The following is a 52,889-nucleotide window of genomic DNA, read 5'->3' as shown; positions in this document are numbered from 1 at the left end:
GGGGCGGCAGCTGGACGCGTATCTGGGATGCGGTGCCGAAGTGCTGCAGGAAATGGGGGAGTTGATCGTGAGCGGGGAGAGCGGCGAGGAGGCGCGGACATGGGGCAGGTGAGGGTCGGTGACGAGTTGCCGCCGCTGGAGATCGAGATCACCCGTACGCTGATCGTGGCCGGCGCGATCGCGTCACGGGACTACCAGGACGTGCACCACGACGCGGAGCTGGCGCGCCAGAAGGGCTCCCCCGACATCTTCATGAACATCCTGACCACCAACGGCCTGGTCGGCCGGTACATCACGGACCACTTCGGACCGGGAGCGACCCTTCGCAAGGTGGCCATACGACTCGGGGCACCCAACTACCCGGGCGACACGATGGTGTTGACGGGCAAGGTCGAGGAGGTGGATGGCGACACGGCGAACGTTCGGGTGGTCGGGGCCAACGGCATCGGCAGACACGTGACCGGCACAGTGACGGTCGCCATGCCGAGGAAGGACGAGGGATGAGCACCCGCACCCGCGACGCCCTCGGCGGACGGGCCGCGATCGTCGGTATCGGGGCCACGGAATTCTCCAAGGACTCGGGGCGCAGTGAGCTGCGGCTGGCGGCGGAGGCGGTGCGGGCCGCGTTGGCGGACGCGGGGCTGACGGCGGCCGACGTGGACGGGATGGTCACGTTCACGATGGACACCAGCCCGGAGATCACGGTGGCCCAGGCCTGTGGGATGGGCGAGCTGTCGTTCTTCTCGCGCGTTCACTACGGCGGCGGCGCGGCCTGTGCGACCGTCCAGCAGGCGGCGCTCGCGGTGGCGGCCGGGGTGGCGGAGGTGGTCGTCTGCTACCGGGCCTTCAACGAGCGGTCGGGGCGCAGATTCGGCTCGGGGGTTCAGCACCGGGAGCCGTCGGCGGAGGGGGCGGCGCTCGGCTGGTCGCTGCCGTTCGGGCTGCTCACCCCGGCGTCCTGGGTGGCGATGGCGGCCCAGCGCTATCTGCACACCTACGGACTGACGCCGGAGGCGTTCGGGCAGGTGGCGGTCGTGGACCGCAAGTACGCGGCGACGAACCCCGCGGCGTACTTCCACGGCAGACCGATCACCCTCGCCGACCACGCGGCCTCGCGCTGGATAGTGGAGCCGCTGCGGCTGCTGGACTGCTGCCAGGAGACGGACGGCGGACAGGCCATCGTCGTCACGTCCCTGGAGCGGGCCCGCGACCTGCCCCACCCGCCGGCCGTCATAGCGGCGGCGGCCCAGGGCGCGGGCCGCGCACAGGAGCAGATGACCAGCTTCTACCGCGACGACCTGACGGGCCTGCCGGAGATGGGCGTGGTGGCCCGCCAGCTCTGGTGGACCGCCGGGCTGGGCCCGGCCGACATCGACGTGGCGATCCTGTACGACCACTTCACGCCGTTCGTGCTGATGCAGCTGGAGGAGTTCGGTTTCTGCGGAAAGGGGGAGGCGGCCGACTTCATGGCGGAGGAGCGGCTGCCGGTCAACACACACGGGGGACAGCTCGGCGAGGCGTATCTGCACGGGATGAACGGGATCGCGGAGGGCGTACGGCAGCTGAGGGGCACGGCCGTGAACCGAATACCGGGCGCGGGCCGAGTCCTGGTGACAGCGGGGACGGGCGTGCCGACGTCGGGGCTGGTGCTTGCCCTGGATGGACAAGGGGGGAGTGCTCCCGTGGTAGGCCCGCAGTAGCCCCCAGGGGTGAACCCGTAGTAGGCGTACCCCGCTCGTCCACCCTCAGGAGGTGGAGCCAGCCCCACCCCTACAACCTGAGGGGGAGTCGTCTTCGGGACCTGCGGCCGATCCGCCGGAGGAGGGGTCGCTCATAGCGTGGAGCCATGACCACACCCGTCTGCACCAGCGCTTCGAACGCCGCTGCATCAGCGATGCAGACCCCGCATCCGAAGCACCCGACCTACCCGTCGTTCGCGTCCTACGTGAAGGCGCGGCAGCCGGTGCTGCTGCGTACCGCCCGGTCGCTGACCGCGAACCCGTGCGATGCGGAGGACTTGCTGCAGACCGCGCTCACGAAGACGTACGTCGCGTGGGAGCGGATCGAGGATCACCGGGCGCTGGACGGCTATGTGCGCCGGGCGCTGCTGAACACGCGTACGTCGCAGTGGCGTAAGCGCAAGGTCGACGAGTTCGCGTGCGACGAGATGCCGGAGCCCGAGCCGTTGCCCGCCGGGGAGGACCCGGCGGAGCAGCAGGCGCTGCACGACGCGATGTGGCGGGCGATCATGAAGCTGCCCGCCCGGCAGCGGGCGATGGTCGTCCTGCGGTACTACGAGGACCTGAGCGAGGTGCAGACGGCGGAGGTGCTCGACGTGTCCGTCGGCACGGTGAAGTCGGCGGTGTCGCGAGCGCTCGGCAAGCTCAGGGAGGACCCCGAGCTGGTGCTCGCCCGCTAGGGCCTGTCCGGCGGATCCTGTCGCAGACGCGGGGTCTGGCACGCACATCTGCCGCGTTGTCGTCACTCGCCGACGCTCCGCGTCGACTCCCTCCTCCGCCTTGCAGCTGCACGCACCAGACCCCGCTCACCGGTGATGACGGGGCACCGCCGCTTTCCTGCGACCTGATCCGCCGGACAGGCCCTAGCCGCTGACCTCTGTGAACGCAACGTGACGTGATCGATCACCCGGCCCTAGTGACATACCGCGCGGTATGTGCGCAGAATCAGCCCAACCCTTACTACCGCGTAGGCAATGTCGCCCCCGGGAGGACGCCGTGCTGAGCACGATGCAGGACGTACCGCTGCTGATCTCGAGGATCCTGACCCACGGGTCGGTGCTCCACGGAACGTCGCAGGTGACCACCTGGACCGGTGAGGGGGAGCCGCAGCGCCGCTCCTTCGCCGAGATCGGCGCTCGCGCGGCCCAGTTGGCGCACGCCCTGCGCGAGGACCTCGGGGTCGTGGACGACGAGCGTGTGGCCACGCTGATGTGGAACAACGCAGAGCACGTCGAGGCCTACTTCGCGATCCCCTCCATGGGCGCGATCCTGCACACGCTCAATCTCCGCCTCCCTCCCGAGCAGCTGATCTGGATCGTCGGGCACGCGGCCGACCGGGTCGTGCTCGCGAACGGTTCGCTGCTGCCACTGCTCGCCCCGCTGCTCCCGCACCTCAAGACGGTCGAGCACGTGGTCGTGTCGGGGCCGGGCGACCGTTCGCTGCTGGCGGGCGCGTCCGTGCAGGTGCACGAGTACGAGGAACTGATCGCCGGGAAGCCGACGACGTACGACTGGCCGGGGCTGGACGAGCGCCGGGCCGCGGCCATGTGCTACACCTCCGGGACGACCGGCGACCCCAAGGGCGTGGTGTACAGCCACCGTTCCGTCTATCTGCACTCCATGCAGGTCAACATGGCCCAGTCGATGGGCCTGACCGACCAGGACACCTCGCTCATCGTGGTCCCGCAGTTCCATGTCAACGCCTGGGGCCTGCCGCACGCGACCTTCATGACCGGCGTCAACATGCTGATGCCGGACCGCTTCCTGCAGCCCGCCCCGCTCGCCGAGATGATCGAGAGCGAGAAGCCGACGCACGCCGCGGCCGTCCCCACCATCTGGCAGGGCCTGCTGACCGAGCTGACCGCCAAGCCGCGTGACGTCAGTTCCCTCGGCCAGGTCACCATCGGCGGCTCGGCCTGTCCGCCCTCCCTCATGACCGCGTTCGACGAGCTCGGCATGCGGGTCTGCCACGCCTGGGGCATGACGGAGACCTCCCCGCTCGGCACCATCGCCCGCCCGCCGGCCCATGTGGTCGGCACGGACGAGGAGTTCGCGTACCGCCTCACCCAGGGCCGTTTCCCGGCCGGCGTCGAGGCCCGCCTCACCGGCCCCGGCGGCGAGCGCCTCCCCTGGGACGGCGAGTCGGCCGGCGAGCTGGAGGTCCGCGGCAACTGGATCGCCGGCGCCTACTACAACGGCCCCGACGCCGAACCCCTGCGCCCCGCCGACAAGTTCAGCGAGGACGGCTGGCTCAAGACGGGCGACGTCGGCACGATCTCCCCCGACGGCTACCTCACCCTCACCGACCGCGCCAAGGACGTCATCAAGTCAGGCGGCGAGTGGATCTCCTCGGTCGACCTGGAGAACGCGCTCATGTCCCACCCGGACGTCGCCGAGGCCGCCGTAGTAGCCGTCCCCGACGAGAAGTGGGGCGAGCGCCCGCTGGCCACGGTCGTCCTCAAGGAGGGCTCCACCGCCGGCTTCGAGTCCCTGCGCGCCTTCCTCGCCGACGAGGGCAAGATCGCCAAGTGGCAGCTCCCGGAGCGCTGGACGATCATCGAGGCGGTCCCGAAGACGAGCGTCGGAAAGTTCGACAAGAAGGTGCTGCGCAGGCAGTACGCGGCCGGGGAGTTGGACGTAACCCAGCTCTGACCGCCCCCAACCGACCAGCACACAGACGTACGCCGGGCCGGGCACCCAGAGTGCCCGGCCCGGCGTACGCGCACGTCATAGCCGTACGAAACAACCGTACGAAATCAGGCGGAGACCGACCCTCCGTTGGTCCCGATCCGCGCCAGCAGGTCCACGATCCGCGACTGCACCTCGCCGCTGGTCGACCGCTCGGCCAGGAACAGAACGGTCTCCCCGGACGCCAGCCGCGGCAGGTCGGCCTGGTCGACGGCGGCCGTGTACACGACGAGCGGGGTGCGGTTGAGCTGCCCGTTCGCCCGCAGCCAGTCGATGATCCCGGCCCGGCGCCGATGCACCTGCAGCAGGTCCATCACCACCAGGTTCGGCCGGAACTGCCCCGCCAGCGCCACGGCATCCGCGTCACTGGCCGCCCGCGCCACCTGCATCCCGCGCCGCTCCAACGTCGCCGTCAACGCCAGCGCGATCTCCGCGTGCTCCTCGATCAGCAGCACGCGCGGCGGGTGCTGCTCGGTGTCCCGCGGGGCCAGCGCCTTCAGGAGTACGGCGGGATCGGCGCCGTACGCCGCCTCGCGCGTCGCCTGTCCGAGCCCGGCCGTGACCATCACCGGCACCTCGGCCGCCACGGCGGCCTGCCGCAGTGACTGAAGTGCGGTCCGCGTGATCGGCCCGGTCAGCGGATCGACGAACAGCGCGGCCGGGAACGCCGCGATCTGCGCGTCGACCTCCTCGCGCGAGTGCACGATGACCGGCCGGTAGCCGCGGTCGCTCAGCGCCTGCTGCGTGGTGACGTCCGGCGCGGGCCAGACCAGCAGCCGGCGCGGGTTGTCCAGCGGCTCCGGCGGCAGCTCGTCGTCCATCGGCTGCGGCCGCGGAGCGTCCGCCACCTCGACGGCCCCGCCGGGACCGTCGAGCGGCTCGGGACCTTCGTCGGCGTTCACGTCCGGTGCCCCTATGGCGTACGACCGTCCGGCGCCGTCGGTGCTGCCCTGCGCGAGCCGCGACTGCCCGGCCAGCGACGGCTGTGCGACGGGCTGCTCGCCCGACGGATGCGGACGGGCCCCCTGGTCCGGACGCCCGCCGGCCGGATCGGGGCGCGTACCCAGCTTGCGCCGACGGCCACCGCTCGTCTGGTGCGGAGGCGGCGTGGCCGACTGCGACTGCGCGGCGGGCGCCTGCGGCGCTTGGGGCGCCTGCACCTGCGCGGCCTGCCGGCTGAACGGCACCCCCTGCCCGAGCGTCCGCACACTGATCGCCCGCCCCTGCGTGGAGTTCGGATCGACCGGCGCGCTCGCCGCCGCGGCTTCGGCGGGCAGGGGCTGGGCCGCCCGCGACTGCCCCGTCGCCTGCTCGGGCGGCAGCGGGGTGCCTGCCGACGGGGTGGTGGCGGGGGTGGGCTGCGGCGCGTTCGGGGCCGGGTTCGGTGCTACGGGGGCGGCGGCGCCGTTCGCCGGTACGGGCATGCCCGCGCCGGGAGTGCCGTCGGCGCCGGGCCACGGCTGCGGGGCCGGCTGACCCGGGGTGCCCTGAGCGGGCACGGCCTGCGCGGGGAGTTGGGGAGTGGGGGCGGGCTGCTGTGCCGGCAGGGCGACTTGCCCGGTCGCGTTCTGGACGGGGACGGGTCCGCCTTGCGGCTGGGACGCCGGCGCCGGGGCTTGGACCTGCTGGGCGGCCGTCGCGGCCGCCTGCGCGGAAACCGGTTGCCCCTGGGGCACCTGTCCGGCAACCGGTTGCGTCTGTGGAGCAACCGGTTGCCCCGGAGCGACCCCCTGCGCGGGCACGGTCACGCCAGGCTGAAGCGGCTGCCCGGGACCACCCTGAACAGGCACACCGATCTGCGCGGGCGTCCCGGCACCCTCGACCGCAGCTCCTCCTGGCTGCCCCACAGCCCGTCGACGTCGCCCCGTCGGGGCGCTGGCGGGATGTGCCTGCGGCGGCGTGTGGTCATCGGCCTGGTCATGCGGCACGGCGTCATGCCGGCCCTCGTCGAACGACCCGGCGCCCGGAACCCCCTGCCCGGGGACGGCGACGGCGTTCTGCCCATGGCCGGCGGCCGGCACCGTGCTTTCCGGCGTCCGGTCCGCCTCGGCGGGCGGCAGGGCGAAGACCGCGCGGGGACCGGCCTCCTGCGCGGCGGCGCGCTCCGTGGCGGCGGCCAGCGCACGTCGACGGCGCCCGCTCGACTGCCCGTCCGGCCCCTCGGCCGCCGCCCCTGACGGAGTGGAAGCCGCGGGCAACGCGGGCGGCAGCGCGTGCTGTTCACCGGAGTCGCGCCGAGCGCGGCGCCCTCCGGCGGGTGCGGGAACGCCCTGCGGCGGTACGGCCCCGCCCAGACCGGACCCCGAGGCGGCGGCCCCGGCGGACTGCTCGGCGGCGGTCACCACGGCGCCCGAGGACACACCTCCGGCTGCCTCTTCGACCGTACTGTCGACGTCACCGGCGCCGTCGGACGGCCGCCCACGCCGCCGCCCGGTACCGCCGGACCCCTCAACGCCCTCGGCGGCGGCAGTGGCCTCCTCGGCCGCACGCCTCCTGCGCCGCCCGGTGGGAACCGCGCCAGGAGCCGCGCCCTCCGGTTCGGAGCCGGCGCCCTCGCCGGGTACGTCGCTCTCCAGGAAGGCGTCGACAGAGGACCGTCGGGCCCGCCGCCGCCCGCCACCGGAGGCCTGCTCGGGAAGGGCGACCTCGGTGCCCGGAGCCGGTGCGGGAGCCGCGACGGCGCCCGCCCCACCCCCGAGGGGCACCTCAAGGACGTAGGCACTGCCGCTCATGCCCGGCACTTCATGCGTCTGCAGCACACCGCCATGGGCGCGCACGATCCCGCGCACGATCGGCTCGTGCACCGGGTCTCCCCCGGTGTACGGCCCGCGCACCTCGATCCGTACGACTTCCCCGCGCTGTGCCGCCGCCACGACGACGGTGTTGTCCATGTAACCGCCCGCGGACACCGGAGAGTTCCCGGTCGCGTCGACGCCCGCGACGTCCGCGACGAGATGCGCGAGCGCGGTGGCGAGGCGCTGTGGGTCGACCTCGGCCTCGATGGGCGGCGCGTGCACGGCGAACTGGACGCGCCCGGGCCCGATCAGCTCCACGGCCCCGTCGACGCCGGCCGCGACGACGGCGTCGAGCATCACCTTCGTACGAGAGATGTCGTCGGTACCGGCGTCGAGCCGCTGATACCCGAGGACGTTGTCGATGAGCTGGGTGATCCGCGAGTACCCGGCGGACAGGTGGTGCAGCACCTGGTTGGCCTCGGGCCACAGCTGGCCGGCGTCGTCCGCGGCGAGTGCCGCCAGCTCGCGGCGCAGCTCGTCGAGGGGCCCGCGCAACGAACCGCCGAGCAGGGTGAGCAGTTGGTCGTGGCGTCCGGCGAGCGCCTCGAAGCGGTCCTTCTCGCGTTCGGCGAGTGCGGCGTAGCGGTCGTCGCCCGCCGCGAGCTCCTCCTCGTGCCGCTCGGTGAGCTCCTCGACCTCGGTGACGTGCCGCTGGCGCAGCGCGGTGAGGTCGGAGGAGTGCTCCTCGGAGAGCCGCTCCAGTTCCTCCGCATGCCGCTTGTCCGCGGTCTCCTTCTCCTCGGCGAGCGAGTCGTACGGCCGCCGGTCGGTGAAGGTCATCACGGCGCCGACGAGCTGGTCGCCGTCCCGCACGGGCGCGGTTGTCAGATCGACCGAGACCTTGTCCCCGCTCCTGGACCACAGCACCTGCCCGCGCACCCGGTGCTTGCGCCCGGAGCGCAGGGTGTCGGCGAGCGGCGACTCCTCGTACGGGAAGGGGGAGCCGTCGGCGCGCGAGTGCACGATGAGCGTGTGCAGTTCCTTGCCGCCGAGGTCGCTGGCCCGGTAACCCAGTATCTGGGCGGCGGCCGGATTGACGAGCACGATCCGCCCGTCGGTGTCGGTCCCCACGACCCCCTCGGCCGCGGCACGCAGGATCATCTCGGTCTGCCGCTGCGAACGCGCCAGCTCGGCCTCGGTGTCGACGGTGCCGGACAGGTCGCGTACGACGATCATCAGCAGCTCGTCGGAGGTGTTGCCTGAGCCGTCGTAGGCCTGCTGCCCGTTCTCCAGGTTGGCGCTGGTGACCTCGACGGGGAACTGGCTGCCGTCCGTGCGCCGGGCGATCATCCGGGTCGGCTTGGTCCGCCCGCGCGGATCCATGGACTCGGGCCGCCGCATGGAGCCCGGGATCAGCCGGGAGTCGAACTCCGGCAGCAGATCGAGCAGTCCGCGCCCGACCAGCGCCGTGCCCGGCGCCTCGAAGGCCTCAAGCGCGATCGTGTTCGCGTTGACGACGGTTCCATTAGCGTTGACCAGGACCAACGCATCCGGAAGCGCGTCGAGTATGGCTGCGAGGCGAGCAGCGCCTCGGGATGGCCTGCTGCTCACGAGACGCTTCCTCCCTGTTACCGCACCTTGCCGACCGCATAGGCCATCTTGCCAATCGGCCCGCAGCGTGTCACGCGAGGGAGTCTAAGGGCAGTGGTTGCGCTCGCGACGCCGGATGAGAGGGAGGTCGCACGACGAAGTGACACAGAACGTGTGACCACCTGGCTCAGCTCCGGTTTTCCCCGCGCGACTTCACTGAGCCCTATGCGTGAGTCCCTATGAGGGAGTACGGGGCGAACGGAGATCGGGCAGCAGCGGCACGAACCGGTCCCACCGCTCGATCTGACACCCGTCGCTGCGGTCGTACGTCGTGTCGACGGGGCGTCCGGCCCAGGTCCCGGTGACATGGGCGGTGGCCGGCCCGCCGTACAGCATGGTGCAGACCCTGCCCTCGGCCACCGGCGCGAAGGCGTCCCGCCCCCACCGCGTGTTCCGCTCGACGGCCCCACAGGCGCCACCGACATCGGGGTGACTGCCCCCACCCGGGTGGCACCGAACCTCGTACGTCCCATCGGCACCGCCGCCGGCATGCCGGACGGTGACGGTGAGGTGGTCGGAGGGGAGGGCGGGGAGGGCTGCCGCGGGTCCGGCTACCGCGGAGGCGGAGGCGGAGAGCGAAGCGACGGAGGCGAGCGCGGAGACGGACACGACGGCGGTCCGTGAGATGACCTGCAACATGACCTGACTAACGCCGAACGCCGAGGGATGTTGCGGCCCCGGCCCCCTCCCCATACCCCGGACAAGGGCTTTGCTCTGCGGCCCGCCTGCCTAGTACCGTGGGAGGCGATTGGTGACACCACGCTCGACTGTGTCATCATCTGCACGCACCACTCGCGCTCGCGCGGGCGGTTGTGCTGGAGGCGTCGCCTAGTCCGGTCTATGGCGCCGCACTGCTAATGCGGTTTGGGACTTCAATCCCATCGAGGGTTCAAATCCCTCCGCCTCCGCCACCTGACCAGGGAGTTCGGCCAATTTGTGCCGAGCTCCCTGAGTCGCGTTCAGAGCCATTTTCAACCCCCTGATGGCACGGTGCTGGCACCAACCGCCGAAAGGCGATTCTGGCGCGGAATGAAGGCTGCGATCCGGCGTGTGGCGTCCTCCGCCATCTCCTCTGCCACGACGGCGTAGACGTCTTTTGTGAATGAGCTCGACGCATGCCCGAGAACCTCGCTCACGAACTTGTCCGATACGCCGGCGGCGAGCAGCATCGTCGCCGCGCCGTGACGCAGATCATGGAAGCGGATCGGCGGCAGCGTCAGCCTCATGGCCACCTCGACCGCGGCCTCGGTCGTCCGGAACTTCCGGGCGATCCGCTCGACTGACCACTTCTCCGCGGCCTTCGCGCGGATGTTGGCGTACCGCTCCAGCAGGATCCGGAAGCGGCTCGACAGGTACTCGGCCTTCAGCGCCGTGCCGTCCTCGTAGCAGAAGACGCGGCCCGCATCCTGGTACGTCTCGCCCCACTTCAGCCGCTCTTCGAGCTTCCGCTTGTGCCAGGCCCTGAGGACGCGGACGGTCTCGTCGTCGAGCGGGATTTGCCGGTAGCCGGCCTCGGTTTTGGTGTCGTCGAGTTCGTCGTCCGACTGCGCCTGAAGGACGTGCAGGCGCCGGCGCTCAAGGCTCAGGTCCTGCTCCTCGGCGCCGACCAGCTCGCCGCGGCGCGGCCCGTAGTACGCGTCCAGATGGAACGCGGGGTACAGGCGTTCCTCCGAGGCCTCCGTGAAGTCGAGGAACGCGCCGCACTGGTCGGACGACCAGACCATGACCTTCGCCGGGATGACCCCGGTCTTCTCCCACTGCTCGACCCGCTCGGCTGTCCACAGCAGGGGCTTCGCGCGGCCCTGCTTCCGCTTCCCGCCCTTGGACCGCCAGACCCCGTCAGCCGGGTTGTCCGGCCGGATCTTCGACAGCTTCGACGCGTCCGCGAGAGCTCCGTGCAGGACGGCATGGACGCGGCGGATGCGGGACTCGGAGATGGGGCGGCTGTGCAGCCGCTTGCCGTGACGGGTCGCGCGCACCTCTTGCAGTCGGCGCAGGACCTCGGTCCGCTCCTCGCGTTCGTCGGGCCGGTTGATCTTCCGCATTGCTGCGTACAGCTCGCGGATGTGCTCGTCGTTCAGGTCGACGACCTTGATGTGTCCGAGGCCCGGGCTCAGGTAGAGGTCGATGGCCTCGCGCTCGCTGTCGAGCGTGCTCTTCTTCAGGCCCTCGCCCGTCTCCGCCTCGGACGTGCGCCATGTGTACCGGCGTTCGAGGTACTGGCCGAGCGTGGTCTTTCGCTCGTCGTGGGCCTTCGGGTTGGCGGCCGTGCCGAGCACCTTGCCGAGCTCGGCCTTGCATTCGCGCTCCGTGTCGTACGGGCCGATGCGCGGTTGCCGGCGTTTCCCCTCGGCGGACTTCGGGGCCTCGTACCTGCTGTACCAGCCGCCGTGTCCCTTCTTGCTGAGGTCCGGGCACTTCTTGCCGAGGAGCCGTTTCGTCTCCGGGTCCCGGCATGAGCAGGCCTTGTACGGCTTCATGACCCCCCTATGTGGTGTCGTCTGAGGCGCGCGGCTTCCTGTCGCCCGGAAGGGCGAGGAGCCCGCGCGCCTTCGCTTCCCGGATCCACCGGTGCACGGTGGTCGGCTTCACGTCGTTGGCCTCCGCCAAGTCCTGGGCCGGCCGCGGGCTGATGGCGGCTGCCTGAAGGAACCGCTCGGCCACGTCCGCGTAGAACGCGTCCGGCTTGCGGTAGCCCTCTGGAATTTCGAGGTGCAGTTCCGGCTCGGGCGGAGGCTCGGCGGGGCGGTGGAACGCCCACTCGACGAAACTCCCTCGCGGTCCGTCGCTTGGATATCGCGGGGCACGAGGGGCAACAAAGTCCGCGAGCACTACCCGCCGAGACGGCTGATTGACAGCCGCTTCGATTCGTTCCCACGGGATGAGCCGCAGCAGCGAGCTGCCAGGGAAGTCGACTGGCTGAAGTGCCATCAGCCGCACCTGGAGAATCGCGTAGGGCGCATCTGGTCCGTTGTCGCAGGGGCCGATGTGGAGCAGGAGTACGGCGCGCGCCTGCTCGAACCCATCCGAAACGTACGAGGCCCAGCCCGAGAACTGTCGCGTTTCGAAGCTGATCGACTCACGTCCGTCGAGGCTCAGCGGGATCACGTATGGCCCGCGGGCCGCCCACTTCGCGTCGATGGAGTCGGTTGGCCGGTACGCGCCGAGCTCGAAGCCCTCCGGTACTGCGAGGTCTTCGAGCTTTGCCGGGATGGCCGGCGGCTTCTCATCGTTGTCGTCGCCCACGGCTCGAAGCTATCGCGGCTGTCCCATTTCGGCAACAGCAGCATCCACACAGTATGTTGCCGCATTGACATACGTATCGCGTCTGCGTACCGTCCTCGACATGGAAACGTATGCCGCTGCTGTGGCACACGGTCTTGCTGATCGGGTCCGTGAGTCGCAGCTTCCCCCGCCTCTGGAGCGAGCCAAGATCCGGCAGTCGTCCGGTGCTTCGCTTCGCGACTTCGCCGAAGAGCTGGGCGTGAGCCCGATGACGGTTCTTCGGTGGGAGCAGGGCAAGTCCAAGCCGCGTATGCGCCGGGCTATCGCGTACCGCCGTCTCCTCGACGCAGTCGCGGAGGCAGCAGCATGACCGCCTGGACGCGAGAGCGGATCGAGGCGCAGGGGCCCACCACAACCGTGCCGGTCCTGGCTGCGGCTCTCGGCGTCAACAAGGACACGCTCTACGAGGAGATCCGCCGCGGTAAGTGGACCTTGACTCGCGTCCTTCGTATTGGTCGCTGCATCAAGATCCCCACTGCGGACATCGTCGCTCTTCTGTACCCGTCGGAAGCGGGTGCCGCGCCGACCCCGGACGATGCATCTCTGTGCCATCACGATGGATCATCGCAGGTCACGGCGGGTGCGATTGCCCCCCAACCGCATGCCTCATGCGGTTGTACCCATGAGGGTTCGGCGGTGATCCGCCCCCTCCGGGGCGCATGAAACGACCCCTCTCGCGCCGGCATTACGAGTGCCGACGAGGGAGGGGCCCAGCAACAGACCACACAGCGAAGCCCCGGGCTCATCGCTCGCCAGCGACCCAGGGCTACGCGTAACAGATCGGATCCATCACCATGGCCAACGATACGGCCCCCACACCGCCGAACGCCACGCTCCCGATCCTTACCTTCTCCGGTGCGCACCCGTACCGGCCGCAGTGCGTCGTGACCGCAGCCCGCGAGGTCTTCGAGAAGGTCCTTGAGACAGACCTTCACAGCGCGATCCCCGAGTTGTCCGTCCGGGTCGCCGAGGTCATCACCACGGACATCGGCAACGGCCTCTGCCCCCGCTGCCACGACCCGCTGTTCCCGACGCCCGTACCCGACGGCTGGCGGCCGGCAGGAAGCCGGGCGCTGCCCTGCCGGTGCCTGCCCGTCTGCGAGACCTGTGCGGGATGGATCGAGCCGGTACTCGGGGTCAGCCCGGTCACGGCGTGGCCGACGGACACGGACGTCGACGACGACGGAGTCCTGTCCCGCAAGGAGTGCGAGGCCGCGAGGGTCGACGAGCTGAAGGCGATGGCGACCTACACCGTCGTCGACGTCGGACCGTCGGGCGTGCCCGTGCTCGGGCCTGGTGGGTTCGCGGTCGTCCAGTTCCGCCCGAACCCCGGCGGCTGGCTGGAGCACGGCTACGACGACACCGCAGATGTGCGGGAGCGCGAGTCGTGACCTCCCGCAATGGCAACGGCCGTCCTCGCCTGGTCGCTTCGGCGGCCGGGCGGGGCCCCGCTGTACACGGCGTCGTCGCACTCCGACTCCGGTCCTTCCACAGCTTCGTCGGACTCCCCAGCCCCACGCAGCAGTACGGCGGCATCGACCGGTACCCGGCCGGCACCGTGCTCCGCATCGACATCGGCGACGCCCACCACTGCAGCGGTTGGACCGCCGACCTGCTCGCCGGCGCGGTACGTGACTGCGCGGTCGTCGAGGTCATCGGCACCAACCCATACGGCGTCGCCGAGATGCGGAATGCCCTGTGCAGAGCGCTGAACGCGGGGGTCTCGCCCGCGTGCTGAACGAACTTCCCCACCGCCGCGAGCCTCGCCATCGCGAGGGCCTTGCGGTACGTCCCCTGGAGATCGTTGCATGAGCAGCACCACCGCCGAGCAGCCAGCACTGTTCGGCGACGATGACGAGGACAGTCCGGAGCCCTCTGCGTTTCGCGTGGACCCGGACGAACTGCGGCACGCCACGGCGCGGCTCGTCGTCACTTCCAGTCCGGACCGAGCCGACCCGCAGCGCCGGACGAAGGTGCTCCTCGTCGTCGACTGCCCGTTCTGCGATCACCAGCACATCCACCCCGGCGGGTGGGTCGGCTCGGTCCGGCTCGGGGAGCGCCGCGCCCGCTGCGTCGGCCAGCCCGGCGGCCGGTACCTGATCAAGGCGGTGGACGAGTGAGCGCGTTCGAGCGCGTCATGTACGCGCTGCGGGACCACGGTGAGAACGTCATCCACCGCGGTGGCACCGCCCGCACCCGCGGCCTATGCCACGACGGCGACGCCCCGGACACGGTGTCCATCGGTATCGGCGCAGACAAGAAGGTCTTGGTCCACTGCCACAAGGAGTGTCCGCTTGAGGACTTCCTCACTCCGCTCGGCCTGACTCCGCCCGACCTGTTCGACGAGCCGAAACCTCGCAATGGCGGTCTCGGGATGGTCGTCAAGACCTGGACGTACAAGCGCGTCGACAAGAGCGTCGTCCAGTACGTCCACAAGTACCTGCCCAAGGACTTCCGGCCCGAGCTGCCCAACGGGGAGATGAAGAGCCCTCCCAAGGAAGAACGGGTGCTGCTCTACCTCCCCGAGGTCCATGCCCAGGTTCAGGACGGCGGGGTCGTCACCTTGTGCGAGGGCGAGACCGACACCGATAACGCCATCAAGGCCGGCGCGGTCGCCACCACCATGCCAGGCGGCACCGGCATGGGCTGGCAGGAGCGGTACACCGACATGCTTCGGGGCGCGTCCGAGGTGCGCATCGTCTCCGACCGCGACCCCGAAGGCCAGGGGCTGAAGCACGCCCGCAAGGTTGCCGCCTCTCTTGGCCGTGCTGGCATCCCGTGGCGAATCTACTTTCCCGCTGTGGGCAAGGACCTGTCCGACCACCTGTCGACAGGTGCCACGCTGAACGACCTGATCGAGGTACGAGACGACGACGAGCCGACCGAGGAAGCTCCCCCGGAGCAGGACGCAGACGAGCGCCTCGACCCGGCGACCACGTCGTCAGAGGAGTACTTCGAGGCGGCCGTCGAAAGGCTCCTCGGCCAACTGCTCGACACCGACGGCCTCGACAGCATCCCACCCCTCGAACCGCTCGTCGGTGACCTGCTCGCGCTGAACACCGTGGCCCGGGTCGTCGGCCCGTCCGGCACCTTCAAGTCGTTTGTGCTGCTCGACATGTGCGGGCATGTGGGCACGGGCACGAAGTGGCACGGCCACTACGTCCGCCAGGGCCTCGTGATCTACCTCGTGGCCGAGGGCGAGCAGGGCATCCGCAAGCGCGTACGCGCATGGGAACAGCACTACGGCATGCGCATGGACAACGTGCGCTTCCTGCCCCGGCCGGTCCAGGCGATGAGCCCCGAGTGGGACGCTCTGATCGAGGCGCTGCGCCGCATACAGCCGGTGCTGGTCGTCGTCGACACGCAGGCCCGCGTCACGCTCGGCGTCGAGGAGAACTCGAACACCGAGATGGGGCGCGTGGTCGACCGTTTCGATCAGATGCGTACCGCGACCGGCGCGTGCGTCGCCGTCGTCCATCACACGGGCCACGTCGGGGAGCACGGCCGCGGCGCCTCCGCGGTGAAGGGAACCTTGCAGTCTGAGCTGATGGTCTCCCGCAAGGGCGACAAGATCCCGAACACCATCCTCACCATCAAGTCCGGGAAGCAGAAGGACGAGGACCAGGACGGCGACTTCCAGTTCGGGCTGAAGAAGGTCTCTCTGGATGGTGAGTACAAGCCCGACGGGCGCCCGGTCACGTCGCTGGTGCTGGAGTCCCTGGACGTGCCGCAGGACGGTCCGCGTCCGGCGCCTGAGGGCAGTGTCGAGTGGATCGTCGACCAGCTCGACCAGGCGAACGTGCCGAGCGACTACGGACGCCGGAAGCTCCAGGCCGAGTGCCAGCGCCTCGCATTCCGGGCCAGCAACGAGAAGTTGACCGAGGTGGCCCGGGTCCGGAAAGACCGGTCCGCAGACCGGTCCTACCCGGCAGTAACAGGAGTGGTCCGGAACGCCGGGACCGGTCAAGAAGAAACCGCAGATGAGAGCGGTCCCGGACCGGTAGCGGACCGTACCGGGACCGGCACCCAAGCACCGGTGGTCCCCTCCTCCTCTCTCGGGAGGGGACCGGTGGTGCACGAGGGACCGGTGTGCGCCGGATGCCATCTACCTCTCGATGCCTTCTTCGCCAGCCACGGCCACGACCGGCACCCCGGATGCTGAGGGCCGGCCGTGGATGTCAAGCCCTGGCTCGCACTCGCCGACCGCGTACGGCAAGGCGACGGCTACACCTATGCCGACCTCGCTCGAGACCTCGCCCGACAACTCACCTGGCATGGCGCCGTAGACGTCGCCACCGCCCTTCGCGGCCACGTGTACGGCCAGCCAGGAGGCAGCGAGCTGCACAAGGCCGTCGAGCCGCTCTACCGCCGTCTCGGGTGGGAGCAATCCGCGCTCGTCGCCGCCTGGTTCCGCAACCTCGACAACCGTCCCCAGGCCAGTCCCGTACCACCGCGCGCATCCGGTTCCGCCCCCACCCACGCGTAGGAGAAACCATGTCCACGCCGCACCGCACCGACTACGTCATCGGCGACTTCAACCCCGCCGACCTCGGCGCCGACTGCCCGCGCCGCACCGTTGCCGGGCTGACCGAGGAGCAGAAGCGGACGCATGCCGTCGCGGTCAACGTCCACCGCCGCAGCCTCAACCGCGAGCAGAAGCGTGACGTGATCCACCGGTCCCTCCGCGCCGACCCGCAACTCTCCGACCGGCAGCACGCCGAGCGCATGAACGTGGACCACAAGACGGTGGCTTCACAGCGGCGAGCCCTTGAGGAGATTGGGGAAATTCCCCAATCCATCGAGCGCGAGAGGAAGGGGGGCGGCACCTACCCAGGGTCGCGCCCCGCGCCGGAACGTCCCACCAACGACGACCTGTTCGCGGGCGAGGACTGGGTGCAGCCCGCCGACCCCGAGTTCGAAGCGATGGTCACCCCGCCACCCAACCCGCTCGACGACTTCACCGACGACGAACGGACCCTCCACAAGAGTCTCGCTGCCGGAGACACCGTCGTCGTCTCCATGCGCCACCACCAACGCCTCATCGCGTGGGCCGAACAGCGCGGCCTCTATGTCCGCATCGACCGCCGCGGCCCCTGGGGCAATCCCTTCGAGCTCCCCGCCGACGGCGACCGCGACACCGTCATCGCGAACTACGAGAACCACTACCTCCCGTACAAGCCGTCGCTCCTCGACCAGCTCCACGAACTCAAGGGCAAGGCCCTCGGCTGCTGGTGCGCCCCCGAGGCCTGCCATGCGGACGTCATCGCCGAGTTCGCCGACAACCCGCCGACGCTCTTCTGAACTTCCGGCCGCCGGTCGACGGCCGGCCAACCCGAAGGAGAACCAGCACCATGACCGAACGCACGCTCATCCATGGCCAGGACGGCGCGATCCTCGACGACATCCGCGACCACGGATACGCCATCCTCCAGACCCGCATCGAACGCGTCCCGGCCCGCTACCGCAGCACCCAGTGCGCCGAGCCCGACGGATGCCCCCGGCCCGCCACCCTCGTCACCTTCGCCATCGACGAAACAGTCGAGGGCGAGAACGGCGGCTTCCACTTCGTGAGGAACCAGGCCGGGGCGATCGCCCACATCCCGGTCTGCGACGAGCACCGGTGCGAGGCCAGCCACGACCTGTACTTCGCGCTGACGGGCCGGGAACGACCGGACGGTATCCGCGCGTTCGACGTGCCCGGCCAGCACCTGAGTTGGACCTGACGACATCGGCCGGCCCCGCGGGTATCGGGGCCGGCCACCCGACAGCATCCCAGGAAGGACACCCCTCATGGCAGCTTCGATAGGTCCACCGCAGGACGACCCTTCGATGGGTCGGCGCCGCTGCTCGGCCCGCCGTACGGACGGTGAGCCGTGCGGGAACCGGCCGTTGAAGGGGCAGTCCGTGTGCAAGTTCCACGGTGGCGGCGCGCCTCAGGCGAGGGCTGCGGCGGTGCGCAGGCAGGTCGAGACCGAGGCCCGCGCTGTTCTCGCCGAGTTGGGCGTCTCCTCGGTCGCTGATCCGCTGGAGGCGTTGCTGAAGCTGGCCGGTCAGGTGTTGGCCTGGCAGGCGGCGACGGCCGCGCTGGTGAATCAGCTGACCGACGGCATCCGGTATCGGGGTGCCACCGGAGCCGAGCAGTTGCGTGCCGAGGTCGCCTTGTATGAGCGTGCGATGGACCGGGCGGTCACAGTGCTCTCGGCGATCGCGCGCCTGAACATCGACGAGCGGCTCGTCCAGGTGACGGAGCGCCAGGCGGATGCGGTGGTGTCCGCGATCAACGCCGCGTTGGAGGCGGCGGGTGTCGATGCGGATCAGGCGGAGCGGGCGCGGCGTGCGGCTGCACGACACCTTCGGAGCGTGGAGTGATGGCGGGCCTGTTCGGGGTGGCCGCGCTGCGGCTGGAGCGTGACGTGGAGTTGGCGGAGTTGCCCGAGCGGGTCGCCGTGGTGATGGCCGGGCTGCTTCGGGGTGTCCTCGACGACTTGGAGCTGTCGGTGGAGCAGCGGGAGTTGGCGGCCGTGGTGGTGCCGCGCCGTCTGGGGGAGATGCGTACGGCGCTGGAGGCAGGCACAGGCTCTGCCGCGCCTTCGGATGGTGGAGGGAGGAGCGCGTGATGGACGGACTGAGGCGGGCGGCGGACTGGCTGGAGAACGGCCGGCCGGGTGAGCGGGCGGTGTTGGCGGAGGCGGCCCGGCACGGTGCGCTGCTGTGGTCGGTCGGCGGTGTCCGGGCGTACGAGCGGCAGGACGCGGACGCGTACCGGCTGAGTCTGGTGAGTGCTGGCTCGACGGTGTCGTACGAGATTCCCGGCATTGAGGGCGGGTGGCTGCGGTGAAGGCGTTCGCGGTGGCTGCGGGCTGGTTGGAGGAGGGCACTCCGGAGGCGCGGGCGCTGGGTGAGGAGATCTTCGAGCTGATCGAAGGCTTCACCGAGGAGGAGTTGGCGGTGGTTGCTGCCGCGCTGGAGTCGGGGGATTTCGAGGCGGGGCTGTGGTGAGCGCAGCGACCGAGGCGCGGGCCCCGCCGGGGCGGGACTGGCGCGTACCCGTGGGGTGTTGGAAGCGGCCCGGGCGGCAGTGTGCCCACCGGGTTACCGGTAGAGACGATCAAGGAGTAACGAAAATGACGGTGCATGTCACCGAAGAACAGGTGCCGCAGGCTGAGGCGGAGCGCCTGGCGGCCGACGCCCGGGCGAAGGATGAGAAGGCCGCCGCGAAGTACATCACCGAGGCAGTGGCGGGCCTCGATGCCTCGCGGACCCGCGTCTCAGCCGCGGCAGCCGCCGCGCAACAGGCACTCCTCGAACTGGCCGACGCGTCAACTGCCCACAACCTGCTGGTGCGCGGCACTTCGGCCGGTCTGGCCGAGCGGGGCCTTGCACTCGTGGACGGCTCCGAGCATGCGACCGGAGGCGCCCGGGAGGGGGTGCAGATCCGTGGCACGTGGTGGCAGACGGTTGATGTCGGGACGCTGCTGGTGTGGGCGCTGTACCGGGTGGTTGAGGCGCGTCTCGGTCGGGCCCACCGTCTCGTGGCGTCGCTGAAGTACTTCGGTGGCCGCCGCTTCCTCGACGGACGGCCGGACGGCCTGCTCGCCGGCATCGCCCCACCGGAGGCCGAGCAGGCACCCGTACCCCTGACCGAGACCACAGTCTGACCCCAAGGAGACACCAATGATCACCATCACTTTCGAGCAGCTCGCCGAGGCGGACGCCCTGGCCGAGGCGGCCGAGCAGGAGCGCCTTGACGCTGAGCGGGCGTTCGCCGTCGGCAGGGCCGTCATGAGTGCCGAGAAGGCGTTCGCCGATGCCACGGTGGCCGCCGCGCACGCTGTCGCGCGGGCCCGGACGCTGCGTCGTGACTTCGATGCCCAGCAGGTTGCCCGCGAGTCGCGTGCTGCCGCTGAGCGTGACGCGATGGCGGGCGCGGCCGAGACCGCCGGGCATCTGTCGGTGACCCGGGAGGCGGCCGTACACGCGGTGCAGGCCGCCGAGGCTGCGATGGCCCGAGCCTTGGCCGCTGTAGCCGTGCATGATCAGGCCGTTCGAGCGGCTGCAGCAGACCTGCGGACCCGCGGCCTGGACGCCGATGACGGCCAGGCGGTGGGCGGTACGCGCGATGGGGCGCTGTTCCTGGACGGCGAGGTGTGGCGACCGGTCGACGGGCCGAGCCTTCTCGCTCGCAGCCTCGCCGGGGTCGTGGGCGCGCACCAGCCCCGGCATCCTCTTGCCCGCATGTCCCGGTCGCTGCTCGGCGGGGCGGGGGCCGAGGCTGGCAGGCGGGCGCTGCTCGGCGAGGGGCCGGGGGCCTGACCGTGTCGGGAGCGAACGGACGGGGCGCGGTGCTCGCCGAGGTCCGCAGCTCCGCGAAGGCGGGAAGGGGCGGGCGATGAATCCGAGCGAGAGTCAGCACCGGGCGATGTACGAGGCGAGCGCGCCAGCCCAACTGGCGGGCGCAGGCCGGGCGCTGCGGCGCGCGCAGCGGGAGGCCCTGCCCGCTCTGCTGGCGGGTCGCCCCGATCCGGCCGCCATGGACCGCGTGCAGGTGGCGGGGAGGTTGCTGGAGCAGGTCTGCGGTGACGTGCTCGGTGAGCTGTCGCCGTTCAGTGCGGAGTCGCGGTCGGACGCGGGCAGTGCCTCGGCATCCGCGCGCCGTCTGGCGGCGATTTTCTGATCGGGTCGAAGGAGAGCGGTAACGGAGGTGAGGCCCGCTGCCCGGGAGACTGGGCAGCGGGCCTCACCTCTTGTGCCGTGACCGCGCATCAACCGCCTTCATTCTAGGGCCTTTTGTGCAGGTCAGCGGATAGAATGAATAGAGAATTGCATTGTCGGGGGGATTGCATACTGACTGGTCGTTCATTACTGCAAGGGAGACTGCGGTGAACGTGATTGCGGAAAGTGAGAGCGCCCCCGATGGGGACGGTATGACCGTGCAGCTCGCCGGTGACCCCTACCTCGACGGCATGGTCCTCGATGTGCGGCTGATCCCGGAGGATCTCGTACGCGTCAGGGCGTACGTGGAGCAGGGCCAGGACGTGCAGGGCATCGAGTTCATCGAGCCGGACCTGTGGGAGCGGATTTGGGCGGCCGTCCTCGGGGCGGTCGCGCCTGCGGACGGGTGGGGTGTCGCTGACGACATCCTGTTCCGGGACCTGCTGGCTGCTGCGGGCGGCGGTGGCGGCCGGTGAGCCGGCGAAAGGCGCGTAAGCCGCGCAGGGAGCGTCCTGGGGGGAAGGTCACCGTTCGCATCGAGACGGCGCCGGGTGTGTCCGTCGAGGTGGTCCTGTCGGGCTTCTCCGGTGACGAGTATCGGCGTGCGCAGGAGAAGGCGCGCGCGGGTGATTTCCGGGCGCCGGAGATCTGGCAGCTCGTCCAGGCGGTGAGTGCCGCGATCGGCCACGACCTGAACCCGGAACTGTGGGGTGAGGCCGACTTCCTGAAGCTCGCCGAGTACCTGGGGCTCGTGGACGCGGGCGCGTGGACAGCGCGGGACGATGCCGAGGTGCGTGCACTGCTGGGTGGGGAGGTGGCTGACGATGTCTGACGACATTGAGATCACTATCCGCGCCAACAACGGCCAGGCGGTCCGCGCGTTCCGCGACACGCAAGGGCAGCTGCGCGACATGCGGGGCCGTTTCGTGTCCGAGTCGCGGATCATGTCGGCTGCGCTGGGCGGGATCACGCAGGCCGCCGGCGGCGCGGCGGGCGGTCTGGTCACGTTGAAGGGTGCGGCGGTCGCGCTGGGTGCGGCGGTGGGCGTGAGCCTGCTGCCTGCGGTCGGCGCGCTCGTGCCACTCATGGCGGGTGCCGGGGTTGCTGCGGGCACGCTCGCCCTCGGCTTCAACGGGGTCGGCGATGCGGTGAAGCTGGCCGGTGAGGACCAGAAGAAGTACAGCGAGGCTCTCAAGAAGATGAGCCCCGCTCAGCGGGAGTTCACCGAGGCGATCGTCGGTACGAAGAAGGAGTTCTCCGGGGTCGGCAGGGAAGTCCAGAAGGCGATGTTGCCCGGCTTCACGAAGGCCGTGAAGGATGCCAAGCCGGTCGTCAAAATCTTCTCGGATTCGATGGTCGACCTCGGCGGCACGTTCGGGACGCTCGCCGAGAAGGCCGGACGGGCGATGAAAGACTCCGGCCTCCAGGGCGACCTGCGTAAGAACCTTCAGCTGGGTACCGGCGCGATCGAGGAGATGGCCACGGCGACCGGGCCGCTGGTGAAGTCGCTGCTGGACTTCGGTGCCAAGTCGAAGCCGTCCCTGGATGCCATCACGGGGCTCGCGACGGGGCTCATGGACACCGGTTTGCCGAAGTTCTTCGCAGGCCTGGAGCCGGGCATCAAGGGCTCGGCCAGTGTCATCGACGGACTCGCCTACGCGGTCAACGACAATCTGCTGCCGGCGTTCGGTGAGTTCTCCGGCCAGTTCGCGAAGCTCGTCGGCCCGGTGCTGGGGGAGGGACTGAAGCTGCTGGGTGATCTGGGCAGCGTGGCGTTCGAGGGCCTGGCGCTCAGGATGAAGATGATGGCCCCGTTGTTCAACGATGTGGCGAACGGTATCCGGGGTATCCGCACCTTCGCGGCGGACGTGGCGCCCACCTTGAGGGATGTGGGTGCGGCGCTGGCGTCGGTGTTCGTGCCGGCCGACTACACCAGCATGACGGGGCCGTTGACGTCGCTGGCGGATGCGATCGACCGGAACAAGGGGGCGATCCAGGAGGGCGCCCGGGTGTTCGGTCTCGGGGTGCTGAGCATTTCGGAGGCTGTGATCGACACGGTGCCGAACGTGATCGAGATGTTCCGGCTGATGTCGACGGGTGTCCTCGCCGGGTTCGACGGGATCGTGTCCGGTGCGGCGATGGCGTTCGGCTGGATTCCGGGGATCGGCGACAAGCTGGAGGCGGCGAACACGAAGTTCGACAGCTTCAGGGACGCGTTCATCGGCGGTCTGGAGTCGGCGGAGTCGCAGGCCAGTAGCTTTGCGGCGTCGGCGGCGCCGAAGCTTGCGGCGGGCAAGCTTCAGTTGAGCATCAACAATTGGTCGTCGCAGATCGAGACGGCGAAGGAGCAACTGAAGTCGGTGCCACCGGAGAAGCGGGCCGCGCTGCGGGCGCACATCGCAGACTTGCAGGCGAAGGTGCGGCAGGCGAAGGCTGAGCTTGCGTCGGTGCACGACAAGACCGTGTCGTTGACGACGATCGTCACGACCACGAGGAAGTCGGTGCACGAGGTCGTCGGTGCGACGGGCGGACTGTTCACCGGCAAGAACTTCCGGTACGCCGAGGGCGGCCCGGTCGTCGGACCCGGGACTGGAACCTCGGACGACGTGTTCGCGCCGTGGCTGTCGAACGGCGAGTTCGTCATCAAGGCCGCGTCTGTCGCGAAGTACGGCGAAAAGTTCCTGCAACGCCTCAACGACGGCCAGTTGGACATGCCGAAGTTCGCGAAGGGCGGTCTCACGCAGGGGCAGAAGGACGCCCGCAAGGGGCTGTCGGCGAGCTTCGGGATCAGTCACTTCGGGGCGATGGCCGGGTACGCGACGGACCCGTTCCAGAAGTCGCTCGGCGCCCCCGCAGATGTCGGGGCGCTCGTCTCCTCCCTGAATCAGCTGCGCGGCCAGATCAAGGCGGCGTTCAGCGGCGGCAAGGAGTCCAGCCTCCTCAAGACCCTCGACTCGGCGGGCCGGAAGCTCATCGCGTGGGAGAAGCAGCTCACCAAGGTCGAAGCGTCCTTGAGCAAGGCGCGCGACAAGCTGAACTCGCTGCGGGACGCGGCCTCTTCCCTGTCCTCATCGGTGAAGTCCGGCGTCCTCACCTCGGCGAACATCACCCGCGGCGCGAACGCCGAGAACGGCGCACCCATCACCGTCGCCTCGATCATGGGCGGGCTCACCGAGTCCCGCGACAAGGCGACCGCGTTCTCCTCCGCCCTCGCGCAGCTGAAGAAAAAGGGCCTGTCGTCCGCGCTGATCCAGCAGATCGGCGAGGCTGGCATCGAGGGCGGCGGCCTGGAAACGGCGGGCGCCCTGCTGGGTGCGTCGTCGTCGGAGATCAAATCCCTGAATGACCTTCAGTCGCAGATCGGGAAGGCGGCGGCCAGCGCGGGCAAGACCACTGCGGATGCCGTGTATGCGGCGCAGATCAAGGCGCAGGCCGACCTCGTGCACAAGCTGGATGCCCAGCAGAACAAGCTGATCAAGTCCATGGACAACCTCGCCAAGTCCATGGAGAAGCTGCTCCAGCAGGCGTTGGGGGGGAAGGCTGCGGGCGGCATCGTCGGCGCCGCGTCGGGCGGGATCCGCTCGAACCGTACATGGGTGGGCGAACACGGGCCCGAGCTACTGGATCTGCCGGCCGGGTCACGGGTGTGGTCGAACCCGGACTCGCGGCGGATGGCGGCGGCACCGTGGGCGTCGATGCTCAACACCCCACAGCACCGCGCCAGCGCGCCGGCGCGGGCCGCGGCGGCAGGCACTGGGGGCGGGGAGCCGATCGTGATCCAGCTTCAGATCGGCAAGCAGAAGTTCGGCGAGCTGTGGGTGGACGTCGGCCGCAACGAGGTCCGCGCCCGCGGAGGCATCGACGCCACACTCAAGCCGCCGCGCGGCCGGTAACGGCAGGCCGGTGGCGTTGTGGGCCGCCCCGCCCCTTTGCTCACGGGAGAGGCGGGGCGGCCGTGCTCTGGCCGGAGCCGAGCACCGGATGACGCGAGCGGCGGAGACACGTACGCCGCGGCGTCAGGCTGTAGCCCGCCCGCCCTCTTGAGCCTGGGGTGTGAGGACGGGCGGGGTCCGGTCCCGCCCGCCCCCAACGGCTTCGGGGTACAAGGGTAGGCGGGAGTTCATACGGCGGCCGCCCCGACGGGGGATTGCGGGACGGCCGCCAGCTCAATCAGCCAGCCGCAGGGCGCGCGCGACGAGGACCCGGGCCAGAATCTCCGTCGCCTTCGGATCCGGCCGCAGGAGGGCAGCGTGCGCGCGGTGAGCCCAGATCTCCCAGCCAGGCCCGGAGTTGGAGGGCTCATGCCCGACATAGACGGCGTCGTCCGGGTCGGTGAGCGGCTCGTCGCAGTGCCGGCAGACGCGTGTCACTGCTTGCCGCCGAGCGTCTCGTAGTGGTCGCACAGGGCGTTCAGGACGCGAGCCAGGCGGCGGGCGTAGGCCACGGCCCCGTACTGCCCGGGTCCGGGCTCGGCCCTCAGTTTGCCGCGTGCTTCGCCCACGCAGGCCAGCGCGCAGAACCGGGGGATGCTCTCCTTGTGGAGGAGTCCGGCGGCCTCCTCGACTTCGGGGCCGAGGAGTTCGAGGTGTCCGCGCAGGGTGGCGGTGAGCGTGTCGACCTCGTCGGGGAGCGCGGGCAGTACGTCCGGGGCGTCGTCAGCGCCGAGGAGTATGCCCGCGGTGGCGCGCATGGTGGCGATGTCCGGCGGGGCTTCCTTGGGTGAGAGCCCAACGGTGCCGGGCTTCTCCATCCGGGCCTTGCGGCTGACCATGGTCGACTCCATGCACAGACGGTGTGGGTACCGTCACATCGTGTCGGCCTGACAAGCCCCTACCGTTGACAGGTTGGCAACACCCAACCCCTTGACCAGAGTCGGCCGGGCCGCTACACGCCGCACCAGTTCGCGAACTCCAGCAGATCCCCCGACGCCTTCGCCCGAGCCCGCAGCAGCGCCGCCACCGTCTCGTGCACGCCCGGGTGATACCGCGTCTGCTGCGGCGCCACCTTCCGAGCCTCCGACAGCGACACGAACGCGTCCTCGTGCCGCGCGGTCCAGGTCTCCGCGCGGGCCCGGTCCACCCAGTAGTGGCCGGCCCTCGCCTCCGGGTAGTCCTCCGGGAGGCGTACTTTCCGTGCTTTCTCCAGCGCGCGGGCGTGCTTGTCCCGGTCGCTGGACGCCGACATGCCATGGATCACGACGTTGACCGGGCCGAATACGAGCCCGTAGTCGCGCGTCTCGCCCGTCTCCTTGGCGATCTCCCCGGCGGCCGACAGCCAGTCGTCCGCAGCGGACGTGTCGCCCTGGCGGCTGGACAGGATGGCCCCCTTCAAGTGCAGGGCGCCGCGGACTGCCTTCGTGGCCTGGTCCCCGTTGTCGTCGAGATCCTTCAAGGCCTGCTTCACCAGGAGGACTCCGCGGTCGTGGCGGGCGGCGTCGGCCATCAGCTGCGCGCGGTCCCACCGCTCGATCGCGACCTGACGCGGGTCACCGGAGTGTGGGGCGGCAACGGCCATGCGGGACAGGGCCAGCCGGGCAAGGTCTCCGAAGCCGATCTGACGGCCGACCACGTAGATGGTGCGGCACAGCTCCGCTTGGAGCCACGCCGCCTGCTCCCGGGCATGCCCGGGGCGTTGGGTGAGGACGTGGGCGTTCGCCTCGGCGAGCAGCGCGGGGAGTTCGTGGGCGATCTCGATGTACTCGGCGCGGGCGCGCTGCTTCTCCAGCTCGGTCACGGTGGCTTGCAGGGCGGCGAGTGTTCGGGGCGGTGGGTCGCCGTCGCCGAGGGGGATGTCCCAGTCGTCCAGGGCCACGCTGATCGGCGTTATCAGCCGGTCGAGCTGGTCGGCCTGCAACTGGTGGATGTAGGGCTGGCCGTGCAGCACGGAGATGCTGACGGACAGGGCGCGCGCGACTGCGGAGACGATGGCTGGGCTGGCTTGGCGTTGGCCGTTGACGATGCGGGAGAGCATCGACGGGGAGACGTTGGCGCGGCGTCCGAGTTCCCTGAGGGAGTAGCCGCGCAGGGCGCTGACTTCCTCGATACGCGCCCCGATTCCGCCGGTGTCTCGGCGAGTTGGGTGTGGCATGCTGAACTCCGTTCTGACCTCGACACTCAGAACGTACCCCCGGTCGACTCCGGGGTGACACGGCCTCCGTGAAGCTATGGCTCACGGGGGCCGTCGACTTCCGCATGCCGAAGCCCCCAGACGGCTCGTCACGGCTGCGCTGGGGGCTTGCCGAGTTGGGCAGCATCACTGCCAGTCGTTGCCCAGAACCTCGCGCCGCGCCGCCTCGGCCCGCCGATTCAGAGCGTTCGCCATCCGCACCGCGGCGATCGTCGACAGGATTCCGAGCCCGACGAACAACACCTGCGTGACCACGCTCCAGATCCGGATGTCCTTCGTCGCGTTCGCCACCGCCAGGCCGACGAAGCCGCCGCAGAACCAGGCGAGCCAGATCCTGAACTTCTCGACTCGTACGGCTTTCTGCACGTCGCTGTAGCTCGCCATGGTCCCCCCAGAGTGAGTTGAGAGGGCGAGCATTCCGTGTGCGAGGGCGGCGCGTGGGGAGTGTGTCCGTGTTGTGACCACGCGCGGGTGACCACCAACCGCATAGATGATGCGGTGTGTTGGCTGTGACCTGCGGGTTTACCAAGGTGATGGCACGTGCTTGGCACGTCTCTCGGGGGCGCTGGTGCGGGCGACGCTGGCGTGGGAGAGGCTGACGGCATGGCTTCCGTGATGCCCGTGGTCGTGTACCCGCCCGGCGAGGACGGCGGCCGGCGTGTGCGCGTCGACGGGGAGATCCTCGGCCGGGCGTACGGGCTGCGGGACATCGCCGAGTTCCTGCGCCGGGCGGGGATCGAGGACGTCGACGAGTCGTACGTCGCCGCTTCCGGGCTGATCGAGTGGCGGGGCGGCGGGCCGGACGTGTGGGAACACTGACGCGGCCCACCGCCCCCACGCGACGGTGGGTCGCGTGGACATGGCGAAGGCCCCCGTCCTCACCGAGGCGGGGGCCGTTGTCGTACGTGCGTCAGAGCAGGCGCTCTACCGCCTCCCATACCTCGCGCGCGCCTGCAACGAAGCCTTCGTTGTGCTCGTCGGCGTACTCCGGGTTGTGGTTGTGCTCCACCTCGTCGTAGAAGCCGATGAGGCTCTCGGGGGTGTTCCGCTCGAAGGTGAGCCGGTCCCCATTGGCGACCTGCCGCAGTTCGTCCGCCGTGGCGTTCTCCTTGGCCCACAGGATGCCCAGTTCGCGGCCCTCGTCGAGGTTGCGCTGGCGCTCCTCGTCTTGTGTGCCTCGCAGTCGCTCAATGACGGCTTGGATGTCGGTCATGGTTCGCTCCTTCTTGTCGTGCGTCTCGACGGCTTCGCGTAGCGCGTCCTGGCAGATTGAGGAAGTTGGCAGGTTGCGGGCGCGGACCTGGTCGGCGAGTTCGTCGGGCACTGAGATGTTCATGCGCATGGCGAGAACCCCCCGTTCGGAGTTGTGTAGCGCTTACACACTCAGGATTACACACGCGTTGTGTAATGGCAATCGCCTCCCCTCTGGCGACAGGGAGGGAGGCGGTGAAGGGGAGCCGAAGGGCCGTTTGCGGGGTCATCGAGTGACCTCGCAAGGCGCCTCCCTCGCCTCCCTGACTGGCCATTTCCGCAGGTCATGTACAGGGAGGCAGGGCAGGGAGGCGGTCAGGGAGTTCTCCCTCTGTCTCAGTGGCCTCCCTCGTCCTCGGAGTCGTCCTCCATGGCGGCGAGACGCTCCAGGATGGCGTCCTGGACGCGGTCGCGGGCGACCACCATGACGCCGTCGCTCTTGTACGGCTCGGCCCTGTACGGCTCCAGCTGTGCCTTCAGATCGCCGAACGTCCAGTCCGCATACACGGCGTCGTTGCGCGTCCGCAGCCGGTGCAGCACCTCCTGCGTGCGCACCCGGCTGTCCTCGCCGAGCACGGTGCAGATATCGGAGAGGTGGTCGACGGGCCGTTCGACGTCCAGCGTCTGCACGGTGGTGACGCCGTGCCTGCGGGCCTTCGCACGGTCGGTGAGCGTGACCGCGTCGCCGCCGGAGATGAAGTAGGTGCGCACGGTCACGGAGACCTGGCCCGGCTCCATCCTGACCCCGCCCGCGACGACGAGGGTTCCGCGGTCAAGGTCGCGGCGCAGCTTGTGCGGTGCGGCGCCGGCCTCGACCGGGGCCTCGCCGAGCGCCATCTTGGCCTGCGACTCGGTGCCGAGCACCAGCGAGCCGCGGATGTGGTTGCCCTCCCGGCTGCGCTTGGGCAGGTTCTCGTCGGTCGGGTCCTGCGTGCCCTCCCAGATGGTGACGTTCACCGCGCGGCCCTGGTCGTGGATCTTCTTCACGGCCTGGAAGTAGCGGGACGTCGCCTTGGAGCCGCCGTAGGGGCGGCCGTCGGGGCTCTTGGCGGTGGACCCGTAGGCGACCTGCGCCTCGTCGACGATGATGACGACGGGCCGGAAGCGGGAGTCCCTGCGGGCCATGTCCCTGGTCACGCCCTCGGTCGAGCCGGACTCTTCGAGCAGGCCGATCCGCTTCTGCATCTCGTTGACACCCCACTCGACCACGTCCGTGGCCTGCGCCACGTGGTCGTCGGTGGGGCCCTGGATGAGGACTTGGGCGAGGCCGAGGAAGCCGCGCCAGTCTCCGACGCCCTTGAGGTCGGCGATGTAGAAGTCCACGGTGTCGTCGAGGGCCAGCCACAGGGCGAGGGCGCGCAGGGAAGCGGTTTTGCCTTGGTTCGAGAGGCCGGTGAGCAGGATGTGACGTTGGAACACGGAGACGTCGACGAGGTCGCCGCGCAGGTTCTGCCCCCACGGTGCGGCGCCGGTGTAGTAGTCGGCGGTCGCGTCCTCGTTGAGCATGAGCGGCGAGACGCCGATGGGCTCGTCGAGGGCGCCGCTGTCGGCGATCCACAGGCGGACGGTGCGCGGCTGTGGCGGGATGCTGATGAACACCTCGTGCTCATGCCGGTTGAGGTTCTCGGCGAGCTTGCGGCGGCGGCCCTGGATCTCCTCGGTGGAGACGCCGGAGGGCAGGGTGACGTCGACCTCGACACCGCACCCGGCGATCCGGATCCCGGACAACATGGCCGCACCCACATCGCCCATGCCCTCAATGGCCTTGCGCAGCGCGGCGATGCCGAGGTCACGGAAGGCGACGACGACGATGGACGGGGTGATGGGACCGCCCATGTCGCGGTCCTGGACGGGAAGCGCCCACTGGGGTGCGGTGTGCTGGTGCCGACCGACGGCCCACACGGCGGCGAGGCCGAGCCACGGGGCGGCGAACAGGAACGGATCCCACACGATGCCGCCGATGAACGCGACCCAGCGCACCAGGTCGATGATGGTCTCGATGGGCGTGAGGACGTCGTGGACGTCATGGTTGGCCCACGCGAGCAGGATGCCGAGCAGAAGCAGGATGCCCGCGCCGGTGGCGGTGGCGTAGCCGATGGCCTTGGGCGCGTAGATCATGGTGCGGATCAGGTCCATGCGCCGGCGGTGGCGGGCGGCCCGGTAGACCTGGGCGCGCTGCTCCCACTCTTTGACCTCGTCCATGAGGCCAGCGGCTTCGGCGGCACGGATCATGCGCTCGTAGCGGGACGCGGTGCGGCCGTCCCAGGTGCGGCGGGCGACGATGCGGGACCCGCCAAACACGTAGGCGCTGTGCCGTACCGCGGCCCGGTATGCGGTGTGCTCGCGGGCCTCGACGACGACGCGGCGCAGGTGGTCGATGCGGAGTCGTCGGCGGGAGCGTGCGGGAGAATCGGCGGGCTGGGGTGCGGAGTTGGCGGGATCCGCCGCCGGGGCGCTGTGCGCGTCCTGTGGCGTTTTGATCAGGTCCACGGTCATGCTGGGGTCTTCCTGCTCCTTGATGGGCTGCGGGATGCCCGGGGACGGCCGGTGACTTGGTGGTTGATGGCCGTCCCCGGGGTGTCGCTACTTCTTGCGGTTGCGGCGCAGAGCGCCGTCCTCGATGCGCTGCACGCGGCGCTGCAGGTCGCTGATGTCGACGTTGCCGCTGCCGTCGTCGGCCAGACCGCGCTTGGCCATACGGACGCCCAGGGCGACGATGCGGAGCTTCTCCCCGGTGGTGAAGTCGGAGAACTTAATGTCGTCGGCAGCCATGGGTCAGTCCTCCGTGCACGCCGGGTAGGCGGCCTGGTCGGGGCAGTCGTTGTAGTCGTCGCGGGAGACGGGGAACGTGTGGTCGCCGTCGTCGTCGCGGGTCGTCAGCCGGTACTTCCACGCGCACTGCTGGCGTCCGCCGATGAGCTGGCAGCTGATGTGCTTGGGCTTGCCGACCACGGTTCCGGCGGGGCCGGGCGACAGGGCGCAGGCCGCCATGGCGAGGGCGGCCAGGGCGGCAGTCAGAAGGGCGCGGCAGGCTGCCCGGCGCCTGCGCCGGCGGGTGGACTCGTTCACAGATGCTCCCTGGACGGCGGTCAGCGGTTCTTCTGGTAGTCGCGCCACATCGAGCGCAGGACGAGCAGACAGGCGGTCGCGCACACGCCGCCGATGGCGATCGCGGTCATGGCGACGGCGAACGCCAACGCGAGCGCGCAGGCGACACACCCGCCGACGATCGCGAGGCCTCCGATCGTGAGCCACTTCCGCACGTCGAACTGCTGTGGCGGCGCGTGCTGGCACGTCGGCTGCTGCTGGCTGGCGGCGAGCTTCGCCACCTCCAGCGCGGCCATGGCCAGTTCGACGACGCCCGTGTTGGAGGCCGCCTCTCTGACCGCGGCCTCCGCCTTGTCGAGAGGAGAGGGCTCGATCACGCTGCCCACCCCCGCACGCGGCGGGCCACGGCCGGCCGGAGGGCGAAGCCCAACCCGAACGCGACGACGACGGGGCTCGCGGCGAGGCCGAGGATGAGCGCCGGACACAACACCCACAGCAGACCGAGCAGCGCGCCGAACAGGATCCACCTCATGAACGGGCCTCCTGCCGTGTGTCGGCGGCCGCGAACCGGGCCTGCATGCGCTGGCGGATCGCCTCCGCAGCCTGGTGGATCGCAAAGCGCGCGACGTCCTCTCGCTGCGCCTTGTACGAGGCGGCGAGTAGGTTCAGGTCCTGCCGCAGTTGCGTGCTCTCGGGCAGCAGCAGACCGGGCGTAGGAGGTGCCGCAGCCGTTGCCGTCTGAGCAACGGATGCCGGGGGCGATTCGCGGAGGTCCCTGCGCACGGTGTCGGCGGAAACGTCCAGCTCATCAGCGATCTTCGCGGGTGTCATGCCGCGCTCGGTGAGGTGGTGCACGACGATCCGGCGGGTCGTACGAGACATCGCAGCCATTACGCACCCCCGGCAAGGAACGCGTGCAGTTGGTCGGCGAGGTCGCGGAGGCGATCGGCGTGCGCGTCGAGCGTGGCCGCGAAGTCGTACAGGCCCACGGAGTCGAGGGTCTGACCGAGCAGGCTGACCGAGACTCCGACCTCGCGGCCGAGGCGTTCGGCGTACGGGGACTGCACGAGGCTCGCGTCGCCGATGGTGTGGCCGTGGAAGACGAGGGCGATGTCCGGGCCGCTGTGGAGGATGTCGGCGCGGTAGCCGTTCGGCTCGTGGTCGCTGCGGCACCAGGCGGGGCAGGTGACGGTGACGTCGCCGTGGTCGAGGGTGTGGACCGTGACGGTGCGGGGCTCGGTGCTCACTTGCCCTCACCTCGCTCGTCGGCGAGGAATGCGGCGACGGCGGGGAACTGGGCGTCGACGGAGCGGCGGATGGCTTCCTGCTCGTCGACGGGCTCGGCGCCGAGGGCGCGCAGCAGGATCCGGAGGGCTTCGCGGTGGGCGCCGTAGGCCTGGTTGAGGCGGCCGAGGTCGCGGATGTCGATGTCGCCGTACTCGGCGAGCATGCGCTGGGCGACGCGGATGGCGCTGTTGAGGTCGCTGGTGTTCGTGTGGGTGACGGGTGTGGACGTGCTCCCGCAGATGGGTACGGTGTTGGGCACGGTCTGCTCCTGGTTGGATCAGGGTTCGGATCGAGGCCCCGGGCCGGCGGTAGGGTCGCCGAGCCCGGGGCCGTCTTGGATGGGCTACGCGCGCGTGGTCACGCGCGGGCCTCGACGGACTGAGGGCAGAAGATCACGAGGAGCACCTGAGCGCGCTCGAACGAGATCTGCTCGGGGTCGTACGCGGCCCTCACACCACGGTCTCCGAAGTCGCGGTACATGACGGGGATGCCGGCGTCGAGGTCGGCGGACTCCCACTTGATCGCGCGCATCAGAGGGCACCCGCCTCGGTGCGCTCGGCGCGGGCCTGGCGCATCAGGTCGAGAACCTGGTCCATGACCTCCTGCGGGTCGGAGCCATCTCCGATCTGGTCGAGGACGATGTCGAGGATCTCCGCCCACGGGCCGTCAGCTCCCTCGCGGGCCTCCCGGATCCGGTGCAGGGTGTCCTCGGCGCGGAGCCGCTTGACGACGCGGGGCACGTCGCCCCTGATGGCCTGCGTGTTTGCGCCGCGCTTCAGGGCGTCCGCCATGACGTCGAAGAGGTATCCGTAGTCGTTGCCGACCTCGGCGCGGGCGTGTTCGACGACGGTGAAGGCCCACATACGGTCTTTGACCTCGGGCAGCAGGACCGCAGCGAGGTCGGGGGCGGTGCCCATCTCCTGGAACACCTGGGGCATGACCTCGGCCAGGTGGTCGGCGATGTCGTCGAGCGTCGCGGCCGGGTCGCTGGTCGTGAGGGCTTCGTCGTACACCTTGCCCGTGACGTAGACCGCGGCGGCCCGGTAGGTCAGGTGGGTCTCGTCGTCGGCGTGCCCGCGGGCTCCGTCGTCGGCGAGCTGGTCGGCGCGCTGCTGGGTCGGCTCGGTGTCGACGGGGGTGTCGGTGGTGCGGAACGTGGTGATGGTCATGTTCTCGGTCCCCTCGTGTGCGGTGGTCATACGGCTCTTCTCCTGGTAGTCGGGCCGCCGGGGTTGGGCCAGCCACCCCTTCTCCGTTTGAGGGAGGGCGCGGGGATGGCTCGACCCAACTCCGTTACCCGGCGGTAAAATTCGCGCTTCGGGCGCGCGGACCGGGTGGCGGGTGGACTAGGCGGCGGCCGTGAAGGCGGCGATGCGGGCGGCGGCGGCCGCGTACTCCGGCTTGCGGGGCTTGTACGAGGCGACGAGCGTGCACACCTGGCTGAGGCTGTAGTGGCCGACCGTGTGGGTGCGGTGGGCGCGGCCGCCGTGGACGGTGCGGCGGGTGCGGGCGGTGGCGGCGGGGGTGACGCCGAGGCGCTTCGCCACGGTGCGCAAGCCGTTGGCGCAGCCGGCCGCGGTGTCGCGGTCGACGCCGGAGGCGATCGCCACGGTGGCCAGCGAGCGGGGGCGGCGGCGGCACGAGGCGGCGAGGCGGTTGGCCGCAGTACGGCGGCGGAGCTCGGTGCGCAGGACGCGACGGGTCGTACGGCGCTCGCGGCGGATGGAAGGATGCGTCATAGCGGGTCTCCCGGTGTAGTCGGGTGGATTCCGTCAGGCCCCCGACCGGGCTCTCACACACCGGTCGGGGGCCGTTCCGTTTCCGGACTGGCTAACCTTGCAACTACACGGTATCCGGAAACCTTGTAGATGCACAAGCCTCGTGCGAAGATTCCGTGCAACTACAAGAGAGGGAGCGCAGTGAGCGAGGAGCAGGCGAACGAGCCACCCCGGCACACCAGGACTCGACCCGTCCGAGTGCCGGGCCCTCTGTGGGACGCGTACGGCCGGATCTGTGAACGGCTCAGCACGGACCGCACGAACGACCTGCTCGACCACATGCGCGCACGCGTCCGCGAGCACGGCGACGACCAGGATCGCGCCGACCTCGCCAAGGCGGAGGAGGAGTTGGCGGAGCGCCGCGCGCGAAAGGGTGGCCGCCCGAAGAAGGCCGGCGGCACGGGCTGACTCCGTTGGCACGCTGATGGCACCAAGAGGCCAGTACGCGTTCCGATGAGGTCCAACCCCATCGGATGGCACTTCTGGTGTGACCTGCGGCGGATCGTCTCGGGCGATCGAGGCCCGTCACCGTCATACGACAGGCAACACACTGCTAATGCGGTTTGGGACTTCAATCCCATCGAGGGTTCAAATCCCTCCGCCTCCGCGCCAGATCACGAAGCCCCGGTCCGTACGGCCGGGGCTTCGCTGTTTCCCGACACTGTCCCGGGACTGCCCCACAGGCCGTTTCCGCAGCTCACAAGGGGTACGGCTAACGGATTTCACATGGCGACGGCAGTCATGTAATGTTCTTCCTGTCGCCGCGAGCGGCCCGGAAGGGCAAGGAACGGCAAGAAAACAGAAGACAAGCACTCGTAGCTTAACGGATAGAGCATCTGACTACGGATCAGAAGGTTGCAGGTTCGAATCCTGCCGAGTGCACAGTAGACCAGAGGCCCCGTGGAGTGATCCACGGGGCCTCTGGCTTTTGCCTTGACGGCGGTGTCTGACGGCAACCACTTCAAGTGGATTCGAGGGTGTCCAGTGGTCCTGGCGCGGTGGCCCTGACTCGCCGGGCCGGACCCTCGCTAGGATCCCGGGGCGGGTCGGGTCCAGGCGCTCATGGCGCCGCTGGTGGCGGTCACAGCCGTGGTTGTCTTCTCGGCCTTCCGCGATGCCTCGCTGCCTGTGTTGATCATTTCGCTGGTGCTCTCCGTGGCAGTCGCATCCTGGGGCACCGTGCGAGGGCTGCGCACCATGGCCCGCCGGATGTTCAGCATCGTGGAGCCGTACGGGCAGTGCCGCATGGTGGCCGACGATCGCGGTGCGGTCAGTACCGGTGAGCGGGCGTCCTTCACCGTGGACTGGACTGTGTTCCGGGAGTATCTGGAGACGCCCGCGCTCTTCGTGCTCCTGGACCGGAACCTGAAGCGGCTCTAGACGACTAGCGGGACACGAGCCGCACCGGCTCATCGTCCGGGCCGTGGCCCTCACCGAAGGAGCGGATGTCCTGCCATTTGGGGTGTACGAGTTCGGGAAGGCATGCGGCGGCTTCCACCTGGCCCTTTCGGTGTCCGCCCAGGTGATCGCGCATCGGGTCGTCGTTCACGACAGCGACGGCGGCCATACGGTCACCGCGGAACTCTTCACCGATGCCCGCCCGGGAGGTCTCCCGTGCTGATGGACAAGCCGCAGCGGGGCTACTGGTGCGGGTGCTGGCGTGGGCCTGGCTGTACGAGGGCCGCATCTCGACGCGAGCAACGCCCTCCTGCACGCCGAACCCTGCACGGTCTCGGTCACCCACGCCAACACCCGCATCACCTGGACGACGATCCGCCCCGTACTCTTCCTCCCGTTCGCACACCGCCAAGGCGACGAACTTCCAGCCTGCGCATACGACTTCGAGCCCCACGCGTCCGATGCCCAGGTTCAGGTTCGGTTGAGCTTTGACGGATTCCCGTCAGGTGACGATTGACGTCTGGCCTGGACGTTGTGGCTGACCGTCCTGTCAGGTGGAGCAGTCGAGCCCGGCGACCTGAGGGACCTGGGAGACCTCTGATGAGGTTGCCGAACTGCGATGAGTTCCGGCACGGTCCCAGGTCTTCAGGTACGTCCACCTTCCGCGCGCGAATTTGGAGGCACCTTGAAGCTCTTGCTCACGTCAGGCGGCGTCACGAACCCGAGCATCCACTCGGCGCTCGTGGAGCTTCTCGGCAAGCCGGTCGCCGAGTGCCACGCGCTCTGCGTCCCGACAGCACAGTGGGGTCACCCGATGTGCGGTCCGGCATCGGTGCGGGGCTTCGTGGCCGCCGAGCCCACGTGGCAGCACCTGTCCGGCCTGGGCTGGGCGTCGCTCGGTGTCCTTGAGCTCACCGCACTGCCCACCATCGGTGCCGAGCGATACGTCCCCTGGATCCGGGAGGCCGACGTGCTCCTGGTCGACGGCGGCGACGCGACCTATCTGTGCCACTGGATGCGGCAGTCCGGGCTGGCCGATCTGCTGCCTTCGCTGCCCGACACGGTCTGGGTGGGAGTGAGCGCCGGAAGCATGGTGATGACACCCCGGATCGGGGCGTACTTCGTCGAGTGGCCGTCCGCGCCGGACGACCGCACCCTGGGAGTCGTCGACTTCTCGATCTTCCCGCACCTGGACGCTTTCCCGCACAACACCCTGGCTGACGCAGAGCGGTGGGCCGCCGACATCGGCGTCCCGGCCTACGCCATCGACGAACAAACCGCCATCAAGGTCGTCGACGGCTCCGTCGAGGTGGTCTCCGAAGGGCAATGGGCGAAATTCGGGTCATAGCCGCCCGCCATTCGTGACGTCGCGTCGCTCCGCGGGACCCCATAGTGCGCCGCGACCTCGGTGACCGGGGACCCGCGGCCACCCGACCAGGGTTATCGGGCGCCGGTATCCGCCTTGTGCAGCATCTGGGCCAGCAGCAAGGCGCCTCCGGTCGCTGCGCCTACCGCTCCCACGGCCAGGAAGCTGCGAGAGGAACGCCAGGACAGCACCGACCACCTTGACTGCGCGGAGAACAACGACCCTGTACTCAGCCACGACCCGGTTGAGATCAGCGACAGTGAGGAACCGATCGAGCCGACCGACAGGGCACTTCCGATCGAGCCGATCGACAAGGCCGAACCGACGGACCCCACGGACAGCACCGATCCAACCGAGCCGATCGACAGCACGGAGTCCTGTGACCACAACGACAGCACCGAACCAGAAGGGGTGCGACGGGACGACCGTACGGGCAGCTTTGTCATGAGGTCAGTTTGCCCGTTGGCCGTTCTGTCGTGTGAGGTTGTGGACGGATGGCGCGGGTCTTGGTCTGAGGAAATTTGGGCACGGCGTCAGCTGCCTGTCTCCGGGCCCCAGCGTTCCGGCCCCACTCCGCGCCAGTCGATCCACGGCGCCCCCGCGAGGTCGGCAGGGTCGATCTCCAGGCCGGCTCGGCGGAGGAACTCGGCGATGTCGGCCATGTTGTGGGCCAGGCCGAGGATCTCGCCGTCCACGCGCACGCGCCGGCCACCTTTGGGAGACGGCGGATGCACGATCACGTGAATCGGTCCGGACACGCTTTCGGGGTCATCCGGTGATGGCGGCACTCAGCTCACGTCCCTTTCCGGCCGCCCCAGGTCGCGCAGTTCCCACCACTCCGCGGCGCTTGGCCGTCGTTGCCGCCAGTAGGGGTGGAAGAAGAGCTGAGCGGACAGCCGGTACAGATGGCGGCGCAACTCGGTGCGGCCGGGCTGCTCGGCAAGCCGTCGGTAGGTGGCGCTCCACTCCTGCTGCGCCTGGGCGAGGTCGGCGGGAAACGGTCGCATGCCCAAATTCAAGCACGTGTTCGATTTATGGGTCCATCGGGGAGGAGGAACCCGTCTGCTCATGGACCTGTCAGCCTTTGCGTGGCGCTCAGCGCGCCGCCCGGAGGAACGGTCAGGCGGCGCGGCAGAGCGCCGCCGGGTCGGCCGGTGCCGTGGCACGGGCCGCGGTCGCGTGCCCGGGGCCGGCGGTGTGACCGGTGGCTGCGACCCGCGAGCGGTTCCGCGCGAAGACGACGATGCGTAGCACCGCGAACCGCGCGACACCGGCGAGTGCGGAGGCGAACAGGTAGACGACCTGCTCAAGTACCGCGCTGGGAGCCGCCACGAGTTGCTGCAGGGCAAGCATCGCCACGCAGGTCACCGCGTACGCCGCCGCCGCGGACCCGGCGGACTGCACATGTTGGCGCCGGGTCGCGCGCCCGCCCGCGCCGAAGGTGAAGCGGGCGTGCAACTCGGTGGCGAGGAGGGTGGAAGCTGCGGTGATCAGGGCGTTGGCCAGGCTCCAGGGAATCCAGGCGGCGAGGGCGGCCACGGCGAAGCTGGAGGCGAGTCCCACTCCGCCGCCGCAGAGAACGAAGCGGGCGAAGGCGGTGAAGGTGCCAGGTGCCGTCTGCTGCTGCTTCTGTGCTGTCTTCATGGTTCGCCCCCTTTGATCGCTCACTCCGCGAACGAGCATTTCTCGACCTGTGAGGCCTTCGACCCGTCGTTTCTCATGACGGAAACGCTACGTTGCGTTCACTGGTCAGGCAACAAGCTTGTTGCGTTCGATGGGTGTAACTGCAGGTCGCACTGGATAAATCGTTGCAATGGGTTGCGGGTAACGCAACAAGCGGGCCTTATTTGTTGCAATGGGTTGGGAGTGAACGCTATTCAGGAGTCACCGAGACGAGACGGGACCAGCAGGCGGCGTTCAGATGTCGGCACGCCCGGTGACGAAGAGCGGACGCAAACGGTCTCGGCGAGCGGCGCGCGCGGGCCCATACTGGGGGCAATGACAAAGCCAGCTGCACCGAAGCGCTATTTGCCCACCAGCCCCTTCAAGGCCCCGGCCACGCCGTCTCCCAAGGAGTTCGCCGTGGGGGACAAGGTCACACACGACATGTACGGCCTCGGCCGCGTGATCGGCATCGAGGATGGAATCGCGGTGCTCGTGGACTTCGGTTCGGGGCAACAGCGGATCCTGAGTCCGTACACCAAGATGAGCAAGCTGTAGGGAGACCTCTAATCGACCTGACCTCGCTGTTCTCCGCTCCGGAGGGGGCGCCCCGTGGTGTCACCGCGGCATCGCCTCCTCCGGCGACGAACCCCTTCCAGGCCCCGGATTCCGGGGAGAACGAGACTTTCCTGCCCGACGATGTGCAAGCATCCCACCCGGGTACGGGGACGGCTCAGCGCAAGGCGGGGTAGCTCTGGAAGCCACAACGCTCGACGTCGATCGCGTCGTGACGGGCTGGCCGGCACAAGTCCGCTCGGGATGACGTCCCGGCACGAGCCCGCCTAGGTCGCCCGCCAGACCGTCATGTCCACGCTTACGAAGCCGAGCTTCGGCACCGCTGTCGACTTCACCTGGATCACCAGCAGGGCGATGTCGCCGGAGGAGCGCTTGACGCAGATGTTGCTGCCGGCCGCCGCCACGGTCAGCGTGAGGCGGTGGCTTTTGACGGAGCCGAGGTCGAGGCGGCACGAATCGAGGGTGGTGAAGCCTGGATCGGCGTTCGACAGAGCGAGCACGCTTGTGTCGCTGTCCAGTGCGCAGCCGGCGTCCTTGCAGTCGAAGCGGATGTCCCCCTTGCGGTCCTCGCGCCAGGCCGGCTTCTCGAAGGACAGCGAGTGCGTCGCGTCCAGCCACAGTCCGGTGGAGACGATGGTCTGCGGCGACTCGGGCGCGGTCGAGGAGGGGCTCGCTGTATTCGGTGTCCGGCCGCTGGTTCCGGAGCCCGACGCGGAGCCCGGCGTAGAAGCCGATGAGGACGCCGACGAGCGTGCGGAGGCCGTTGCATCGTGCGTCGACGAGGTGGTCGTATCCCGGTGGCTGAGTCGGTTCGCTGTTGCCTTGACCGTCCATGCCAAGCCCGTCAGGAACAGCAAACTCGCCGTCACGGCAGCGACCGTGATCAGCGCGGTGCGTCCTCTCCGGTGGGTCCGTGAGCCGTCCGGCCCTGTTGGTTCCGCCGGCCCTACCGGCTGTGCCGACCTGGGCAGCAGCCGCGTATGCACGGCGGTCGGGCTGGGATCGGGGGCCGGCGGTGGGACCGTCAGCTCCGGGCCCGTGACCTCCCGCCAGACGGCCGGGCCCGCGCCCGCGTCGGCGTCCGGGCCCAGTTGCCGTCGGCTCCACTCGACGATCTCCGTCGGGGTGGCCCGTTCCTGCGGGTCGGCGGCGAGGCAGCGGGCGATCAGTGGACGGAGTTGTTCGGGGAGGCGGGACAGGTCGGGTTTCGAGTGAACGATCCGGTAGAGCACGTTGACCGAGGGGCCGTCCCCGTACAGCGGTTCGCCCAGTGCCGCGAACGCCGCTGTCTGGCCGAGTGCGAAGACGTCGGTCGCCACCGTGAGTTCACCCGCGGTCGCCTGCTCGGGAGCCATGAACTGGGGCGTGCCGACGGCTGAACCCGCGGTGGTGTGCGAGGTGACGCCGGAGGCCAGCGAGATGCCGAAGTCGATCACTCGGGGTCCGTCGGAGGCGAGCAGGACGTTCGACGGTTTCAGGTCCCGGTGCACGATTCCCGCGCCATGAATGGCCTGGAGCGCCTCGGCCACGCCCGCCATCAGCCACAGCACCGCCTGCAGCGGCAGTGGTCCGCTCCGGGCGACGGCCTCCGCCAGGGAGGGGCCGGGCACGTACAGCGTGGCCAGCCATGGTGGTACGCCGTCCGCGTCGGCGTCGATCAGTTCGGCGGTGTACGCGCCTCGGACCCGCCGGGCCGCCGTTATCTCCCGGCGGAAACGCCGCCGGAAGGCCGGGGCGTCGGCCAGTTCCGGCCGTACGACCTTGATCGCCACCGGTCGGCCGCCCTGCGTGTGCGACAGATAGACCCGGCCCATGCCTCCCGCGCCGAGCCGGGCGGCGAGGCGGTAGCCGGCCACCATGGGCGGATCCTCTGCCTGCAGTGGCTGGAACACCTCGGTCGTGTCGCCCACCGGTCCTCGCCCCCCGATCCCCTGATCCCCGGTCCCTCATCGCACCATCCCCTGGTCTGACGAGTTGACCAACGGCAGCAGCCTAAAGGGTGTCCTGGGGCCACTGATCGGAGCTGGGGCACAAGGTCCGAAACCCTGTGGCGTCCTCAAGCGCACACAGGTGAGAGGCCCCAGTTGTCATTTCTGGGGGCCTCTCGCGTCGGGGTCACAGCGGCAGTTGAGGTACGAGTTCAAGCCGCGACCCCGGCCAGGTTGTGGAAGGCCTGGATGGTGCGGGGGTGGGCGATCTCGTCCAGGAGATGGCGCCACTCGGGATCGGCGACGGTGGGGTGTGCGAGGTCCCAGGCGGTGAGCAGCGGGGCGAGTTCGCTCTCGTGGGGGAGGTCGGCCGGGGCGTTCGTCGTGGTGCTTGTCAGGGAGGGCAGCAGCGACTTCATGGGAGTTTCCTTCCGGATGAGGAGCGTCGACCAGGGGGATCCGTTGACTTCAACGATGCCGTCGCCCGCCCGCCGGAACCATGGAGTGCTCCACCCAGTCCATGGTGGAGGTGGCCTCACCCCGAGGGGGGCGGCACCGGCACCGTGACGGGGTGGGCCGCGTCCGCTCGTAGGCCGTCCAGGAAGAACCTCAGGCAGCGCCGCCAGGCGTCCGGTGCCGAGTCCATCGACTCCCTGATCACCTGCGACATCGCCCAGATGAGGGTGGCCAGGTCCTGAGGCTCGAAGTCGGGGCGCAGGCGGCCGCTTTCACGGGCTCGCCCGATGATCTGCTGCACGTGCTGGAGACCGCGGTGGCAGGCCTCGTCCACGGCTGGGGTCAGCGGGAAACGCCGGGCCAGCGCGTCGTTGAGGCCGAGGTCCTGCGCCTGAAGGGCGACGAGTTCCTCGACGAAGCCGGTGAACCCGTTCCACGGGTCCGGGTCGGCCAGCGCCGCCTCGGCGATCCGGTCCAGGGCGGCCAGCCGCTCCGGGAAGATCGCGTCGACGAACGCCTGCCGCGTGGGGAAGTGGTTGTAGAGCGTCCCGATGCTGACGCCGGCCCGGCGGGCGATCTCCTCCAGGGGGGCGTCCAGGCCGCGTTCGCCGAACACCTGGGCCGCGGTGGCCAGCAGTTTGTCCCGGTTGCGTGCGGCGTCGGCCCGCAGGGGCCGCCTGGTTCCGGCTGTCATGGGCTCCATCGTACGGAACCTGAGGCCGCCCTCAGGTTCATGCTACGGTCGGACGGAAACTTGAGGGAACCCTCAAGTTAATCGGACCTGTTGGTTCGGACCCGACTCGAAGGGCACTGTCATGTCCTCACCGGAACGCAAGATCGCCGTCGTCATCGGGGTCGGCCCCGGCCTCGGCATGTCCATCGCGCACCGTTTCGGCCGCGAGGGCTACACCGTGGCCCTCGCCTCGCGCAGTGACACCCGGCACGCCGGATACCTCTCGGCCCTGACCGACGCGGGCATCGAAGCCGACGCCTTCGTGGCCGACGTACGCGACGGTGAACGGATCCTGGACGTGCTCGACACCGTCACCGAGCGGTACGGGAGGATCGACCTCGTCTACTACGGGCCGGGCGCCGCCGACCAGGACGCTTGGCCGAAGCCGATCACCGAGACCGATTCCGCGAGCGTTCGGGATGCGATGAGCTGGGTGTACCCGGCCGTCGACGTGGTCGCCAAGGTGCTGCCCGGCATGATCGAGCGGGGCAGCGGCGGGCTGCTGTTCGCCGGCGGTCTCAGCGCCGTCGTGCCGATGCCCGCCCTCGGGGGCCTCGCCGTCTCCTCGGCGGCACTGCGCAACTACGCCCTGACCCTCAACGCGGCTGTCGCCGAGCGGGGAATCTACGCCGGAAGCCTGATCATCGGCGGGCTCGTCGAGCGCGGTGACATCTATGAGTTGGTGAAGTCGCAGCCGGAGCGGTTCGGTGACGTGGGCGCCAACTCCCTTGATCCGGACGACATCGCCGATACCGCTTGGGGGCTGTACGCCCAACGTGACCGGCCCGAGGCGACGTTCAGCGCCTTCGGCTGAGGCTGCTCAGGCGGTACGGAAGACGCGTACTTGTGCCTGCTGGGTGCGACACGCATCGTGGTGCTGTGCCGTCGACTTGAGGAGCGATCGCATGCCGCAGAATCCGGAGTTGCACATCTGGCTCCAGCCCCTCAACGGGGAAGCCCTGGCCGTGAAGAGCAGCGACTTCGAAACCTTGGAATCGGCGGTTGCCGGGTTGAACGAGGCCCTTGAACAGGGGCTTACCGTGCGCTTCGAGCTGACCGGTCCTGACGATGCCGAGACTGGTTTCGCCCTCGTCAACTTCGCCCACATCGTGGCCGTCAAGGTGTGGCCGGAGCTGGTGAAGGGTGTCGACGACGGGCAGTACCTCTGATCCCGGCTCGACCGAGATCAACAGTGATGCTCGATGTACGAGCAGAACACGTCGGCGCAGGAGTCGGCAGTGCAGGACCGGGGTGACCGGGACGCGATTGAGATCAGTGACTTCGTGTACGCGGCGACAGGTGCTCGGTTGAGGAGACTCACCATGCCGGACGGGACGCACTGGTTTCCGGCCGTGGATGTGTGCAAGCACCTGGGCTATGCGAACACGCGGCAGGCCTTGCAGATGCACGTCGCGGCAGACTGTCAGAAGACTCTGAGTGAGATTGCAGGAGGCGTCTGTACGGCAGACACCTTGCGCAAACTTGCAGCTCAAAGGCTGCAGAAGTCGATGAGGATGGTGAACCTCCGAGGGCTCATCCAACTTGTCAACGGCTGCACCAAGCCTGAGTGCGCACCTTTCAAGGAGTGGGTCTGCGAAGTCATCGCGACCATCCAGCGCACCGGTTCCTACACCCTCGAACCAGCCCCCGTGCAGCCTTCCCCCACCGGCGGCACGGCCTACGTCATGCCTCAGCAGGTCGTCGACGCCATCGTGCGGCTTGAGGAGCGGAACATCCGGGCCGACGACGCGATCGCTGTCCGGGAGGCGGAGCGCAACGTGCTGCTCGGTGAGTTCAGGGAAGGGCAAGCCGCGATGGCTGCGGCCCTGCACCGGATCGCCGACTCGGTGGACCGGCTGGCCGAGCGCATCAGGCCCGGTTCCCGGGCAGTTGCCGATCCGACGATGACGGCCCAGGAACTCCTCGCCACCTGGCAGGCGAAGAACCTCGTCGTCACCGCGGACGTCCACGCCGTGGCGGCGTATCTCGCGCCGGCGCTGGTGCGGGGTGCGGCCCAGCACCGGCTGGAGGAGATCGCCGGCCGTACGGGTCTGTCCCTTGAGCGAGTTCACGACTCCGTGCGCATGCTGCTCAAGCGGGGATGCATGAAGCAGAGCGGGTGCGCAGCGGACGGGGCGCCTGTGTACGTGCTGTCGTAGCGGGGCCACCCGGGGGAAGCGAAGGGCCCGAAGTCGCAAGATGAAGTTGCGGCTTCGGGCTCTTCCTACGTTAGCCGAGGAGCGCGAGGCATTCGGCCTACGGTGGCATCTGTCTGCCCGTACTGGTGACCCCGTCGATCAGGGGCGCGATTTCGGCTTCGCCTCGGTCTCCGCTTCGTTGGCGTTCAGTACGTCGATGTACTCATGCGCCATCGCCGTAGCGCGGGTGAACCAGTCGGTGAGGACCGCGATTTCGGCGGGGGTGTAGTCGGCGAACAGGGTCGCGAGGCGGGCGTAGTGGGGCGCGTAGAGGGCCTCGGCGCGGGCGATCGCTTCCGGTTCCGCGGCGACGCGTACGCGGCGGCGGTCCGTGGGGTCGGGGCGGCGGGTGATGTAGCGCGCGCGTTCCAGGCGGTTGAGGATGCCGGTCACCGCGCCTGTCGTGACGTGGGCGCGTTCTGCGAGGTCGCCGGCCGTGAGCAGGTTCTCGCCGGCCTCCAGGACGTAGGCGAAGCAGGTGAGGTCGGTGACGTTCAGGCCGAGGCGCTGGGCCATCTGGTGCTGGCCGAGCAGGTGGGTATCTGTCCGAGGGGGCAGGTACTTGAGCGCACATCTGTATGACGAGGGGCACACGGTCGCGGGATGGACCGGATTCGCGATCGCGGTCGTCGGGTCCACCGTGGTGGGGGTCGGGGTCTGTACGGTCTCGGCCCTCCTCATGGCCGGCGGGCTCGCGATCGTGCTGGTCAGCGTCTTTGTCACCTGGAGGCTTCATCTCGGGGGGTGGGGCAAGCCGCCGGGAGTGCGGCCTCGGGAGCAGTGGGGATGGCGGGTGCGGGATCTGAGCGCGCGCGACGGACATGCCGGGTGTGTCGGGTGCCGGTTGGCGGGGCGGGGGCGTCGTACGGGCGTCGGGAGTGGGGTCGGGAGTGGGGTCGAGGTCCGGGGGGCCGTGCCGGTTGCCGCCGGCGAGCCTGAGCCCGCCGCGGCCGTCGAGTAGCCGTCGAGTAGCCGTCGAGTAGCCGTCGAGGGGCTGATCGCCGCCGCCCATCCCCGGCTCGCCGTCCATTGTCAGTGCCAGGCTCTAGTCTCGGCAGAGATGGGACAGGCGTGGAAGTGCACGGGTCTGCGGTGGTCGGCGGACGGGCCCGTGCTGGCGTGGGACGGTGGGCGGCGCAGTGCGCTGGCCTGGGGAAAGCGGGTGGCCTTCGCGGTCGCGGAAGGGGGAGTGCGGACATGCGTGGGTGCGCGGGGGCATCCCTGTCCGGTGCGGGCGGGCGTGTCGGGGCGGAGTACGGGGGCGCGGTGCGAGGAGTGTGCGCGGCTGGACCGGGCGCACTCCGTGGCCGCCGACACGATCGCGGACGATCCGCGGCCGTATCACGTATATCTGGCGTGGTTCGGGCCCGGCATGGTCAAGGTCGGGATCACCGCCGAAGAGCGGGGCTCCGCGCGGCTGCTTGAGCAAGGGGCTGTCTGCTTCAGCTGGTTGGGGCTCGGGCCGCTGATGGCCGCACGGCGTGCGGAGGAGTTGCTGCGGGCCGCGCTCCGGGTACCCGATCGGATTCCGTACGTCGACAAGCGGGCGGTGCGGGCCGCGTTGCCCGGGACCGAGGCCGAGCGGGCGGTCGAGGTGGCGGAGTTGCACGCGCGGGCGGTGGCGCTGCCCGGCTGGCCCGAGTCGCTCCGGCGTGAGCCGTGCCAAGTCGTCGATCACATGGGGGTGTTCGGGCTCACGGGGGTCGCGGCCGCTGTCGGGGATGTGCGGGAGCTGGTCGCCGGCGGGGTGGTGAGCGGGGAGTTGGTGGCGGCGGCCGGGCCCGATCTGCATCTCGCGACCGTGCGCGGGGTCGTCGTGCTCGACACGCGGTTGATGACCGGGTGGGAGCTGGTTCCCGTCCCCGAGACCGGCTCAGCGGAGGCCGACGGATTCAGCTTGCCTGTGCGGGAGTTCAGGGACGCTAGTGAGATGGGGGTTCAGGGCGGGTTGTTCTGAGAGGGCAGGCAGATGACCGATGAAGCGGCTGAGGTACGCGGGTTCTGGGAGCGGCTAGGGCTGCCCGGACTCGTCGACGTGCACACGCACTTCATGCCGGAGCGCGTGCTGCACAAGGTGTGGGAGTACTTCGACGCGGTCGGCCCGCTCACCGGCCTCGACTGGCCCATCACGTATCGGAACGAGGAGCATGAACGGGTAGCGGCGCTCAGGGAGTTCGGGGTGCGTGCCTTCACGGCCATGCTCTATCCGCACAAGGCGGGCATGGCCCAGTGGCTCAACGGGTGGGCCGTCGACTTCGCGCGTCGGGTGCCCGACTGTCTGCACACCTCGACCTTCTTTCCCGAGCCGGGAGCCGACGGTTACGTCAGGGAGGCGGTCGAGGCGGGGGCGCGGGTCTTCAAGGCGCACGTTCAGGTGGGGGCGTACGACCCCGCGGACGAGCTGCTCGATCCCGTCTGGGGGCTGCTCGCCGAGGCCGGTGTCCCGGTGGTGGTCCACTGCGGCTCCGGGCCAGCGCCCGGCAAGCACACCGGGCCCGAGCCGATCGGGCGGGTGCTCGCCAGGCATCCCCGGTTGCGGCTGGTGGTCGCGCACATGGGGATGCCGGAGTACGAGGATTTCCTCGCGCTGGCCGAGCGGTACGGGGAGGTGCGGCTGGACACGACGATGGCGTTCACCGACTTCAGCGAGCGGTTCTCGCCGTTCCCGCGGCAGGCACTGCCCCGGCTGGCCGACCTCGGCGACCGGATTCTGCTCGGCAGCGACTTCCCGAACATCCCGTATCCGTTCGTCCACCAGCTGCATGCGCTGGAGCGGCTCGGGCTGGGAGATGACTGGCTGCGGGCTGTGTGTCACGACAACGGGGCGCGGCTGTTCGGGGCGTGAGGCGGGGGCCCAGGGGGCAGAGGATCCCGGGGGCCCGGGGGCTCCCATAAGTCCGGGGGGTTACAAGATCCTCAACGGTTCCCAGGCATTGCCTGAGAGGCGCCTGTGCGTTTCTCAGGAAAATCACAGGAAGAGGCAAGGTTGCTCTCAGCGGGCCCCGACAAGGTGTCCGCTATGACCACGACCTCGCCCCAGGGGCGCACCGAACTGCTGAGGCCGGACGGGAGCCCCGTCCGAGTGCTTGTGGTGGACGACGAGCTGTCGATCACCGAGCTGCTGTCCATGGCTCTTCGCTATGAAGGCTGGCAGATCCGTAGCGCGGGTGACGGACAGGGTGCGGTGCAGACCGCACGCGAGTTCCGGCCCGACGCCGTCGTTCTCGACATGATGCTGCCGGACATGGACGGCCTGACCGTCCTGGGGCGGCTGCGCCGCGAGCTGCCCGACGTGCCCGTTCTCTTCCTGACGGCCAAGGACGCCGTCGAGGACCGGATCGCCGGGCTCACCGCCGGTGGCGACGACTACGTCACCAAGCCCTTCAGCCTCGAAGAGGTCGTCGCTCGGCTGCGCGGGCTCATCCGGCGCTCCGGTGCCGCCGACCGGCGCTCCGACTCCGTGCTCGTGGTCGGCGACCTGACGCTGGACGAGGACAGCCACGAGGTCTCGCGGGCCGGGGAGGGCATCCACCTCACCGCGACCGAGTTTGAGCTGTTGCGCTTCCTGATGCGTAACCCTCGTCGTGTACTCAGCAAAGCGCAGATACTCGACCGCGTGTGGTCCTACGACTTCGGCGGCCAGGCCAACGTCGTCGAGCTCTACATCTCCTACCTGCGCCGCAAGATCGACGCCGGTCGTGAGCCGATGATCCACACCCGGCGTGGCGCCGGCTACCTGATCAAGCCCGCGGCCTCATGAGCGGGCGACGACGGCCGCGTGCGCAGAAGCGAGCAGGTAAGCCGCGTACTCTGCGGACCCGGCTCGTCGTCGCGTCGCTAGTCCTTATTGCGGTGGTTTGCGCGGTCATCGGGGCCGTGACGACCCTCGCGCTGCGTACTCATCTGTACGACCAGCTCGACGGGCAGCTGCGCGAGGTCTCGGCGCGTGCGGCCGGTGGGTTCGGGCGGCCGCCCGGCCAGGACACCGACAGCACCGACAGCGCCGTACCCAAAGACAAGGAGAAGGGGCAGGCGGTCAACCTCGCCACGTTCGTCACCGAGGGCCCGCAGCCGAGCGGCACGATCGCGGCGTCGGTCAAGAACGGCTCCGTCACCGCCGGCAAGGTCGGAACGAAGACCAAAGACGACGACGGCGTCCCTCAGATGAACGACACAACGCTCAACGAGGCCCAGCTGGCCGCCATCGGCGCCGTCTCCCAGGACGGGAAGGCGCACACCATCGACATCCCGGGCCTCGGCGAATACCGCGTCCAGTACACGGGCGCGAACGGTGTCAACGGCACCTACTACGTCGCCATCCCCACCACGGACGTCAACAGCACTCTCAACACCCTCATCGTCATCGAAGCCAGCGTCACCGCCGCAGGCCTCGTCGCCGCCGGTATCGCCGGCACGGTGATCGTCGGCGTCGCCACCCGCCCCCTGCGCCGCGTCGCCGCCACCGCGACCCGGGTCTCCGAGCTCCCCCTCCACACGGGCGAGGTCACCCTCAACGAGCGGGTGCCCGAGTCCGAGACCGACCCGCACACCGAGGTCGGCCAGGTCGGTGCCGCGCTCAACCGGATGCTCGACCATGTGCACGGCGCGCTGCACGCACGCCAGCAGAGCGAGATGCGGGTACGGCAGTTCGTCGCGGACGCCAGCCATGAGCTCCGTACGCCCTTGGCATCCATCCGTGGATACGCCGAGCTGACCAGACGTGGGCGTGAGCAGACCGGTCCCGACACCAAGCACGCCCTCGGGCGGATCGAGTCCGAGGCCGGGCGCATGACCCTGCTGGTCGAGGACCTACTCCTGCTTGCCCGTCTCGACGCCGGCAGACCCCTCCAGTTCGACCAGACCGACCTCATACCGCTCGTCGTGGACACCATCAGCGACTCGCGCGCGGCCGGAATGGATCACAACTGGCGGCTTGACCTGCCCGACGAACCGGCCCTCGTGTCGGCGGACGCGGCGCGGATCCAGCAGGTGCTGGTCAATCTGCTTGGCAACGCCCGCAAGCACACGCCACCCGGCACGACGATCACCGCCCGCGTGCAGCGGCGCGGGCCCTGGATGTGTGTGGACGTCGAGGACAACGGACAGGGCATCCCGCCGGATTTGCTGCCGCACGTCTTCGAACGGTTCGCGCGCGGCGACTCGGCGCGCTCCCGGGCCACCGGTTCGACCGGTCTTGGCCTCGCGATCGTGCAGGCCGTGGCGACCGCGCACGGCGGTGCCGTGACCGTGGACAGCATGCCCGGACGGACCGTCTTTACGGTGCATTTGCCGGCGCTTGCCCCGGCCGTGCCCCACCCGGCACCGGAAACAAACTGGCAATCGCACTCACAGGCACAGCACAGTGCCAGCACATGGGTGCAACAGCGCGCCTGAGCAAAGTCGATGACATGCGAACCGACTCTTCTCCCGGCACCCTGCCGGCGCGGGAGCACCTCCCGGCCGGAGACGCCGGTACGCCTGTCCTGGACGTAGTGATCCCCGTCTACAACGAGGAGAAGGACCTCCAGCCATGTGTGCTGAGACTGCACGAGCATCTCAAGCGCACATTCCCGTACGCGTTCCGCATCACCATCGCGGACAACGCGTCGACGGACACCACCCCCCAGGTGGCGTCCCGGCTGGAGGCGGAGATCCCGGAGGTCAAGTCCTTCCGGCTGGAGCAGAAGGGCCGCGGCCGGGCGCTGCGGACCGTCTGGTCCGCCTCGGACGCGCCGATCCTCGCGTACATGGACGTCGACCTGTCCACCGACCTCAACGCGCTGCTTCCCCTGGTGGCGCCGCTGATCTCGGGTCACTCCGACCTGGCGATCGGTTCCCGGCTGGCCCGCTCGTCGCGCGTGGTGCGCGGCGCCAAGCGGGAGTTCATCAGCCGCTCCTACAACCTCATCCTGCGCGGCTCCCTGCAGGCCCGCTTCTCGGACGCGCAGTGCGGCTTCAAGGCGATCCGCCGTGACGTCGCCCAGGTACTGCTGCCGATGGTCGAGGACACCGGCTGGTTCTTCGACACCGAGATGCTGGTCATCGCCGAGCGCGCGGGCCTGCGGATTCACGAGGTGCCCGTCGACTGGGTCGACGACCCGAACTCCACGGTGAACATCGTGAAGACGGCCACCGAGGACCTCAAGGGCGTGTGGCGGGTCGGCAAGGCGCTCGCCACCGGTTCGCTGCCCCTGGACCGGATCACCCGCCCCTTCGGCGACGATCCGCGCGACCGGGACATCGAGGACGTACCCAAGGGCCTGGCCCGCCAACTCGTCGGCTTCTGCGTTGTCGGCGGCCTGTCCACCCTCTTCTACCTCCTCCTCTACAGCGTCTTCCGCCAGTTCGGCGGCTCGCAGATCGCCAACGCGCTCGCGCTGCTGGTCTCGGCGGTCGCCAACACGGCGGCCAACCGCCGGCTCACCTTCGGGGTGCGCGGCAGCGGCGGGGCCGTACGGCACCAGGCGCAGGGACTGGTCGTCTTCGGTATCGGCCTCGCCCTCACCTCCGGCTCGCTCGCCGCGCTGAACGCGGCCAGCAGCGACCCCGCGCACTCCACCGAGCTGGCGGTCCTCATCGTCGCCAACCTCGCGGCGACGGTGCTGCGATTCCTGCTCTTCAGGGCGTGGGTGTTCCCGGACCGGCGCGAGTCGGGCCAGACGACATCGACCGTGGTGGCCTCGCACACCCCGTCCTCGCCGACGTACCGGACACAGCCCGGTCCGTACGGCGGCCAGCAGCCGCCGCTGCCGCAGCGCGCTCCGGCACACCAGATCGACCGCGCCGAGTACGCCACGGCGCCGCACCACTCGTACGACCAGACCACTGAGTTCCGCGCCGGTGAAGCCGCGGACCGCACCTGGGGGGACGCAACCATGCAACTGCAGCCGGTGCGCCCGAACGACACCGATCCGAGGGATTCACGACGATGACCACGCATACAGACGAGACGATTCAGCAGGGGGGTGCGAATCCCTCCGGTCCCTCCGGATGGGGGCCGCCCGCGGCCATCGCGCCGGAGCCGGTGACCCCTCAGGAGCCGGTGACTCCCGCTCCCGAATCCGGTGAGCCCAAGCAGCCCTTCGTACGGAGACTGTGGCGGGGCCGGCCCGAGGACCCGCGCTGGGCACGCCCGGCCTTCCTCGGTCTGCTGCTCGTCACCACGGTGCTCTACCTCTACAACCTGAGCGCTTCCGGCTACGCCAACTCCTTCTACTCGGCAGCCGTCCAGGCCGGCAGCAAGAGCTGGAAGGCGATGTTCTTCGGCTCGCTGGACGCGAGCAACGCGATCACCGTCGACAAGCCCTCGGCCTTCATGTGGCCGATGGAGCTGTCGGTGCGGATCTTCGGCCTCAACTCCTGGGCGATCCTGACCCCCGAGGTGCTGATGGGCGTCGGCACGGTCGCCGTCGTCTACGCCTCCGTCCGCCGCCGCTTCAGCGTTCAGGCCGGTCTGATCGCGGGCGCGGTGCTCGCGCTCACTCCCGTCGCCGCGCTGATGTTCCGGTTCAACAACCCGGACGCGATGCTGGCGCTGCTGATGGCGCTCGCCGTCCACTTCGTCGTCCGCGCCGTCGAGGACGGTCGTACGAAGTGGCTGGTGTGGTGCGGGGTCGCGATCGGCTTCGCCTTCCTGGGCAAGACGCTCCAGGCCTTCCTGATCCTGCCGGCGCTGGCCGCGGTGTACGCGGTGTGCGCTCCGGTGAGCCTGAAGAAGCGGCTGGGCCAGCTGGGCCTCGGCACGCTCGCGATGGTCGTCGCGGGCGGCTGGTGGGTCGCGATCGTCGAGCTGTGGCCCGCGTCCTCCCGCCCCTACATCGGCGGCTCGCAGAACAACAGCTTCCTTGAGCTGACCTTCGGCTACAACGGCCTCGGCCGCCTCAACGGCGACGAGACCGGCAGCGTCGGCGGCGGTGGCAACGGCAGCACCGGTCAGTGGGGCGAGACCGGCTGGGACCGGATGTTCAACTCCGAGATCGGCGGCCAGATCTCCTGGCTGCTGCCGGCCGCGCTGATCCTGCTGGTCGCGGGCCTGGTGGCCACGCGCAAGGCCAAGCGGACGTCCGTGACCCGCGCCTCGTTCCTCGCCTGGGGCGGCTCGCTGCTGATCACCACGATCGTCTTCAGCTACATGGCGGGCATCTTCCACCAGTACTACACGGTCGCCCTGGCCCCCTACATCGCCGCGGTCGTCGGCATGGGCGCGGGCATCCTGTGGGAGAAGCGCCAGGAGATCTGGGCGTCGATCACCCTCGCGGGAGCCGTCGTGGCGA

The 52,889-nt window shown here is 69.6% G+C and carries 67 protein-coding genes, 2 tRNA genes and 1 pseudogene (2 of these 70 cut by a window edge); 42 read left to right on the top strand and 28 right to left on the bottom strand.

Annotated features, from left to right (window positions below; all coding sequences use genetic code 11):
- The 5 genes from AC5DRG_RS26420 to AC5DRG_RS26400 form a co-directional block, all read left to right on the top strand.
- On the top strand, positions 1 to 112 hold the 3' portion of the coding sequence (locus AC5DRG_RS26420) for an acyl-CoA dehydrogenase family protein (protein ID WP_491801919.1). It extends 968 nt beyond the left edge of the window; the window shows 112 of its 1,080 coding nt (coding positions 969-1,080); its start codon lies beyond the left edge, outside the window; the stop codon is at positions 110 to 112.
- Positions 109 to 504, top strand: a complete 396-nt coding sequence (locus tag AC5DRG_RS26415) for a MaoC family dehydratase (protein ID WP_491813162.1) — start codon at positions 109 to 111, stop codon at positions 502 to 504. The genes AC5DRG_RS26420 and AC5DRG_RS26415 overlap by 4 nt, the downstream gene beginning before the upstream one ends.
- Entirely contained in the window at positions 501 to 1,700 is a 1,200-nt protein-coding gene (locus AC5DRG_RS26410; RefSeq protein ID WP_491801918.1) for a lipid-transfer protein, read from the top strand. The genes AC5DRG_RS26415 and AC5DRG_RS26410 overlap by 4 nt, the downstream gene beginning before the upstream one ends.
- A gap of 146 nt (positions 1,701 to 1,846) precedes the next feature.
- Positions 1,847 to 2,419 carry a SigE family RNA polymerase sigma factor gene (locus AC5DRG_RS26405; RefSeq protein ID WP_491801917.1) on the top strand — a complete coding sequence of 191 codons (573 nt, stop codon included), beginning with the start codon at positions 1,847 to 1,849 and terminating at the stop codon, positions 2,417 to 2,419.
- A gap of 328 nt (positions 2,420 to 2,747) precedes the next feature.
- Positions 2,748 to 4,391: a long-chain fatty acid--CoA ligase gene (locus tag AC5DRG_RS26400; protein WP_491813161.1), complete on the top strand. Its 1,644-nt coding sequence runs from the start codon at positions 2,748 to 2,750 to the stop codon at positions 4,389 to 4,391.
- A gap of 104 nt (positions 4,392 to 4,495) precedes the next feature.
- On the opposite strand, the gene AC5DRG_RS26395 is transcribed toward AC5DRG_RS26400, so the two are convergent.
- Both AC5DRG_RS26395 and AC5DRG_RS26390 read right to left on the bottom strand, forming a co-directional pair.
- Positions 4,496 to 8,773, bottom strand: coding sequence for a PAS domain-containing protein (locus AC5DRG_RS26395; RefSeq protein WP_491801916.1), 4,278 nt, complete (start codon positions 8,771 to 8,773; stop codon positions 4,496 to 4,498).
- Between the two features lie 216 nt (positions 8,774 to 8,989).
- Positions 8,990 to 9,451 (bottom strand): SSI family serine proteinase inhibitor, encoded by a 462-nt coding sequence (locus AC5DRG_RS26390; protein WP_491801915.1) that lies wholly within the window; start codon positions 9,449 to 9,451, stop codon positions 8,990 to 8,992.
- 178 nt (positions 9,452 to 9,629) lie between these two features.
- Here AC5DRG_RS26390 and AC5DRG_RS26385 point away from each other — a divergent pair.
- Positions 9,630 to 9,723: transfer RNA gene (locus AC5DRG_RS26385), tRNA-Ser, on the top strand.
- Between the two features lie 60 nt (positions 9,724 to 9,783).
- On the opposite strand, the gene AC5DRG_RS26380 is transcribed toward AC5DRG_RS26385, so the two are convergent.
- Both AC5DRG_RS26380 and AC5DRG_RS26375 read right to left on the bottom strand, forming a co-directional pair.
- On the bottom strand, positions 9,784 to 11,292 hold the full coding sequence (locus AC5DRG_RS26380; protein WP_491801914.1) for a tyrosine-type recombinase/integrase: 1,509 nt from the start codon (positions 11,290 to 11,292) through the stop codon (positions 9,784 to 9,786).
- A gap of 7 nt (positions 11,293 to 11,299) precedes the next feature.
- Positions 11,300 to 12,058, bottom strand: coding sequence for a hypothetical protein (locus tag AC5DRG_RS26375; protein WP_491801913.1), 759 nt, complete (start codon positions 12,056 to 12,058; stop codon positions 11,300 to 11,302).
- Positions 12,059 to 12,158: 100 nt separating this feature from the next.
- Between AC5DRG_RS26375 and AC5DRG_RS26370 the strand changes: the two genes are divergently transcribed.
- The 19 genes from AC5DRG_RS26370 (at position 12,159) to AC5DRG_RS26280 (ending at position 24,702) form a co-directional block, all read left to right on the top strand.
- Complete coding sequence (locus AC5DRG_RS26370; RefSeq protein WP_491801912.1) at positions 12,159 to 12,407, top strand: helix-turn-helix domain-containing protein; 249 nt, start codon at positions 12,159 to 12,161, stop codon at positions 12,405 to 12,407.
- The gene (locus AC5DRG_RS26365; protein WP_491801911.1) at positions 12,404 to 12,760 is read left to right on the top strand and encodes a helix-turn-helix domain-containing protein; all 357 of its coding nucleotides are present in this window, start codon (positions 12,404 to 12,406) and stop codon (positions 12,758 to 12,760) included. The genes AC5DRG_RS26370 and AC5DRG_RS26365 overlap by 4 nt, the downstream gene beginning before the upstream one ends.
- A 131-nt stretch (positions 12,761 to 12,891) precedes the next feature.
- Positions 12,892 to 13,488, top strand: coding sequence for a hypothetical protein (locus AC5DRG_RS26360; RefSeq protein WP_491801910.1), 597 nt, complete (start codon positions 12,892 to 12,894; stop codon positions 13,486 to 13,488).
- Positions 13,485 to 13,835, top strand: coding sequence for a hypothetical protein (locus tag AC5DRG_RS26355; protein ID WP_491801908.1), 351 nt, complete (start codon positions 13,485 to 13,487; stop codon positions 13,833 to 13,835). The genes AC5DRG_RS26360 and AC5DRG_RS26355 overlap by 4 nt, the downstream gene beginning before the upstream one ends.
- Positions 13,836 to 13,905: 70 nt before the next feature.
- Positions 13,906 to 14,217 carry a hypothetical protein gene (locus tag AC5DRG_RS26350; RefSeq protein WP_491801907.1) on the top strand — a complete coding sequence of 104 codons (312 nt, stop codon included), beginning with the start codon at positions 13,906 to 13,908 and terminating at the stop codon, positions 14,215 to 14,217.
- Positions 14,214 to 16,259 (top strand): AAA family ATPase, encoded by a 2,046-nt coding sequence (locus AC5DRG_RS26345; protein ID WP_491801906.1) that lies wholly within the window; start codon positions 14,214 to 14,216, stop codon positions 16,257 to 16,259. The genes AC5DRG_RS26350 and AC5DRG_RS26345 overlap by 4 nt, the downstream gene beginning before the upstream one ends.
- A gap of 9 nt (positions 16,260 to 16,268) precedes the next feature.
- Positions 16,269 to 16,583: a hypothetical protein gene (locus AC5DRG_RS26340; RefSeq protein WP_491801905.1), complete on the top strand. Its 315-nt coding sequence runs from the start codon at positions 16,269 to 16,271 to the stop codon at positions 16,581 to 16,583.
- Positions 16,584 to 16,591: 8 nt separating this feature from the next.
- Positions 16,592 to 17,398: a DUF4326 domain-containing protein gene (locus AC5DRG_RS26335; protein ID WP_491801904.1), complete on the top strand. Its 807-nt coding sequence runs from the start codon at positions 16,592 to 16,594 to the stop codon at positions 17,396 to 17,398.
- A gap of 50 nt (positions 17,399 to 17,448) precedes the next feature.
- Positions 17,449 to 17,820, top strand: coding sequence for a hypothetical protein (locus tag AC5DRG_RS26330; RefSeq protein ID WP_491801903.1), 372 nt, complete (start codon positions 17,449 to 17,451; stop codon positions 17,818 to 17,820).
- Between the two features lie 67 nt (positions 17,821 to 17,887).
- Positions 17,888 to 18,466, top strand: a complete 579-nt coding sequence (locus AC5DRG_RS26325; protein WP_491801902.1) for an HGGxSTG domain-containing protein — start codon at positions 17,888 to 17,890, stop codon at positions 18,464 to 18,466.
- Positions 18,466 to 18,714 carry a hypothetical protein gene (locus AC5DRG_RS26320; protein WP_491801901.1) on the top strand — a complete coding sequence of 83 codons (249 nt, stop codon included), beginning with the start codon at positions 18,466 to 18,468 and terminating at the stop codon, positions 18,712 to 18,714. Before AC5DRG_RS26325 ends, AC5DRG_RS26320 begins: the two co-directional genes overlap by 1 nt.
- Positions 18,714 to 18,935 (top strand): hypothetical protein, encoded by a 222-nt coding sequence (locus tag AC5DRG_RS26315; RefSeq protein ID WP_491801900.1) that lies wholly within the window; start codon positions 18,714 to 18,716, stop codon positions 18,933 to 18,935. Before AC5DRG_RS26320 ends, AC5DRG_RS26315 begins: the two co-directional genes overlap by 1 nt.
- Positions 18,923 to 19,096, top strand: coding sequence for a hypothetical protein (locus AC5DRG_RS26310; RefSeq protein ID WP_491801899.1), 174 nt, complete (start codon positions 18,923 to 18,925; stop codon positions 19,094 to 19,096). The genes AC5DRG_RS26315 and AC5DRG_RS26310 overlap by 13 nt, the downstream gene beginning before the upstream one ends.
- A gap of 125 nt (positions 19,097 to 19,221) precedes the next feature.
- Positions 19,222 to 19,755 carry a hypothetical protein gene (locus AC5DRG_RS26305; RefSeq protein WP_491801897.1) on the top strand — a complete coding sequence of 178 codons (534 nt, stop codon included), beginning with the start codon at positions 19,222 to 19,224 and terminating at the stop codon, positions 19,753 to 19,755.
- 16 nt (positions 19,756 to 19,771) lie between these two features.
- Entirely contained in the window at positions 19,772 to 20,410 is a 639-nt protein-coding gene (locus tag AC5DRG_RS26300; protein WP_491801896.1) for a hypothetical protein, read from the top strand.
- Positions 20,411 to 20,486: 76 nt separating this feature from the next.
- Entirely contained in the window at positions 20,487 to 20,771 is a 285-nt protein-coding gene (locus AC5DRG_RS26295) for a hypothetical protein (protein WP_491801895.1), read from the top strand.
- A 250-nt stretch (positions 20,772 to 21,021) separates the two neighbouring features.
- Positions 21,022 to 21,285 (top strand): hypothetical protein, encoded by a 264-nt coding sequence (locus AC5DRG_RS26290; RefSeq protein ID WP_491801894.1) that lies wholly within the window; start codon positions 21,022 to 21,024, stop codon positions 21,283 to 21,285.
- 77 nt (positions 21,286 to 21,362) lie between these two features.
- Positions 21,363 to 21,641, top strand: a complete 279-nt coding sequence (locus AC5DRG_RS26285; RefSeq protein WP_491801893.1) for a hypothetical protein — start codon at positions 21,363 to 21,365, stop codon at positions 21,639 to 21,641.
- A complete protein-coding gene (locus tag AC5DRG_RS26280; protein ID WP_491801892.1) occupies positions 21,634 to 24,702 on the top strand; it encodes a hypothetical protein in 3,069 nt (1,022 codons plus the stop codon). The genes AC5DRG_RS26285 and AC5DRG_RS26280 overlap by 8 nt, the downstream gene beginning before the upstream one ends.
- A 273-nt stretch (positions 24,703 to 24,975) precedes the next feature.
- Here the strand turns inward: AC5DRG_RS26280 and AC5DRG_RS26275 are convergent, their stop codons facing one another.
- The 4 genes from AC5DRG_RS26275 to AC5DRG_RS26260 form a co-directional block, all read right to left on the bottom strand.
- Positions 24,976 to 25,179 carry a hypothetical protein gene (locus AC5DRG_RS26275; RefSeq protein ID WP_491801891.1) on the bottom strand — a complete coding sequence of 68 codons (204 nt, stop codon included), beginning with the start codon at positions 25,177 to 25,179 and terminating at the stop codon, positions 24,976 to 24,978.
- On the bottom strand, positions 25,176 to 25,592 hold the full coding sequence (locus AC5DRG_RS26270; RefSeq protein ID WP_491801890.1) for a DUF6415 family natural product biosynthesis protein: 417 nt from the start codon (positions 25,590 to 25,592) through the stop codon (positions 25,176 to 25,178). Before AC5DRG_RS26270 ends, AC5DRG_RS26275 begins: the two co-directional genes overlap by 4 nt.
- 101 nt (positions 25,593 to 25,693) lie before the next feature.
- The gene (locus AC5DRG_RS26265) at positions 25,694 to 26,896 is read right to left on the bottom strand and encodes a helix-turn-helix domain-containing protein (protein WP_491801889.1); all 1,203 of its coding nucleotides are present in this window, start codon (positions 26,894 to 26,896) and stop codon (positions 25,694 to 25,696) included.
- A 165-nt stretch (positions 26,897 to 27,061) separates the two neighbouring features.
- Entirely contained in the window at positions 27,062 to 27,319 is a 258-nt protein-coding gene (locus AC5DRG_RS26260) for a hypothetical protein (protein ID WP_491801888.1), read from the bottom strand.
- 219 nt (positions 27,320 to 27,538) lie between these two features.
- On the opposite strand from AC5DRG_RS26260, the gene AC5DRG_RS26255 reads away from it, so the two are divergent.
- On the top strand, positions 27,539 to 27,754 hold the full coding sequence (locus AC5DRG_RS26255; protein ID WP_491801887.1) for a hypothetical protein: 216 nt from the start codon (positions 27,539 to 27,541) through the stop codon (positions 27,752 to 27,754).
- A 91-nt stretch (positions 27,755 to 27,845) separates the two neighbouring features.
- Here the strand turns inward: AC5DRG_RS26255 and AC5DRG_RS26250 are convergent, their stop codons facing one another.
- From AC5DRG_RS26250 to AC5DRG_RS26195, 12 genes are all read right to left on the bottom strand, one after another.
- Positions 27,846 to 28,271 carry a hypothetical protein gene (locus AC5DRG_RS26250; RefSeq protein WP_491801886.1) on the bottom strand — a complete coding sequence of 142 codons (426 nt, stop codon included), beginning with the start codon at positions 28,269 to 28,271 and terminating at the stop codon, positions 27,846 to 27,848.
- A 251-nt stretch (positions 28,272 to 28,522) separates the two neighbouring features.
- Entirely contained in the window at positions 28,523 to 30,682 is a 2,160-nt protein-coding gene (locus tag AC5DRG_RS26245; RefSeq protein ID WP_491801885.1) for an FtsK/SpoIIIE domain-containing protein, read from the bottom strand.
- 87 nt (positions 30,683 to 30,769) lie between these two features.
- Entirely contained in the window at positions 30,770 to 30,958 is a 189-nt protein-coding gene (locus AC5DRG_RS26240; protein WP_491801884.1) for a DUF6257 family protein, read from the bottom strand.
- A 3-nt stretch (positions 30,959 to 30,961) separates the two neighbouring features.
- A complete protein-coding gene (locus AC5DRG_RS26235; protein ID WP_491801883.1) occupies positions 30,962 to 31,255 on the bottom strand; it encodes a hypothetical protein in 294 nt (97 codons plus the stop codon).
- A gap of 20 nt (positions 31,256 to 31,275) precedes the next feature.
- Positions 31,276 to 31,611, bottom strand: a complete 336-nt coding sequence (locus tag AC5DRG_RS26230; protein WP_491801882.1) for a hypothetical protein — start codon at positions 31,609 to 31,611, stop codon at positions 31,276 to 31,278.
- Positions 31,608 to 31,766 (bottom strand): hypothetical protein, encoded by a 159-nt coding sequence (locus tag AC5DRG_RS26225; protein ID WP_491801881.1) that lies wholly within the window; start codon positions 31,764 to 31,766, stop codon positions 31,608 to 31,610. Before AC5DRG_RS26225 ends, AC5DRG_RS26230 begins: the two co-directional genes overlap by 4 nt.
- Positions 31,763 to 32,116 (bottom strand): helix-turn-helix domain-containing protein, encoded by a 354-nt coding sequence (locus AC5DRG_RS26220; protein ID WP_491801880.1) that lies wholly within the window; start codon positions 32,114 to 32,116, stop codon positions 31,763 to 31,765. Before AC5DRG_RS26220 ends, AC5DRG_RS26225 begins: the two co-directional genes overlap by 4 nt.
- Positions 32,117 to 32,124: 8 nt before the next feature.
- Positions 32,125 to 32,481 carry a DUF6907 domain-containing protein gene (locus AC5DRG_RS26215; RefSeq protein WP_491801879.1) on the bottom strand — a complete coding sequence of 119 codons (357 nt, stop codon included), beginning with the start codon at positions 32,479 to 32,481 and terminating at the stop codon, positions 32,125 to 32,127.
- Positions 32,478 to 32,780 carry a hypothetical protein gene (locus AC5DRG_RS26210; RefSeq protein ID WP_491801878.1) on the bottom strand — a complete coding sequence of 101 codons (303 nt, stop codon included), beginning with the start codon at positions 32,778 to 32,780 and terminating at the stop codon, positions 32,478 to 32,480. Before AC5DRG_RS26210 ends, AC5DRG_RS26215 begins: the two co-directional genes overlap by 4 nt.
- Before the next feature lie 98 nt (positions 32,781 to 32,878).
- The gene (locus tag AC5DRG_RS26205) at positions 32,879 to 33,052 is read right to left on the bottom strand and encodes a hypothetical protein (RefSeq protein WP_491801877.1); all 174 of its coding nucleotides are present in this window, start codon (positions 33,050 to 33,052) and stop codon (positions 32,879 to 32,881) included.
- Positions 33,052 to 33,720 carry a hypothetical protein gene (locus AC5DRG_RS26200; protein ID WP_491801876.1) on the bottom strand — a complete coding sequence of 223 codons (669 nt, stop codon included), beginning with the start codon at positions 33,718 to 33,720 and terminating at the stop codon, positions 33,052 to 33,054. The genes AC5DRG_RS26205 and AC5DRG_RS26200 overlap by 1 nt, the downstream gene beginning before the upstream one ends.
- 147 nt (positions 33,721 to 33,867) lie before the next feature.
- Positions 33,868 to 34,260 (bottom strand): hypothetical protein, encoded by a 393-nt coding sequence (locus AC5DRG_RS26195; RefSeq protein WP_491801875.1) that lies wholly within the window; start codon positions 34,258 to 34,260, stop codon positions 33,868 to 33,870.
- A 180-nt stretch (positions 34,261 to 34,440) separates the two neighbouring features.
- Between AC5DRG_RS26195 and AC5DRG_RS26190 the strand changes: the two genes are divergently transcribed.
- The 5 genes and pseudogenes from AC5DRG_RS26190 (at position 34,441) to AC5DRG_RS26170 (ending at position 37,045) form a co-directional block, all read left to right on the top strand.
- Entirely contained in the window at positions 34,441 to 34,707 is a 267-nt protein-coding gene (locus tag AC5DRG_RS26190) for a hypothetical protein (protein ID WP_491801874.1), read from the top strand.
- 401 nt (positions 34,708 to 35,108) lie between these two features.
- A tRNA-Arg gene (locus AC5DRG_RS26185) sits at positions 35,109 to 35,181 on the top strand.
- Positions 35,182 to 35,454: 273 nt separating this feature from the next.
- Positions 35,455 to 35,679: a hypothetical protein gene (locus AC5DRG_RS26180; RefSeq protein WP_491801873.1), complete on the top strand. Its 225-nt coding sequence runs from the start codon at positions 35,455 to 35,457 to the stop codon at positions 35,677 to 35,679.
- 94 nt (positions 35,680 to 35,773) lie between these two features.
- Positions 35,774 to 35,920, top strand: a pseudogene (locus tag AC5DRG_RS26175) (ATP-binding protein); the annotation flags it as partial.
- Between the two features lie 462 nt (positions 35,921 to 36,382).
- Positions 36,383 to 37,045 (top strand): Type 1 glutamine amidotransferase-like domain-containing protein, encoded by a 663-nt coding sequence (locus AC5DRG_RS26170; protein ID WP_491801872.1) that lies wholly within the window; start codon positions 36,383 to 36,385, stop codon positions 37,043 to 37,045.
- Positions 37,046 to 37,137: 92 nt separating this feature from the next.
- Here AC5DRG_RS26170 and AC5DRG_RS26165 read toward each other — a convergent pair whose 3' ends face one another.
- The 4 genes from AC5DRG_RS26165 to AC5DRG_RS26150 all read right to left on the bottom strand — a co-directional run bounded on the left by AC5DRG_RS26165 (position 37,138) and on the right by AC5DRG_RS26150 (position 38,707).
- The gene (locus AC5DRG_RS26165; protein ID WP_491801871.1) at positions 37,138 to 37,509 is read right to left on the bottom strand and encodes a hypothetical protein; all 372 of its coding nucleotides are present in this window, start codon (positions 37,507 to 37,509) and stop codon (positions 37,138 to 37,140) included.
- An 87-nt stretch (positions 37,510 to 37,596) separates the two neighbouring features.
- On the bottom strand, positions 37,597 to 37,821 hold the full coding sequence (locus AC5DRG_RS26160; protein WP_491801870.1) for a hypothetical protein: 225 nt from the start codon (positions 37,819 to 37,821) through the stop codon (positions 37,597 to 37,599).
- 30 nt (positions 37,822 to 37,851) lie between these two features.
- The gene (locus AC5DRG_RS26155; protein ID WP_491801869.1) at positions 37,852 to 38,070 is read right to left on the bottom strand and encodes a DUF8825 domain-containing protein; all 219 of its coding nucleotides are present in this window, start codon (positions 38,068 to 38,070) and stop codon (positions 37,852 to 37,854) included.
- Positions 38,071 to 38,182: 112 nt separating this feature from the next.
- Complete coding sequence (locus tag AC5DRG_RS26150; RefSeq protein WP_491801867.1) at positions 38,183 to 38,707, bottom strand: GtrA domain-containing protein; 525 nt, start codon at positions 38,705 to 38,707, stop codon at positions 38,183 to 38,185.
- A gap of 354 nt (positions 38,708 to 39,061) precedes the next feature.
- Here AC5DRG_RS26150 and AC5DRG_RS26145 point away from each other — a divergent pair, with 354 nt between their 5' ends.
- Entirely contained in the window at positions 39,062 to 39,283 is a 222-nt protein-coding gene (locus tag AC5DRG_RS26145) for a CarD family transcriptional regulator (protein ID WP_491801866.1), read from the top strand.
- A gap of 284 nt (positions 39,284 to 39,567) precedes the next feature.
- Here the strand turns inward: AC5DRG_RS26145 and AC5DRG_RS26140 are convergent, their stop codons facing one another.
- The 3 genes from AC5DRG_RS26140 to AC5DRG_RS26130 all read right to left on the bottom strand — a co-directional run bounded on the left by AC5DRG_RS26140 (position 39,568) and on the right by AC5DRG_RS26130 (position 42,379).
- Positions 39,568 to 41,211 carry a serine/threonine-protein kinase gene (locus AC5DRG_RS26140; protein WP_491801865.1) on the bottom strand — a complete coding sequence of 548 codons (1,644 nt, stop codon included), beginning with the start codon at positions 41,209 to 41,211 and terminating at the stop codon, positions 39,568 to 39,570.
- A 230-nt stretch (positions 41,212 to 41,441) separates the two neighbouring features.
- Positions 41,442 to 41,648, bottom strand: coding sequence for a hypothetical protein (locus AC5DRG_RS26135; protein WP_491801864.1), 207 nt, complete (start codon positions 41,646 to 41,648; stop codon positions 41,442 to 41,444).
- A gap of 116 nt (positions 41,649 to 41,764) precedes the next feature.
- Positions 41,765 to 42,379: a TetR/AcrR family transcriptional regulator gene (locus tag AC5DRG_RS26130; protein ID WP_491801863.1), complete on the bottom strand. Its 615-nt coding sequence runs from the start codon at positions 42,377 to 42,379 to the stop codon at positions 41,765 to 41,767.
- A gap of 121 nt (positions 42,380 to 42,500) precedes the next feature.
- Here AC5DRG_RS26130 and AC5DRG_RS26125 point away from each other — a divergent pair, with 121 nt between their 5' ends.
- From AC5DRG_RS26125 to AC5DRG_RS26115, 3 genes are all read left to right on the top strand, one after another.
- A complete protein-coding gene (locus AC5DRG_RS26125; protein WP_491801862.1) occupies positions 42,501 to 43,232 on the top strand; it encodes an SDR family NAD(P)-dependent oxidoreductase in 732 nt (243 codons plus the stop codon).
- Positions 43,233 to 43,323: 91 nt separating this feature from the next.
- A complete protein-coding gene (locus AC5DRG_RS26120) occupies positions 43,324 to 43,587 on the top strand; it encodes a hypothetical protein (protein ID WP_491801861.1) in 264 nt (87 codons plus the stop codon).
- A gap of 33 nt (positions 43,588 to 43,620) precedes the next feature.
- Positions 43,621 to 44,577 (top strand): BRO-N domain-containing protein, encoded by a 957-nt coding sequence (locus AC5DRG_RS26115; RefSeq protein ID WP_491801860.1) that lies wholly within the window; start codon positions 43,621 to 43,623, stop codon positions 44,575 to 44,577.
- Between the two features lie 138 nt (positions 44,578 to 44,715).
- Here the strand turns inward: AC5DRG_RS26115 and AC5DRG_RS26110 are convergent, their stop codons facing one another.
- On the bottom strand, positions 44,716 to 45,237 hold the full coding sequence (locus AC5DRG_RS26110) for a MarR family winged helix-turn-helix transcriptional regulator (protein ID WP_491813160.1): 522 nt from the start codon (positions 45,235 to 45,237) through the stop codon (positions 44,716 to 44,718).
- Between AC5DRG_RS26110 and AC5DRG_RS26105 the strand changes: the two genes are divergently transcribed.
- The 7 genes from AC5DRG_RS26105 to AC5DRG_RS26075 all read left to right on the top strand — a co-directional run.
- Complete coding sequence (locus AC5DRG_RS26105; protein WP_491801859.1) at positions 45,179 to 45,577, top strand: HGxxPAAW family protein; 399 nt, start codon at positions 45,179 to 45,181, stop codon at positions 45,575 to 45,577. The genes AC5DRG_RS26110 and AC5DRG_RS26105 overlap by 59 nt on opposite strands.
- A gap of 99 nt (positions 45,578 to 45,676) precedes the next feature.
- On the top strand, positions 45,677 to 46,573 hold the full coding sequence (locus AC5DRG_RS26100; RefSeq protein ID WP_491801857.1) for a DUF2797 domain-containing protein: 897 nt from the start codon (positions 45,677 to 45,679) through the stop codon (positions 46,571 to 46,573).
- A 12-nt stretch (positions 46,574 to 46,585) separates the two neighbouring features.
- Entirely contained in the window at positions 46,586 to 47,461 is an 876-nt protein-coding gene (locus AC5DRG_RS26095; protein ID WP_491801856.1) for an amidohydrolase family protein, read from the top strand.
- Between the two features lie 174 nt (positions 47,462 to 47,635).
- A complete protein-coding gene (locus AC5DRG_RS26090) occupies positions 47,636 to 48,376 on the top strand; it encodes a response regulator transcription factor (protein WP_360939225.1) in 741 nt (246 codons plus the stop codon).
- On the top strand, positions 48,373 to 50,010 hold the full coding sequence (locus AC5DRG_RS26085) for a sensor histidine kinase (RefSeq protein ID WP_491801855.1): 1,638 nt from the start codon (positions 48,373 to 48,375) through the stop codon (positions 50,008 to 50,010). Before AC5DRG_RS26090 ends, AC5DRG_RS26085 begins: the two co-directional genes overlap by 4 nt.
- 14 nt (positions 50,011 to 50,024) lie before the next feature.
- The gene (locus tag AC5DRG_RS26080; protein ID WP_491801853.1) at positions 50,025 to 51,548 is read left to right on the top strand and encodes a bifunctional glycosyltransferase family 2/GtrA family protein; all 1,524 of its coding nucleotides are present in this window, start codon (positions 50,025 to 50,027) and stop codon (positions 51,546 to 51,548) included.
- Positions 51,545 to 52,889 carry the 5' portion of a mannosyltransferase YkcB-related protein gene (locus tag AC5DRG_RS26075; RefSeq protein WP_491801851.1) on the top strand. The gene runs 887 nt beyond the window's last position, so 1,345 of the gene's 2,232 nt are visible here — the first part of the coding sequence; the start codon lies at positions 51,545 to 51,547; its stop codon lies off the right edge, out of view. Before AC5DRG_RS26080 ends, AC5DRG_RS26075 begins: the two co-directional genes overlap by 4 nt.

The organism is Streptomyces sp. JLBG701 (genome assembly GCF_058544905.1).
Note: the sequence above shows the minus strand (reverse complement) of the source record. Positions and strands in the feature narration are given on the sequence as shown.

Coding starts and splice junctions, on each gene's coding strand:
- AC5DRG_RS26410 (WP_491801918.1), top strand. CDS start 501: ATGAGCACCCGCACCCGCGACGCCCTCGGCGGACGGGCCGCGATCGTC.
- AC5DRG_RS26405 (WP_491801917.1), top strand. CDS start 1,847: ATGACCACACCCGTCTGCACCAGCGCTTCGAACGCCGCTGCATCAGCG.
- AC5DRG_RS26400 (WP_491813161.1), top strand. CDS start 2,748: ATGCAGGACGTACCGCTGCTGATCTCGAGGATCCTGACCCACGGGTCG.
- AC5DRG_RS26390 (WP_491801915.1), bottom strand. CDS start 9,451: ATGTTGCAGGTCATCTCACGGACCGCCGTCGTGTCCGTCTCCGCGCTC.
- AC5DRG_RS26380 (WP_491801914.1), bottom strand. CDS start 11,292: ATGAAGCCGTACAAGGCCTGCTCATGCCGGGACCCGGAGACGAAACGG.
- AC5DRG_RS26370 (WP_491801912.1), top strand. CDS start 12,159: ATGGAAACGTATGCCGCTGCTGTGGCACACGGTCTTGCTGATCGGGTC.
- AC5DRG_RS26365 (WP_491801911.1), top strand. CDS start 12,404: ATGACCGCCTGGACGCGAGAGCGGATCGAGGCGCAGGGGCCCACCACA.
- AC5DRG_RS26360 (WP_491801910.1), top strand. CDS start 12,892: ATGGCCAACGATACGGCCCCCACACCGCCGAACGCCACGCTCCCGATC.
- AC5DRG_RS26350 (WP_491801907.1), top strand. CDS start 13,906: ATGAGCAGCACCACCGCCGAGCAGCCAGCACTGTTCGGCGACGATGAC.
- AC5DRG_RS26335 (WP_491801904.1), top strand. CDS start 16,592: ATGTCCACGCCGCACCGCACCGACTACGTCATCGGCGACTTCAACCCC.
- AC5DRG_RS26330 (WP_491801903.1), top strand. CDS start 17,449: ATGACCGAACGCACGCTCATCCATGGCCAGGACGGCGCGATCCTCGAC.
- AC5DRG_RS26325 (WP_491801902.1), top strand. CDS start 17,888: ATGGCAGCTTCGATAGGTCCACCGCAGGACGACCCTTCGATGGGTCGG.
- AC5DRG_RS26320 (WP_491801901.1), top strand. CDS start 18,466: ATGGCGGGCCTGTTCGGGGTGGCCGCGCTGCGGCTGGAGCGTGACGTG.
- AC5DRG_RS26315 (WP_491801900.1), top strand. CDS start 18,714: ATGGACGGACTGAGGCGGGCGGCGGACTGGCTGGAGAACGGCCGGCCG.
- AC5DRG_RS26305 (WP_491801897.1), top strand. CDS start 19,222: ATGACGGTGCATGTCACCGAAGAACAGGTGCCGCAGGCTGAGGCGGAG.
- AC5DRG_RS26300 (WP_491801896.1), top strand. CDS start 19,772: ATGATCACCATCACTTTCGAGCAGCTCGCCGAGGCGGACGCCCTGGCC.
- AC5DRG_RS26295 (WP_491801895.1), top strand. CDS start 20,487: ATGAATCCGAGCGAGAGTCAGCACCGGGCGATGTACGAGGCGAGCGCG.
- AC5DRG_RS26290 (WP_491801894.1), top strand. CDS start 21,022: ATGACCGTGCAGCTCGCCGGTGACCCCTACCTCGACGGCATGGTCCTC.
- AC5DRG_RS26280 (WP_491801892.1), top strand. CDS start 21,634: ATGTCTGACGACATTGAGATCACTATCCGCGCCAACAACGGCCAGGCG.
- AC5DRG_RS26270 (WP_491801890.1), bottom strand. CDS start 25,592: ATGGAGTCGACCATGGTCAGCCGCAAGGCCCGGATGGAGAAGCCCGGC.
- AC5DRG_RS26265 (WP_491801889.1), bottom strand. CDS start 26,896: ATGCCACACCCAACTCGCCGAGACACCGGCGGAATCGGGGCGCGTATC.
- AC5DRG_RS26260 (WP_491801888.1), bottom strand. CDS start 27,319: ATGGCGAGCTACAGCGACGTGCAGAAAGCCGTACGAGTCGAGAAGTTC.
- AC5DRG_RS26255 (WP_491801887.1), top strand. CDS start 27,539: ATGGCTTCCGTGATGCCCGTGGTCGTGTACCCGCCCGGCGAGGACGGC.
- AC5DRG_RS26250 (WP_491801886.1), bottom strand. CDS start 28,271: ATGAACATCTCAGTGCCCGACGAACTCGCCGACCAGGTCCGCGCCCGC.
- AC5DRG_RS26245 (WP_491801885.1), bottom strand. CDS start 30,682: ATGACCGTGGACCTGATCAAAACGCCACAGGACGCGCACAGCGCCCCG.
- AC5DRG_RS26240 (WP_491801884.1), bottom strand. CDS start 30,958: ATGGCTGCCGACGACATTAAGTTCTCCGACTTCACCACCGGGGAGAAG.
- AC5DRG_RS26225 (WP_491801881.1), bottom strand. CDS start 31,766: ATGAGGTGGATCCTGTTCGGCGCGCTGCTCGGTCTGCTGTGGGTGTTG.
- AC5DRG_RS26220 (WP_491801880.1), bottom strand. CDS start 32,116: ATGTCTCGTACGACCCGCCGGATCGTCGTGCACCACCTCACCGAGCGC.
- AC5DRG_RS26205 (WP_491801877.1), bottom strand. CDS start 33,052: ATGCGCGCGATCAAGTGGGAGTCCGCCGACCTCGACGCCGGCATCCCC.
- AC5DRG_RS26200 (WP_491801876.1), bottom strand. CDS start 33,720: ATGACCACCGCACACGAGGGGACCGAGAACATGACCATCACCACGTTC.
- AC5DRG_RS26195 (WP_491801875.1), bottom strand. CDS start 34,260: ATGACGCATCCTTCCATCCGCCGCGAGCGCCGTACGACCCGTCGCGTC.
- AC5DRG_RS26165 (WP_491801871.1), bottom strand. CDS start 37,509: ATGACAAAGCTGCCCGTACGGTCGTCCCGTCGCACCCCTTCTGGTTCG.
- AC5DRG_RS26155 (WP_491801869.1), bottom strand. CDS start 38,070: ATGCGACCGTTTCCCGCCGACCTCGCCCAGGCGCAGCAGGAGTGGAGC.
- AC5DRG_RS26150 (WP_491801867.1), bottom strand. CDS start 38,707: ATGAAGACAGCACAGAAGCAGCAGCAGACGGCACCTGGCACCTTCACC.
- AC5DRG_RS26145 (WP_491801866.1), top strand. CDS start 39,062: ATGACAAAGCCAGCTGCACCGAAGCGCTATTTGCCCACCAGCCCCTTC.
- AC5DRG_RS26135 (WP_491801864.1), bottom strand. CDS start 41,648: ATGAAGTCGCTGCTGCCCTCCCTGACAAGCACCACGACGAACGCCCCG.
- AC5DRG_RS26130 (WP_491801863.1), bottom strand. CDS start 42,379: ATGACAGCCGGAACCAGGCGGCCCCTGCGGGCCGACGCCGCACGCAAC.
- AC5DRG_RS26125 (WP_491801862.1), top strand. CDS start 42,501: ATGTCCTCACCGGAACGCAAGATCGCCGTCGTCATCGGGGTCGGCCCC.
- AC5DRG_RS26120 (WP_491801861.1), top strand. CDS start 43,324: ATGCCGCAGAATCCGGAGTTGCACATCTGGCTCCAGCCCCTCAACGGG.
- AC5DRG_RS26115 (WP_491801860.1), top strand. CDS start 43,621: ATGTACGAGCAGAACACGTCGGCGCAGGAGTCGGCAGTGCAGGACCGG.
- AC5DRG_RS26100 (WP_491801857.1), top strand. CDS start 45,677: ATGGGACAGGCGTGGAAGTGCACGGGTCTGCGGTGGTCGGCGGACGGG.
- AC5DRG_RS26095 (WP_491801856.1), top strand. CDS start 46,586: ATGACCGATGAAGCGGCTGAGGTACGCGGGTTCTGGGAGCGGCTAGGG.
- AC5DRG_RS26090 (WP_360939225.1), top strand. CDS start 47,636: ATGACCACGACCTCGCCCCAGGGGCGCACCGAACTGCTGAGGCCGGAC.
- AC5DRG_RS26085 (WP_491801855.1), top strand. CDS start 48,373: ATGAGCGGGCGACGACGGCCGCGTGCGCAGAAGCGAGCAGGTAAGCCG.
- AC5DRG_RS26080 (WP_491801853.1), top strand. CDS start 50,025: ATGCGAACCGACTCTTCTCCCGGCACCCTGCCGGCGCGGGAGCACCTC.